A 57,671-nucleotide genomic window follows, 5' to 3' on the forward strand; every position below is an offset into this window, starting at 1 on the left:
GACCAAGCAGGTGCACCATTTAATCCACGAAACTGAGCTATCTGTTGTCTTTTACCAGAAGCTAGCTCTTGGATAAAGATATTTGGTCGACGGTTACGAAACATTACGTAAGCTATGTTGCGTCCATCACTACTCCAAGACGGTGATAAAATTGGTTCTTTTGATGTTACCACAACAATTGGACGATACCCGTCTGCGTCTGCAACCTGCAACTTGAAGGTTGGGGCTTTTTGGTCGCCCTCTGTAGTAACATATAGAATTCGCGTACTAAATGCACCCGGTATACCCGTCAGTAACTCGTAAACTTTGTCACTAATATAATGAGCGGCATCGCGAAAATTAGATTCAGATACATCTATGTAAGCGTGTTTCTGTACAGGTTTTTGGCTCAATACATTAAGCAGCTCAAAACCAATACGGAACTTACCGTCAGTTAAAGCTTGGACGCTGCCAATGACAACGTAATCGCTTTTTAATAAACGCCAATCACGGTAAAAAACATCCGCTTCTTTACTCGGCATACTCAACATATTGGCACGAGGAATGGCGTCAAATAAGCCACTTCTAACCAAATCATTCTCAACAATTTGAGCAATGTCTTCTGGCAATGCTCTGGTACCAGTGTAACCAAAAGGCACTACAGCAATAGGCAACAACTGATCTGCCCCACTGTTAATTTCAATGACCAATTGCGCCTTAGAAACACTACTAAAAAAAAGACCAAATACTAAAATCGCGACCCATTTATTAAACATTATTAATTTCTCAAATCTGTTGGGTTAAATAACAATTCTACTTGTCGAAAGTTACGCTCAAACACATAGGGCTCAACATCTGCAAGCTCTTCAATTTGACCCACTTTATAAACAGCATCTACTGCTCGTTGATCAAATAAGTCATCACCACTACGTTTAAGTACTTCCACATTAATGACTTCACCAGTTGGTACAAAATAGATACGCAAGGTAGTTTGCATACCATTTCTCGCATTCGCTGGCCTGCTCCACACAGCTTCTATGCGGCTATTAATCAAGCCACTAATAGATTGCACCATCTGAGCTTCTGCAATTTGTCTCTGCTTTTGCTCTTCAGCCGCTTTCTCAGCTGCCTCTTTGGCTAAGCGTTGCTCTTCTGCTTCACGAGCAGCTTGCTCTGCTCGTTGAATCTCAGCTTCACGTCGAGCCTGTTCAGCTTGTTGGCGCTCGGCCTCACGTTTACGGTCTGCTGCTGCCTTACGCTCAGCTTCTTGCTTCTTAGCCAGCGCAGCTTGTTCTTGCTTGAGTTGCTCGGCTTTTCGTTTATCGGCGGCCTGTTTTTCCGCTAAACGTTTCTGCTCTTGCTCACGTTTTTTCTGCGCTGAGGCTTTTTGATCAGCCAAGCGTTTGGCTTCTTGAGATTTTCGAACCGCCTCTTCTTTCTCTTTCTTAGCTTGAGCAAGTTTACGCTTTTGCTCAGCTAAAGCCTTAGCATCCGCCTGACGTTTACGCTGAGCTTCCGCTTTCTTTTTCTGGGCTTGCTGATCAGCTTGCTTTTGCCTCTCGGCTTCCGCTTCGCGCTGACCAATGACTGTTTGCGAAACATCAAGCACCCTAGCATTGACCACAGGAGGATGCTTTGGTGCTGGTTTTTTCTCTTCAGAAAAATCCACCGCCACTAAAGTAGCAATAGCAATAGCACCGTGCAAACCAACCGCTAAGGTGGCAGGTAAGCCATAACCATCATGCTTAAACCATTTCATTATTTATTATCCGGCTCAGTTACTAGGCCCACATTCGGTACCCCAGCACCTTGCAAGGCAACCATTAAACCAATCACCTCTCCGTAGGAAACGTTTTTATCGCCGCGAACCAACACAGATATTTTTGAATTTTGGGTGATCACTTTACGCACTCGATCTTGGAGTTGAACTAGGCTGATTGCCGTTTGTTCGCCACCGAAGTCTAAATAATACTGCCCCGATGAATCTACCGACGCAATCATCACATCGTCTTCTGTATCTTGGATGGGAGAAGCGTTGGCATTGGGTAATTCAACATCAACCCCTTGGGTTAACATTGGGGCTGTGATCATGAAGATCACCAGCAGTACCAACATGACATCTATGTAAGGAACCACATTGATTTCGCCCATAGGGCGACGTTTGTTACGCCTTCTGGAGCGAGCCACTATGCCACCCCTCCCTCACGCACATGCACTTTACGGTGCAAGACACTGCTAAATTCATCGGAGAAATTTTCGTAGCTTGATGCTAAAGATTCAGCACTGGCAGAAAAACGGTTATACGCAATGACGGCTGGAATTGCAGCGGCTAGGCCAATCGCGGTGGCAATCAAGGCTTCGGCGATACCCGGTGCAACGGTTGCTAAGGTTGCCTGCTGTACTTCTGCCAATCCGATAAAGGAATGCATAATCCCCCAAACTGTCCCAAACAGACCAATGTATGGGCTGGTAGAGCCTACAGTGGCAAGAAACGGTAAATGCTGATCCAGCTTTTCTTCTTCACGGTATAAGGCGACGCGCATGGCACGTTGAACCCCCTCCATTACTGCATCTGGGTCGACATTGTGGCTTTGACGTAATCGGGTGAATTCTTTAATGCCGGCGGTAAAGATGCTCTCGACCCCTTGCACCTTACGGCCTTCCGTGGTGAGCTTACGATAAAGTTGGCTAAGATCGATACCTGACCAAAATTGATCTTCAAATTCTGCACGGGTTTTCTTAGCCAGCTTCAACACTCTAATGCGTTGAAAAATAACCACCCAAGAGAAAACGGAAGCAGCTAACAATATCAACATAACAAGTTGAACTACGATACTAGCACTGGCGATCAGTCCCCAAATTGACATTCTTAACCTCTATTCTAATTCTGACGGTAATTGGTAATTAAAGTGTTCATACGCTCGTTTCGTCACTTGACGACCTCGAGGTGTTCTCATAACAAAGCCCTGCTGTATTAAAAAAGGCTCTATGACATCTTCGATGGTATCTTTATCTTCTCCTAGGGCAGCCGAAACACTGTCTAAGCCTACTGGGCGGCCATCGAATTTCTCTATCATAGTCAATAACATACGACGGTCAAGGTGATCAAAACCTTGACTATCTACACTTAACATATCTAATGCCCGCTGAGCAACTGCTTGCCCTACTAGGTCGACATTTTTCACCTGCGCAACATCTCGCACACGTCTTAATAATCGATTGGCAATCCTGGGTGTACCTCGGGATCGTCTGGCAACCTCAAAGCTTCCAGAGTGGTCTAGGTTCATGCCCATTTTTTTTGCTGAGCGTGCCACGATGGTGGTCAAAGACTCAACATCATAAAACTCTAAGCGTTGCACAATGCCAAAACGATCACGCAAAGGTGACGTTAATAGCCCCGCTCTTGTCGTAGCTCCGACCAATGTAAAGGGAGGGAGTTCAATTTTAATTGATCGAGCCGCTGGCCCTTCACCTATCATAATATCCAGTTGATAGTCTTCCATGGCTGGATATAACACTTCTTCAATCGCTGGACTCAGTCGGTGTATTTCATCAATAAATAAAATATCCCCTTCCCCCAGGTTGGTGAGCAAGGCCGCAAGATCCCCCGCTCGCTCCAACACAGGGCCAGAAGTGGTTTTCACTTCGGCGCCCATTTCATTACCAATAATATTGGCCAAAGTGGTTTTACCCAAGCCTGGCGGTCCAAATATTAAAGTGTGATCCAATGGCTCATCTCGCTGGCGTGCCGCTTGGATAAAAATTTCCATTTGCTCGCGCACAACAGGTTGACCAATATATTCCGCTAGCGCCTGAGGCCTTATAGCTCTATCGACCTGCCGATCATTTCCTTTAAGTTCTGCTGAGATAATTCGATCATGATCTATCATAAAGTTACCTTAACATGCCCTTCAGCGCGGCCCGAATTACCTCTTCGCTGCTGGCGCCATCTACTGGTACGCTCGCCACGGCTTTGGCCGCTTCTTGAGGCTTATAGCCCAATGAAATAAGCGCTGCTTCGGCCTCTTGTCGAGGATCTGCTTGAACCTGACGCAATACAGCCGGCGCCGTAAATAAGTCTTTCTTAGCCGCTTGGCCGAGCTTATCTCGCAATTCAATAATTAAGCGCTCTGCGGTTTTTTTACCGACACCTGGGATTTTAGTCAGAGCCGTCACATCCGAATCTTGGACATTTGCAACCAGCTCCTCGGAAGACATACTTGATAGTACGGCAAGTGCCATTTTTGGGCCAATACCGTTAACTTTAATCAGCACACGAAATAACGCCCGCTCCCCCTTATCACTAAAACCATAAAGGGTCTGGGAATCTTCTTTTACTTGAAAATGTGTGTATAAAACCACTTCACCACCCACAGGTGGCAGGTCATAAATAGTTGTCATAGAGGCACTTAGTTCATAACCAATGCCGGCTACATCCACTAATAATTCTGGAGGGGATTTTTCAATAAGAGTTCCAACAATTCTACCTATCACAAGGCCTTCCTTACATCTTGTTCAGACCAGCGTTTAGAACTGCGACCAGCACGTTTACCAACGCCATATTCTAAACCACCTGACGTACGTGTGTTTGCATGACAAAGGGCAATCGCCAAGGCATCGGCGGCATCCGCTTGGGGTGTGGAAGACAAACCAAGCAATAATGTCACCATGGACTGTACTTGGCTTTTATCGGCATTACCATTACCCACTACGGATTGCTTCACACGCCGAGCTGCATATTCATTTACCTGTAAACCTTGCATAGCGGCGGCTACGATAGCTGCCCCCCTTGCTTGCCCAAGTTTCAAGGCAGAATTGGCATTCTTAGCCAGAAAAACTTCTTCAATAGCAAACTCATCTGGTTGATGTTTTTCTAATAAAGTACTAACACCTATGAAAATTGCTTTGAGGCGAACCGACAGCTCACCCTCTGGTAAACGAATGCAGCCACTGTCTACATACTGATTCTTACCTTTGTCTACATCAATAATGGCAAAGCCGGTTACCCGAGAGCCTGGATCAATTGCCAATATTCTTGTCTTACTCACAAATAATAATCCATTAACCTAATTACTGTATATTTCAACAGCCCTGAGCAAACTATGCAACGTCAAAACGTAAAAAGGCCGCATTAAAGCGGCCTTTTACAGATATTTTTCAATCTGTTAACAATTTCAACGCCTGCAAAGCTAGGTCGTTTACAAATTGTAATTACTCAACAACGGGTTTACGAACACGAATGCTAAGTTCTTTAAGTTGCTTCTCACTCACTTCACCCGGTGCTTGTGTTAACAAACAAGTTGCACTCTGAGTTTTAGGGAAAGCGATAACGTCACGGATAGACTGAGAACCAGTCATTAGCATCACTAGACGATCCAAACCAAATGCCAAACCGCCGTGTGGTGGCGCACCGAATTTCAGTGCATCTAATAGGAAGCCAAATTTTTCTTCCTGCTCTTCTTCACTGATGTTAAGAAGCTCGAATACTGTTTCCTGCATTGAAGATTGGTGGATACGAATAGAGCCGCCACCTAATTCTGTACCATTCAATACCATGTCATAGGCTTGTGAAAGCGCTGTTAATGGATTGGCTTTCAGCTCTTCTGGAGAGCATGAAGGCGCAGTGAATGGGTGGTGGATAGCAGTGATGCCGCCGTCAGACGTTTCTTCAAACATTGGGAAATCTACAACCCAAAGTGGCGCCCACTCGCATGTGTAAAGATCAAGATCTTCACCCACTTTGCAACGTAAGGCCCCTAATGCTTCGTTTACTACTTTCGCACTATCGGAACCGAAGAAGATTAAGTCGCCATCTTCTGCACCTACGCGCTCCAATAGAGCGGCACGTACTTCAACAGGAAGGAACTTAACAATCGGAGACTGCAAACCTTCTTCTAGGTTAGATTTGTCATTAACCTTGATATAAGCCAAACCTTTGGCACCGTAAATACCAACAAACTTTGTGTATTCATCAATTTGCTTACGAGTTAATGAGCTACCACCTGGTACTTTAAGGGCTGCAACACGACCCTTAGGGTCCGCCGCTGGACCAGAGAAGACTTTAAAATCAACGCCTAGCATTAAGTCAGAAACGGTTTGTATCGTCAGTGGAATACGTAGATCAGGCTTGTCACTACCGTAGCTTTCCATTGCTTCTGAGTAAGGCATACGAGGGAAACTTCCAAGATCGACGTTCAATAGCTCTTTAAACAAGCCAACGATCATCTCTTCCGTCATGCCCATGATTTGCTCTTCGCTCATGAAGGATGTTTCGATGTCTACCTGAGTGAATTCTGGTTGACGATCGGCACGCAAATCTTCATCACGGAAACATTTGGCAATTTGGTAATAACGGTCAAAGCCAGATACCATCAATAATTGTTTGAACAGCTGTGGCGACTGAGGCAATGCGAAGAAACTGCCTTGTTGGGTACGACTAGGCACCAAGTAATCACGAGCGCCTTCAGGCGTTGCACGTGTCAAAATTGGTGTTTCAATATCAAGGAAACCATTGTCATCAAGGTAACTACGTAACACTGACGTTACCTTAGAGCGGAAGCGCATTTTTTGTTGCACTTCAGGACGACGTAAATCTATAAAACGATTCTTAAGACGAATGTCTTCACCAACGGCTTGGTGTTCGTCAAGCTGGAATGGAGGTGTTTGAGCGGCGTTTAGAATTTCTAAACTCGTGCCTAGCACTTCAATTTCACCAGTTGCCATATTTGGGTTTACAGTTCCCTCAGGGCGAGCACGAACCAAACCAGTTAATTTAATCACGTATTCATTACGCACACTGTCAGCTAGTGCGAAGCTATCAGCACGATCTGGGTCAAATACTACTTGAGTAATACCTTCACGATCGCGTACATCTAAAAAGATAACACCACCATGATCTCGACGACGATGAACCCAACCACAAAGGGTTATTTCTTGTGAAACGTTTGAAGCATTAAGCTCGCCGCAATAATGACTGCGCATAATTTGTATCCTATTACTGTCTTCGTAAGAGTGATGTGTTCTTGCTACCTAGGATTTAGCTGGTTTTCTTCTAGAAAACCATGTTAATTATCAACAAAATCCTAGGCTCTAAATTTTTTAGGCACAGCATTATATGCGAACACGCTGCTCGTCACTAGAGCAAGACGAAAAATTGTCTTGCTCTCACTGATTATCAAGCAATATATTCCACACAAAAGCTTACCTTTTGGCCGCTCACGGGCAACTCAACCTCACTGTCTAAGCTTTTATGCCATATTGCTCTGGCAACAGGACTAGATGGAGAAATAATCAGCACCTTTTTATCTCCAATATTAATTGATAAACCGCCCGCAATGGGGGCAATAAAAAGATGCTTTTCTAAACCTAAATCAGGGTTCAGCAAAGACACTAACGCCCCAAGTTTAATCTCATCGTCACTTCCAAAAGAGTCAGGCTGCCATTTTGTAAAGGCTAAATATTCTTGCTGACACTCTAGCAATCGTTGTGATTGACCGTGAGCCAAGTAAGAAGCCTCTAGGCCAAATGTATCGTATTTATTTTCCGCGACTGACTCACTGTTGGTTGCGGCTTCATAAGCCTGTTTAGCGGCAAGTTGAGCTGTATTATTGCGCTCAGCCAGAACCTTAAGAACCTCTTCGTACACTTGTGACTTATCAATCATCTTGGCTTGCTTCGTAGTGCTATTCACTATGGAATCCTGTTTTTACTCATCTTATGCAATAAAAGCTAGGGTAACACTTGTTGCATCCAATTTTGCAAACAAGATGGTTTCTCATTTGCGTACAGGCATTTAGTTGACAGTATCAACAACACCTGATAATTTATGATAATCATTAACATTTGAGAAGCGCATGAACACACCATTGTCCGACCCAATACTAAAACTTATTCACGGCTATCGGCGACAATTACAGCAAGCAACCATAGATGCTCAATTAAACCTTCCCGCTAGTTATATACGAATTTTTAAATGTGTTAATGGCATTGAGTTTTGTACTGTTCAGCTGATTAGCAATCGCCTAGATAGAGACAAAGCCCAGATCACTCGAGTAATCAGTGAGCTTGCTCAAAAAGGCTTAATTAAAAAGCATAAAAACCCTAATGATCAGCGCAGCCAGATACTTACCTTAAGTTCTGAAGGCAAAGAGGTGTTTAAACGCTTTAGGGAGCTCGAACTGAAAAGCCAGGAAAAACTTGCCTATGGCCTAACACCTGCAGAGATTGAGTCTTTCAAGAACATTGCTGAAAAAATGATTAACAACTTAAATGAATTATAACCTTGTTATCCCCACTACGGAGCCCAGATATGAGCGCACCAAAAATTAGAGAGCTTGTTGTCACCCATCAGGAATTTATTACCCCTAATATGATCAGAGTAACCTTAGGGGGCGCTGAGATTTCTAGCATTCCAGACAAACATGAAGGCGGCTATGTAAAACTTATTTTCCCCAAGGCTGATGGTCGTGACATGCGCACCTATACCATTAGACATCAGCGCGTGAATGAAATCGATTTAGACTTTGTTGCTCACCATGACGGCGGACCTGCTAGTAGCTGGGCGATGAATGCAAAGCTTGGTGATACCATTCTTGTTGGAGGTCCCGGTCCAGCTAAATTACCTAGCTCAACTGCTGACTGGCATATTTTTACTGGCGACATGACTGCCCTACCCGCTATTAGTGTTAATTTAGAAAGCCTTGCAGACGATGCTAAAGGCTACGCTGTGATTGAAGTTATGTCCGAACAAGACATTCAATCCATTAAATCTCCTGCAGGGGTGGAAGTTAAGTGGGTAATCAACCCCAACCCTGGTGTAGACAGTGAATTCCTATACAATCACGTAAAAGATTTACCTTGGCTAGAGGGCGAAGCTGCTGCATGGGCGGCCTGCGAGTTTAGCTCAATGAAGGTATTGCGCCAGTATTTCAAAGTTGAAAAAGCTATCAGCAAAGAAAACCTATACCTCTCAAGCTACTGGAAGTTAGGGATTAATGAAGAAGAGCATAAAGTCGTCAAACGCCAAGACGCTGAAGCCATCAGCTAATCGGTAAACTCTTCAACAAAAAAAAGGCCAGTTTAGAAAACTAAACTGGCCTTTTTTAAAGCTTGAATCAATTATAAGCGAACGCTTTCGATCACTCGCTCAACCACTTCATCAATAGCCACTTCACTGATAGCAGAATCGGCAATGTTAGTATCACCTACTAACAAAGTCACACCTGTACTGCGAACAAGGTGGGCTTGTTCTTGTGTTGCATCTGCTTTCGCCAGTGCCACAATACCTTGCTTAAGCAATAATCGCTCAAGGGCATTCGCTTTTTCAAAGACTTCCGAAGCCAATGCGATGACAGCAGGTTTTTGACCTAAGCGTGCCGCGCGGTCTTCAGCGCTTACTGAACCTTCTTCATCTAAATCAGCAACCGCTTCTTCAACCATACCCGCACCAACGGTTACATTGGTTAATCTGTCGATGATAATCAATGCGCCCGTTAGTCGAACTTGTTGATACTCATCAAATGCTACAGGAGCATCCAGCTGAATAACGCAATCACCTATGCCATTAAGCTCTAGCTCTGTGATGGGCGCTTTTTCCAAGGTGTTGACATCAATCCTATGGTTAAAGTGATGCACTTTACCCGGCACAGTTTGCGTACCTAATTTAAAGTCATACAGCTTACCTGGCACCAATGGTTGCTCAGCCATCCAAACCACGGAAGAACGCAAAGTTGACGCGATCAACGGCTGATGACTTGGGTGGGCAAGCATATCGCCACGACTGATATCAATTTCGTCTTCTAGGGTAATAGTAACGGCTTGCCCAACATGGGCAGAGGCTAGATTTCCATCGTAAGTTACGATCTCAGCCACTTTGGACTTTTTACCAGAAGGCAAGGCAACCACTTCATCACCTGGGCTAACAACACCCGATGCGATAGTGCCTGAGAAACCACGGAAATCTAGGTTAGGACGGTTTACATACTGCACAGGCAGACGGAAAGCACTTTGCTTCACATCACGATTAATTTGTACAGATTCAAGGATTGCCATAAGGGGCTGCCCTTTGTACCAAGGAGTACTCTCAGAAGCGTTTACCACGTTGTCGCCCTGCAAAGCAGACATAGGCACAAAGTGAATATCTTCCGCTTTACGATCGCCAAGTTGCTCAACAAAGTTCAAGTAGTCTTCACGAATTTCATTGAACTTATCTTCAGAGAAATCCAATAAATCCATTTTGTTGACCGCTACAACAATGTGCTTAATACCAAGCAATGCTGCAATGTAACTGTGACGACGAGTCTGAGTTTGCACACCGTAACGAGCATCTATCAGGATAATAGCAAGGTCACAAGTAGAAGCACCTGTGGCCATGTTGCGAGTATATTGCTCATGTCCAGGAGTATCGGCAATGATGAACTTACGCTTTTCCGTTGAGAAATAGCGGTAGGCGACATCAATGGTAATACCCTGTTCGCGCTCAGCTTGCAGGCCATCGACCAACAAGGCCAAATCCACCTCTTCACCTTGTGTACCGGATTTTTTACTATCGCGTTTTACTGCATCTAAATGATCTTCATAGATCAGCTTAGAGTCGTGCAGCAAACGACCAATTAAGGTACTTTTACCATCGTCCACATTACCGCAGGTAAGAAGACGCAGCAGATCTTTTTCTTCATGTTGTTTTAGATAGCCAAGGATATCTTGGCTGATCAATTCTGACTGGTGAGACATTCTTCTTTACTCCAAACTTAGAAATAACCTTGCTTTTTCTTCTCTTCCATTGACCCTGATGAATCATGATCAATCATGCGACCTTGACGCTCAGAACTCTTCGTCAATAGCATTTCTTGAATGATTTCTGGTAAGGAAGCTGCTTCAGATTCAACCGCACCCGTCAGTGGGTAACAGCCAAGTGTACGGAAACGTACAGACTTCATCTGCGGTGTCTCACCGTTCAATGGCATGCGTTCATCATCAACCATTATCAAGGTTCCATCGCGCTCAACTACTGGACGCTCTTTGGAGAAGTAAAGCGGTACAATTGGGATGCTTTCTAAGTATATATATTGCCAGATATCTAACTCGGTCCAGTTAGATAATGGGAAAACACGAATACTTTCGCCTTTGTTAACTTTACCGTTATAGATGTTCCACAATTCAGGACGCTGATTTTTAGGGTCCCAGCGATGCTGTTTATCACGGAAAGAATACACACGCTCCTTGGCACGCGATTTCTCTTCGTCACGACGAGCGCCACCAAAAGCTGCATCAAAACCGTATTTATCTAAAGCTTGCTTTAAGCCTTGAGTTTTCATCACATCAGTATGCTTGGAACTACCGTGAGTGAAAGGACCGATGCCTTGATCAATACCTTCTTGGTTTTTATGAACGATTAGCTCTAAACCAAGTTTGGCGACCAATTCATCACGAAAGGAAATCATCTCTTTAAATTTCCAATCTGTGTCCACATGCATCAGTGGAAAGGGTAATTTACCTGGGTAGAAAGCTTTCATTGCTAGATGAAGCATCACCGCAGAGTCTTTACCAATAGAATAAAGCATAACCGGATTGTCAAATTCGGCCGCTACTTCACGGATAATATGAATACTTTCCGCTTCGAGTTGTTTTAAGTGAGTCAGTCTTGCCTCGTTCATAATTCCCCATCTCTTTTTAAAGGCTTAGGCAGTTTTATTTACTATAACATGCCTATTGGTTATAAAAACCACCCCGATTAAACTTTTATTGCATAAGGATATTAACTTATGTCGCGCAATAAAAAGTGATTTATATGTGCTGCTAAGCATCACTCATAAAAAAAGGGCCGACATAATCGACCCCTTCGTTCGCTAAGCGTTTGGGATTAATTCTCAGCATCTAAACGTTGTTGCAGTAAAAATTCGTTTGCTTGCTGACGCAAACGGATGAGCTCTGCATTAACTTGTTTACGAAACGCATCGCTTGAGTCAATGGCTTCTTGGTGCTTAGTTAACTGGCTGGTAATTGCTGTCAGCTCAGTCGTATTTGACTCCACAGGTGTGGATTCAATTTTATCTAACTGGGTTTTAAGGCTCGCCAATTCTTGCGCGACTTGCTCAAGGCTAAGGGTTTGCGCTTCAACCTTACCCGTCAAGGCTGCCATACCCTGTTCATTTCTTTCAACTGTTTGAGACTGGCTTTCGACGCTGGATTTTAAATCCGTCAGTTCGACTTTAACGCCGTTAAACTCTTCTTCTACCTTCGCAACTGCCGGTAGGAGTTTGTTGTAACCTTCCTCAACATCATTAAAAGCATCAGCTTGAATGGCAATACGCTTAGATTGTGTTGATAGACTGTCACGCGTGGCCGCCAGTTTACTGTCTAGCGCTTTAATCGCCGCAAGGTTGTCTGCAATCGCACCACGGTTACGGTCATACGCTACAGCCCATAATTTACGAATTTCGCTATCATGGGTTTTAAGTGTTTCTTCTAGTGTTTCACCTTGCTTATTTGCCGAAACATCAGCCGCTAATAATTGATGATCTAGATTTTGAATTTCGCTTTTTGCGCCATATAATTCATTGCGCAATTGAGTGTTCTGTTGCCATAACCAAAATGCAGCGCCACCAGACGCCCCAAGTATTAAAAGCAATAAGAAGTAAACGCCGGCTAAACTTGTTTTTTGAGGTTTTGCTGTTGCCTGTACAGGTTTTGCAGGCGCTGGATTTAATCGACGCTTAGGGGCAGGAGTCGTTGCACCAGCCGGCCTTCTTTCACTAACTTCATCTTGATCCAAGACTAGGCTTGGGATCTCAACATCATCATCTCTATGCATGGAACTTTACATCATCCCTTTGGTTAAATTAAGGTGAACTTGGTCACACAGATTACTTAAAGAATATTATCTTAATAAGTTCAATGCTATCATATAAGCACCAATAACTGCTTGATAACAAGCATTTTTCGTTAAATATAAGCAAGGAGAAAAGAAATGTCTTTTGAATTACCAGCTCTTCCTTATGCTAAAGACGCACTAGAGCCACACATGTCTGTAGAGACATTGGAATTCCACCATGGCAAGCACCATAACACTTATGTTGTTAAACTAAATGGTCTAGTTCCTGGCACTGAATTCGAAAACAAATCATTGGAAGAAATCATAGCTAGCGCCCCTGCTGGCCCTGTTTTCAACAATGCTGCACAGATCTGGAACCATACTTTCTTCTGGAATAGCTTAAGCCCTAATGGTGGCGGTGAACCTACTGGCGCATTGGCAGATGCGATCAATTCAACTTGGGGTTCTTTCGCTGCGTTTCAAGAAGCTTTCAACGATAAAGCGGTTAACAACTTTGGTTCTAGCTGGACTTGGTTGGTTAAAAACGCTGACGGTTCTTTGGAAATTGTTAACACTAGCAATGCCGGCACCCCAGCGACTAATAGCCAAACTGCTTTAATCACTGTAGATCTTTGGGAACACGCCTACTACATTGATTACCGCAATGTACGCCCTGATTACCTTAAAGGTTTTTGGGCGCTAGCTAACTGGGAATTTGCTGCAGCAAATTTCGCAGCCTAAGCTAAAAAAGACCAGTCAAAAAGAACGCAGCCAATTGGCTGCGTTTTTTTGTGCACCTTGATGGCAAAACACTACTCAGCTTGTGCCGCTAATTTACTCTGAATGAACTCTGAGTGAGACAAAAATAAAAGCTCGCTTATACGACGAATTCGATGATCTTCATAGGCATCTAAATCCCCATCCGCCAAAGCCACCAGCCACAACCCTTTCAGTAAGTTAATCTTTTCATCTAATGACGCTTGGGCGTTGATGACCTTGGTAAACTGATACAGATCATTAGCATCTTCCACCCCTTGTTTGGCATGCTCAAACAACACATCAATATCTTCCCCCAAATTTGTCACGTCATTTAGTAACGCCTTTACCTGCTTTTCTTCTTCTTCCGTGATTTTATGATCCGCCAACATCACTTCCATTAAAAGGGCGGCCACAGCACGATGATAACTAATGCCTTCTTGCTGCTCGGCAGGCGGGGTAAAAAGTTTTTTCAGTACTTGTAACATATATTCTCCAGAGTCTGCCTACAGTTTTGATCGAATAGCGGCAACTAATGCGTTGGGAAACTGCCGATAATCTAAATAAGGACACCATATTGTGCGATCTTGATTAACATAGGCAATTTGTTTTTCACCTAGCTTTTGAGCGTTTTTAGATACCGGTATTTCAGCGCGAAAAAGGTTACCCACCACAAACAGAGTGTATTCTTCATTTTCAATCTGCTTAAGCTGGTCTAACGAGAACACTAAAGCACAGTGATCAAACAAGTGTGCATCACGATAACGCCGCCAATCAAGCTCATCCGTTGCAATGAGTTTCGCCATGATGGTCACTATTTTACGCCAGTGATTTCCATTGTCTTCAATCAAATGCGCAACATTGGGACAATCGACCCAACCATGATCGGGCGCATCTCTTAATAAAGGGGGGTTAGGCAATAAAAACACATAGTTTAAACTTGCCCTAGGCCCTAACCACATTTCGTTTAGCAAAATGGTATCTCATATTGTTTTACACATTGAAATGTTCGGTTTACCTGCGTTAAGAGGCAAGTTAATCCGAAGATTTTATTTACTTGTGTGCCGTAAGATCAAGGCAATCAAATTTAATTCCCTAATTTAGCTAAAGAATACATTCGCCCTTACAAACAACTGACAATCATGGATAGTTTAGTGACTATATGACTTTTACTGATAAAATGATTCTTACTGCATTTATGTAAACGGAGGTCATAGTGTCACCATTTTTGTCTCAATTAAACATCTACCCGATTAAATCTATTCAAGGTATTTCTCTACCCTCGGCTAAAGTGGCATTAAGTGGCTTAGTCAACGACAGGCATTATATGTTAATTGACACTGAAGGTGTTGCTGTTACTGCCCGAGATTACCCGCAACTCTCTCTTGTTCAAGCAGAGCAACTGGCTGAACAGCACTGGCAACTCAGCCACCCTAGTATGTCAGAAAACCTCCTGATCAATGGACAGACTTTTTCTAACCTGACGCTTGAATGTAAAATTTGGGACCACCAAGTCATAGGCCACCATTGCAGTACAGAAATAGATCAATGGTTTAACAGCATCCTTCACATTGAAGTTAAGCTGGTCTATTTTGGCTCTAGTTCTCATCGCTTCACCAATAGGAAACCTGACACTCCTGTTGAGTTTGCCGATGGCTATCCTTTTTTATTGACGACAAATGCCTCCTTAGCGGAAGTTAATAGGTTTGCTGCAGAAGAGATCAATATGGCTCAATTTAGGCCAAATATTGTGGTTGATAGTAATGAAGCCTTTGCAGAAGATACATGGAAACGGATTAAAATTGGCGAGGTGATTTTCGAGAATGTTAAGCCATGCGAGCGCTGTATCTTCACGACACTAAACCCGCAAACAGCAGAGCGTAGTCGAAAAGGCGAACCACTGAAAACCTTGGCTAAATTTCGGCTTTCAGCAAATAAAACCATAGATTTCGGCATTAATTTGGTCGCTGAAAACAGCGGTATAATAAATGTTGGCGACAGTATAGAGGTTCTTGAATACCAAGCAGCACCAAGCTATTTAGATAGGCGCAAAAAGTAAAATGCAGAAGCAAAAAAGGAAGCCAAATAGGCTTCCTTTTTTATGAGAAAAATTTTCATCTCAAAAATAATAGAATTAAGCTTCTTGCTTAGCGAGATACTCATCATAGGTGCCGTGAAAATCAACAATACCTTGAGCAGTCACTTCCACAATACGTGTTGCTAATGAAGATACAAACTCACGGTCATGACTGACAAAAATAAGGGTGCCAGGGTAATGCTCTAACGCCAAGTTCAATGACTCGATAGATTCCATATCCATGTGGTTAGTCGGTTCATCCATTACCAAAACGTTTGGCTGTTGCAACATCAACTTACCGAACAACATGCGACCTTGTTCACCACCCGACAGAACCTTCACCGATTTCTTGATGTCGTTCTGGGAAAATAGCAAGCGACCTAGAGTGCCGCGGATTACCTGCTCATCATCCCCTTCTTGCCCCCATTGGCCCATCCACTCAATAAGATCGACATCCTTTTCAAATTCATGGGCGTGGTCTTGTGCGTAATAGCCAATATTTGAATTTTCTGACCACTTCACTTCACCTTTAGTTAGTTCAGTATCACCCACTAAACATTTAAGCAGTGTGGTTTTACCAATACCATTGGGTCCGATTACGGCAATGCGTTCACCTACCTCAACCATCATATTCAGGCCACTGAACAATTCTTCATCATAGGATTTTGCCAAATTCTCAATTTGAACCGCCTGACGATGAAGCTTCTTTTCTTGCTCGAAGCGAATAAAAGGGTTTTGGCGGCTAGAAGGTTTCACTTCTTCTAACTGTATTTTATCAATCTGCTTGGCTCGTGAAGTGGCTTGTTTAGATTTGGACGCATTGGCTGAGAATCGACTCACAAAAGACTTCAATTCATTAATTTGCGCTTTCTTCTTAGCATTATCCGCTAACAGTCTTTCTCTAGATTGCGTGGCAGCTGTCATGTATTCATCATAGTTACCAGAGAACAAACGTAACTCACCGTAATCCAAGTCCGCCATATTGGTACAAACCGAGTTAAGGAAGTGACGGTCGTGGGAGATGATAATCATGGTACAGTTGCGCTCAACCAAAACACCTTCCAACCAACGGATAGTATTAATGTCCAAGTTGTTGGTCGGCTCATCAAGTAACAGGATATCAGGATCTGAGAACAATGCTTGGGCCAGCAATACACGTAATTTAAGACCTGGTGCCACTTCGCTCATTAAGCCATAATGCTGTTCTGTTGGAATACCAACGCCGAGTAACAACTCTCCGGCACGAGCATCTGCTGTGTAACCATCCATCTCAGCAAATTCTGCTTCTAGATCACCGGCACGCAGACCATCTTCTTCACTCATTTCTGGGTTGGCGTAGATAGCATCCTTTTCAGACTTAATTGCCCACAACTCAGTGTGACCCATAATAACTGTATCGATCACAGAAAATGTTTCATAAGCAAATTGATCCTGCTTCAACTTACCTAAGCGTTCGTTAGGGTCTTTCGATACATTACCAGCGCTGGGCTCTAAATCACCCCCAAGGATTTTCATGAAGGTGGACTTACCACAGCCATTGGCGCCGATTAAACCGTAACGCTTGCCTTCAGCAAACTTAACAGAAACATTTTCAAATAAAGGTTTGGCACCAAATTGCATGGTGATATTGGCAGTAATTAACAAAGCATTCTTCCGTTTAACATAATGAGTGGTTAGCTTGATCAACAAGCCATATAGATTGGCACTATTATCGCATAGTTTTCACACAGCACTAACCTAGAAAAGAGATAAACTGACGAAATACACAAGTTTTCAAAACCATACAGAGAAACCCTATAAGAAAACAAAACTTTGTAAAAATAATCTGATATTTTGTAAGTTGAGTCCTACAATAAAATTAATATAAATAAATATTATGCCATCAGACTTCCTAATAATGGCTTCTACCTCCTGCGGTTTAAGGAGTACCTATGAATGTAATTGAAAAAGTAGAGCTCGATTCAAGCCTAACCATTGAGCAGTTAAAAAAAGGTTCGGTGTTTGGCGCCCTAAGCGATGATGCTATCAACTATCTGTTAGAAAATGGCGTCCTATATCAAGCCAGTCAGCATGATGTTATTTTTCGGCACGGCGAGAAAGGCGATAATTTTTTTATCATCCTAAAAGGCAAGGTTAACTATTTTAAACAACACAACAACCAAACGGCTTTTACCCGTGAAATCGGTTTTGGCGAGGCCATGGGGTTTGTCTCCATGATAGCTTTACACGACAGAGTGGGAAAAGGTGTTGCCATTGAAGACGGGATATTGTTGGAAGTAAACAGTCAATTGTTTAGTGATTTTCATGACCACCACTCTTTTGACTTTGGGATTTTATTACTCAACCTTTCAAGAGAAATGGCGAGAACAATTCGTTCTCTAGGTAATACGATTGTGAAAAAGGAAAATACTAGAGCTCTATAATTTTGAGTAGCTGGGCAATCGAGCGATTACCCAGCCGTCAGTTATTTCTCTGCAGCCACCACAGAAACTTCAACCAAAAGTTCAGCTCGTGCCATACGAGCTTCAACACAAGCACGGGCAGGTGCCGCACCAGCTGGCACCCATGCATCCCAGATTTCGTTCATAGCAGAGAAATCTTTCATATCACGGATGTAAATTGTAGCGGAAAGGATATGAGATTTGTCTGAACCAGCTTGCTCAAGTAGCGTTTCAACCTTATCAAGCATCGTTTTCGTTTGCTCTTGAACACCTGCAGAGGCATCAGCTGCCACTTGGCCACACAGATAAATTGTACCGTTGTGCTTAACAATACGGCTCATACGTTGACCTACTTCCATACGCTCAATCGTCATCTTCTCATCACCCTTTTTGATCTATTAAAAAAACAATTCTAACAAGCCATTATTAGAATTTAGCACTGTATTGCAAGCAAACGTAGAAACTTAATTCTGTATTTTATTAAAACTCTAGACCTTTCTGCGCCTTAATGCCTATTTTAAAAGCATGTTTCACTTCTTTTACTTCACTAACCGTATCCGCCAATGCGATCAACGCATCACTAGCCCCTCTACCTGTCACCACCAAATGCTGATTTTCAGGGCGAGCCATTAATGCCGCTAGCACATCATCTTCATTAAGATACTCATAATGGAGCAAATACGTGAGTTCATCTAGAACAACCAAATCAACACTAGCATCTTGTAACATTCTAGCGGCCATTTGCCACGCCTGTTGAGAAGATTCAATATCAGCCTCACGGTTTTGGGTTTCCCAAGTAAAACCTGAAGGCATGATTTGCCACTCAACACCTGGCTGAGTACGGAAAAAATCTATCTCGCCAGTATTCCAATCACCTTTCAAGAACTGCACGACTCCCACCTTAAGATTGTGTCCTAACGCTCGTGCAACCATACCTAGAGCGGAACTGGATTTGCCTTTACCATTACCTGTTAATAGTACAAAGGTACCTTTATCTTCTTGGGCGTTAGCAATGCGTTTATCCACATGATTTTTAATGGCCTGCATGCGCTTTTGGTGCAGATTTGGATCTTTAATGGTTTTTGCCACGGTTATTACCTTACATTTAGGTGCATAAAAAAGGCGTCTATAAAGACGCCTTTTAGTATTTTCTAGATTCGATCGTCTTCTGGATCATAACCTAGGTTTGGTGCTAGCCAACGCTCAGCATCGTCTTTCGACATGCCCTTACGTTCAGCGTAACTATCGACTTGATCAGGGCCGATTTTGCCAACACCAAAATAGCCGGCATCAGGATGGGCAAAGTACCAGCCGCTAACTGCAGCGGTTGGCAACATTGCAAAGCTTTCCGTAATTTCCATATCAATATTATCTTTCACATCCAACAACGACCAAAGTTTGGCTTTTTCGGTATGATCTGGGCAAGCTGGATAACCCGGAGCTGGACGCATACCCTGATATTTTTCCTTAATTAATTCCGCATTGGATAGGGACTCATCTGCCGCATACCCCCAGATCTCTTTACGGACTTTTTCATGCAGATATTCAGCTGTCGCTTCGGCTAGGCGATCGGCTACCGCTTTAATCATAATGGAGTTGTAATCATCATGATCTGCTTCGTACTTTTCGACCAACGGATCAATACCAAAACCTGCGGCACAAGCAAATGCCCCCATGTAATCTGGAATATTAGCCGTTTTAGGCGCAACAAAATCCGCTAAACACTGGTTATATTTCCCCGGTGCCGTGAGTTCGTTTTGAATACGCAAGAAAGACAAGGTTTCAATGACTTCTTCACGAGTGTCATCCTTGTATAACTCTATGTCGTCATCATTCACCTGATTGGCAGGGAATAAACCCACTACTGCACGTGCTTGCAAGCTTGCTTGACTGATTACCTCTTCTAACATAACTAATGCATCTTGATAAACCCGAGTAGCTTCTACACCGACGACTTCATCAGTGAGTATGCGAGGGTAGGCACCGGCCAATTCCCATGTTTGGAAGAAAGGTGTCCAATCAATGTAGCTCTTTACTTCCTCAAGAGAAATATCCTTCTCTGTCAGTACGGTAACCCCTAATTGCTTAGGCACACTGATACCTTGGGTGAAGTCTACTGGCGTTTTGTTGGCTCTTGCTTTTTCTAAGGAAACACGACGACCGGCTTTCGCTCTGTCTTTATAGCGAATTCGTGTTTTTTCGTAATCAGATTTAATGTCGTCCACAAACGCCTGACGACGATCCGCATCTTTTGATAATAACGCGCTAGCAACCCCAACACTTCGTGAAGCATTGGTAACATGAACAACTTGATTGCGTTTGTAGTTTTGCTCAATTTTAACGGCGGTATGCGCTTTAGAAGTAGTCGCCCCACCAATAAGTACAGGTAGGTCAAAGCCTTGACGTTCCATTTCTTTCGCCACATGAACCATCTCATCCAACGAAGGCGTAATAAGTCCGGACAGTCCAATCATGTCTGCACCCTCTTCTTTTGCTGTGCGGAGGATTTTTTCAGCTGGTACCATGACACCTAGGTCAATGACTTCAAAGTTATTACACTGTAATACAACACCAACGATATTCTTACCGATGTCGTGTACATCCCCTTTTACGGTCGCCATCACAATCTTGCCATTACTGGATGAAGCCGTATCGAGATTGCGAGCTTTTTCTTCCTCAATAAACGGCATCAGATAAGCAACCGCTTTCTTCATGACGCGAGCTGACTTTACCACTTGAGGAAGGAACATCTTACCGGAACCAAAAAGATCACCAACAATGCCCATACCATCCATTAACGGCCCTTCAATGACTTGCAAAGGACGATCGTGAGACAAACGCGCTTCTTCAGTGTCTTCATCAATGAACTCAGTAATGCCTTTCACTAAAGCGTGGCTTAAACGCTCATTGACAGGTAAAGCACGCCATTCTTGGGTTTCTTTTTCGACAACCTCTCCCGTTCCAGCAAACTCACCGGCAATAGCCAACAAATTATCCGTCGCATCAGGTGTACGGTTTAGTACCGCATCCTCTACTGCATCACGTAACTTAACAGGGATGTCTTCATAAAGTGCCAATTGGCCAGCGTTCACTATGCCCATGGTCATACCTTGCTTTATGGCATGGTATAAGAACACCGCGTGAATCGCTTCCCGAACAGGATTGTTTCCCCTAAAGGAGAAAGAGACGTTGGATACGCCACCTGACACTTTCGCATAAGGCAGCTCACGAGCAATGTCACCCGTCGCCTCGATAAAATCCAATGCGTAACGGTTATGCTCTTCGATACCCGTAGCAATGGCGAAAATGTTTGGATCAAAAATTATGTCTTCTGGTGGGAAGCCAACTACATCAACAAGCAAATGATAAGATCGACGGCAAATCTCTATCTTACGTTCACGGGTGTCGGCCTGGCCCACTTCATCGAAGGCCATTACGATCACCGCAGCACCATACTTCATTAATGTACGAGCTTGTTCGATGAACTTATCTTCACCTTCTTTCATGCTGATCGAGTTAACAACCCCTTTACCTTGCAGCCATTTGAGACCTGCTTCTAAAATTTCCCATTTAGACGAATCCAACATAATAGGCACACGAGAAATATCCGGCTCTGAAGCGATCAGTTTCAAAAAGCGCTCCATGGCCGCTTGAGAGTCCAGCATGCCCTCATCCATGTTGATGTCTATTATTTGTGCGCCATTTTCTACTTGCTGACGAGCGACATCCAGTGCTGTATCAAAATCCCCTTCTTTAATAAGACGCTTGAACATAGCAGAACCAGTTACGTTAGTTCGCTCACCAACGTTAACAAACAGGCTATTACCATCAATATTAAAGGGCTCTAAACCTGATAAACGACAGGCTTTTTTAACTTCAGGGATCGTCCGAGGCGTGGCTTCGGCGAAAGCTTCAGCAAAGGTTTGAATATGGCTTGGGTCAGTACCACAACAGCCACCCACGATGTTTAAGAAGCCAGCGTCAACCCACTCTTGAATCTCTTCAAGCATTTCTTCTGGGCTTTCATCGTATTCACCAAAGGCATTTGGCAAGCCCGCATTTGGGTGTGCGGACACATGGGTATCAGCAATACGTGAAAGTTCTTCTACATATTGTCTTAAATCTTTAGGCCCTAAAGCACAGTTAAGGCCTACAGAAAGTGGCTTAGCGTGTGAAATAGAGTTCCAGAAAGCTTCAGTTGTTTGACCAGAGAGAGTTCGACCCGACGCATCGGTAATAGTCCCTGAAATCATGATCGGGTAACGGACACCGGTTTTTTCGAAATAATCCAGCACCGCATAGATAGCCGCTTTTGCATTTAGGGTGTCAAAAATGGTTTCGATCAAGATGAGGTCTACGCCCCCCTTAATCAAACCATCCACGGCAATGGTGTAAGCCGCCACCAGTTCATCGAAGTGAACATTACGATAGCCTGGATCATTTACATCTGGAGAAATACTACAAGTACGACTGGTAGGCCCAACGGCACCCGCAACAAATCTTGGCTTGCTAGGGTTTTGAGCCGTGAACTCATCCGCCGCTTCACGAGCGAGGCGTGCCGATTCAAAATTCAGCTCATAACTTAGCGCTTCCATATGATAATCCAGCATGGAAATATCATTGGCGTTGAAGGTATTGGTTTCTATGATATCCGCACCAGCCCCTAAGTAACTGCTGTAAATATCTTTAATGATTTTTGGTTGAGTTAAAGACAGTAGATCGTTATTACCCTTCAAATCACTTTGCCAATCCGCAAAGCGTTCACCACGATAATCGGCCTCTTCGAGCTTGTAGTCCTGAATCATGGTACCCATAGCACCATCTAGGATCAGAACATTTTCAGCTAAGCGTTTTTCTATAATCGAATACGAATCGGACTTTACCACTGTCACTACCTCAAAAAATAATATGCAGCGTAACTATACCTAAAAGCGCATAAAAAAGTGTTGAAAATTAGTAATGTGAAAGTGAATGATCTAATCAAAAAAGGCCAAAAATAGCGAGACGCTACCTTCGGCCTTACAAAGACTCGCTAAGCAGATTAATTTTTACGTTTATTGATCCGGCCAACTAGGAAGCCACCCAGCAATCCAGCCAATATGGCTGCGGCCCAATAGCCGTATTTATCTAATAGGTTATCGTTAGTCAGTGCCAAACTGCGACTTTCATTCAAGACCTGTCGCCTGACCTTTTGATTTTGATAACTCATTTGCTGGTTTACCAATAAATGTAGGCTGGCCTCAGGTTTTTCATTCAACCCCGATAAACGCCAACGCCACTGTAACTTACCGTCTTGCACCACTGAGTCGACACTGGCAGAGCTGATTAAGTTGATGGCACTGTCGGTAATGAGTTGAGCCGTATAGGTTTGGCCTGACACGCCGCCCTCCACTTGGGTGGCGACCACCACTTCAAAGGTATTGTGCAACACCATTTCATTGGGCAATTGCCATTGTAGGGGCGTTAATTTAGCGTTTAACTGGGCATCAAAAGCATCCATGGCCGCAACCAAAGAGATGCTTTCGTTTTGTTGAGTCTGCAACGCTTGTTCGACCATTTTCAAGTGTTCAGCAAGTTCTGTCAGTTCCGTTTGACTCGTGGCAAGGCGCTGATTCGCTTCGATAAGCTCCTCTTGCAATGCTAGCTGAGCTTGAGACAACTGATCACGTTGCTCCCCAAGTGCTTGCAGCCTCTCACTGGCCGCCTGTTCATTTTCATTTAGCTCTGTATTGACCAGTTGCAGTTCGTTTTCATACGCAATGATGGCGCGTTCTAAATCTTTCGTATGACGAGTTAATGCATCCAATTGTTTGCTAAGAGTCGATTCACGCAACTGACTTTGCTCTAGCTGAAGCGATAACTCATTTTCTGTTTGAGTGGAAGTCTGTACAGGCGATTCGCTCACTGATGGCTGCTCGGACGCTTGCACTTGTAACGTATCATTCTTAGCTGCAATCAAGCCGGAATTATTGCTTGCTTTGAGGATTTTTATTTCGTCCCACAAAAGCTGGTGCTGGGCTCGTGCATCCGATAACGCACCGCCTAACGTTAAATTTTCGGCTTGTAGTTCCGTTAACCTTTCTTGGTTATGCTGATTTTCAGCCTGCAAATTTGCATACTTTCTTTCTAACAGAGAGTTCTCAGTCAATAAGGTCTGGTATTTTTGCCCTAGTGCATAATGGGCGGAATCTAAGGTTTGAAAGTTCTTATTTAACGCAAGAAACTCTGTTTTTGAATCGGGTGCAATAAGGCTTTGATCGGCTTGTTGGTCTATTGGCGGAACAGCCGTTACTATGCTTTGAGTTTTTTCTTGCTCTAATGCGGCAATACGTTCAACGAGCGAGGCATTCTCAACTTTTAACTGAGCATACTCAGCCTCTAACTCAAGCCTACGACCCTTCTCCTGCTCTAGCTCTGCTAAGGTTTCAGCATTTATGTTGGCTTTTTCGAGCGCCGCAATCCGCTGATCTTTTTCATCTAAAGCTTTGTGCAGTTCAGTGAGTTGTGCCGTGTTGTCATTGAGTTGCTGCTCTAACTGGGCAATTTCTTGATTCTTGCTCTGAAGCGCAGAATTTAGGTCGGAAAGTGTTTCAGATTGGATCTGACTAGATTCCAAGCTCGCGGTTGAACCCACACCAGTTTGCTGTTGGGAGGAATTTGTAGAACAGGCTGTCGCCAATAGACCTAAAGCAAAAGGAATTAACGCTGCCGTACACTTGTTCATTATTCACTCCCAAATAAACGTAAGTTCTACAATAAGTTATCTCTTATGCCAGATTTCTGTAAAGATTGCAAAAAACCTCAGGTAAGGAGAAAAGCAATACCCTAATTTATCAGGGTATTGCTTAAGGTTTATTTATAGCAAACTTTTAGAGATCACCTCATAAACATCTTTAGACAGTTCTTCGGCCATAATGCGTTCGAGCTGAGCTTTCATTTTGCTTGATAATTCTGGCTGCATTTTTTTCCAACGGGTCAGCGGTGTACACAAGCGAGAAGCGATCTGTGGGTTACGCTTATTCAAGACAATGATTTGATCGGCAAGAAAGGTATAACCACTGCCATCAAGGTTGTGAAAACCTGAAACACTTTGCCCAAAACCACCCAATACCGAACGTACTTTATTCGGGTTTTTAAGATCGAAGGCTGGATGATTCATTAAGCCGGTCACGACGCCTAAAGCATCAGGACGTTCTTGGCTTGCACTTAACATCAACCATTTGTTTACCACTAATGGCTCATTTTGCCACTGCTGATAGAAAGTATCCATGAAGGTATCCGCCTGCGGATGAGAATTTTGAACCGCAATAGACAGGGCTGCGAATTGATCTGTCATGTTATTGGCGTTACTAAATTGCTCTGCTACAGCGACCAAAGCTTGCTCATCCGCGGTTTCTAACCAGTAAGACAGCGCGGTATTTTTCAAACTACGACGAGCAATCTCGGTAGCGGTTGCTTCATAGGCAACCTGAGCATTCAACGACTGGTAAGTCTTCTTTAATTCATCTTTAAGACTGTTCGCTAATAACGCTTTTAAATGGGCGCGGGCTTGTTTGATCTCAGCCGGATAAATGCTGGTTGCTAATTCAGACAAGTAAGCTTGACTTGGTAACGCTAAAATTAACGCGACCATAGCAGGGTCTAGGGTTTCATCACTAAGAAGTCGTTTGAAACCTTTTGCGAGTTGAGAGTCAATTGACAGCTCTACCCCATTCTTTGCCTGCTCAATAAGTTGCGTGAGTTCATTGACTGCCAACTGCTGCGCACTACTCCAACGGTTAAAGCCATCAGAATCAGCTGACATTAGCGTGAGTAAACTTTCACTGCTGTAGTCATAACGCAATTTAACGGGTGCTGAGAAACCTCGATATAAAGAAGGCACTGGGCACTCACTGACACCTGTAAATTCAAATACTTGGCTACCCTGAGTGAAGTCTAAAACATGCTCAACAGACGCTTTACCTTGATAGCTAGCTTCCAACTCATTTCCACTTTCATCCAATAAGCCGACTCTTACCGGCATATGCAAAGGCAGTTTGGTTGGTTGATTTGGCGTCTCAGGGGTTTCTTGCGCTAAAGTGAGGCGGTAGATACCTTGTTCAGCATCGTATTCGTCCTTAGCAGTGACCACAGGTGTGCCGGCCTGAGAATACCAGCGTGAGAAATGGCTCAAATCTACGCCAGAAGCGTCTTCCATCGCTGCAATAAAATCGTCACAGGTAACCGCTTGCCCATCATGTCGTTCGAAGTATAGATCCGAGCCCTGGCGGAACTTCTCTTCACCCAATAAGGTATGTATCATGCGCACAATTTCAGCGCCTTTTTCATACACGGTTAGCGTATAGAAGTTGGAAATCTCAATGAAAGAAGAAGGTCTAACCGGATGGGCCATTGGACCTGCATCTTCGGCAAATTGAGCCGTTTTCAGAAAGGAAACGTCTTCAACACGCTTAACCGTTTCTGAATGCATGTCCGCAGAAAAGGTCTGATCACGAAATACTGTAAAGCCTTCTTTTAAACTCAGTTGAAACCAATCACGACAAGTGACACGGTTTCCTGACCAGTTATGAAAATATTCGTGAGCCACAATGGCTTCTACGCGTAAATACGCATCGTCTGTGGTTGTCTCTGGGCTAGCTAGCAAACAAGAGGAGTTAAATATGTTTAAGCCCTTGTTTTCCATGGCGCCCATATTAAAGTCATCTACAGCCACTATCATAAAAATGTCTAAATCATATTCACGACCATAGACTTCTTCGTCCCAACGCATGGAGCGTTTTAAGGCCTCCATGGCATAATCAACCTTGTCGATATTATGAGATTCAGTGAATATCTGCAGCACCACCTTGCGACCACTCATGGTCACGAAATGGTCATCTTTGACTGCCAAATCACCCGCCACTAGGGCAAACAAATAGGCAGGTTTAGGAAAAGGGTCTTGCCAAACAACAAAGGCCTTGCCTTCATCCGTCATGCCTCGTTCAAGCTCATTACCATTAGACAACATGACAGGATAACGTTTGCTGTCTGCGATGATAGTGGTCGTGAAAACCGACATCACATCTGGGCGATCTAAATAATAGGTAATATGGCGAAAACCTTCAGCTTCACACTGGGTGCAAAACATCGAAGAGGAGCGGTACAAGCCTTCTAAGCGTGTGTTGTTCTGCGGTTCAATGAGAGTTTCACACGTCAGCAAAAATTCATCGGCGGTCGCGGTAATAATGAGTTTATCACCGATTAAGCGATACTCTTCAGGGGGTAGCTGATAATCATCCATGGCCACAGCTACGAGTTTTACATCCGGTCCGCCATCTAGAATTAGCGGCTCTGTGGATTTACCACGAGCCGGGTTACGGCGCATGTGTAAGCGTGAGGTGACAACTGTCGTGGTTTCATCAAGATCGAAAGTAAGTTCTGTTTTATCAATCAAAAATGGAGGAACTTGGTAGTCTTTTAAGTATATCGCTGAAGGTTGACTCTCTTTCATGGGCTCTCTCCTAAAATGTAAAACTTGCTTGATAGCCAGTATATTTACGAATATTAATAACGCCTGTATCAAGCATCCAATATTGGCCTTTAATGCCCATTAGCGTCCCTTCTATTACTGGTGTTTTCTCGGCATTAAGGCTAGAAATTTTGGTCGGGTATTCTAGAACGGGATAGCTAAATTCGTGGGTTTCATTTTCATCGGACAAATCTGTGATAGCTTGCAAACCAAACTCGTTTTGTAAGGCATCTAATCCTTCATACAAGAGTCCAATTAAGCGCTCTTGTTCCCGCTCCAGGTCCATGGTGATATCCAATCCTTTTAGCATATTGCGCCAATTGGTCTTATCTGCCACTTCGTTTTTAAACAGCATTTCAACCAAACCAGACATACGGCGGTTACTCACTCGAAATAAAGGTCTTGCTTGGGTTGCGCCCTGATCAATCCAACGGGTGGGTAATTGATCCCCTCTTGTAATACCGACCTTTAAGGCAGACGAATTGGCGAGATAAACATAATGACTTTGCATGCAAAACTGCTCGGCCCATTGTGGATCACGACAAGTTCCCAAATGGAAATGACATTTCTCTGGGCTCATAATGCAGGTATCACAAGCTGCCAGAGTTCTGAAACAAGAAAAACAGTAACCTTGACTAAAAGATTTTTTTGTCACCTTTTGGCACTTCACACAATGAATGACGCCAGCAAAATCCAAACGTACTTTTTGCCCTAATAACTCATTCATGAGAACGCTATCTTGGCCTAATTGCAGACGGTATTGAACCTTGCCATCGACAGCCTCGGTCTGCATCTTTTTCAGATCACCCGTTAGCATTAATTGTTTTCCTTAGTCGAGTTATCTACCCACTTGATGGTTTCATGCTCTGCGGTCGTTTGTTTGCTGTCACAACCAGAGTGTACCTCGGTATTAATATACCCAACCCTGTCCGTCTCTGATTTATTGCTGTAATCGTAGGTGATGACCGCTTGTAAACTCAGCTCTTTCTGCTCGGGCGTTAAACGTACACCATTTGGCCATTTTCCCAGTTCAACCGCTTGTTTTAGGCTGGCGTAAACTTCGGGCGACATATTGTCGATCATTTCTTTAAAGTTCATATCACTTCTCTCTTAACCAATCGCGAGGGCTAACGGCTTGCCTTAGTCCATAGGGTATTTGCTAAACAATACAGGCCACTCAAAATCAAACCTGTAACCAAACCTATCGTATGGGCTGTGTTAGCAATACTGCCTAAACCCACCATTTCAGGTATTTGCGTATAGCCAATACCCAACCAGACGACAAAAAATACCATTAATTGTTTACTTATCAATCTTGGCCAGCGTGGGTGTAGTAAAGGTGTCAGCCATGCAAAGCCAATCAGTCCGTACACGACACCAGACAGCCCACCAAACAATGGGTTGCCATTAATCTCATATTGCAAAACGTTGCTAAGTAATGCGGTGACCAGCACACCGACCGCCCATAAAAAAGAGCCCAGTAGATGCTCAATTTTACGTCCCACATCCCATACCCAAAGAACATTAAAAATAAAGTGCAGCAGACTAAAATGAAGAAAAGCGGGGCTCAGCAGTCGCCAATAGTCACCCTGTGCTAAGACTTCTTCTAGTGGTAAAAAGCGCACTTGGCTGCCAAACACTTCAAACGGACTAATAGAAAAATACGCAACGCTGGTTAAATCTGCCCCCAACTGGGTGACAAAAGCGACAATAGCCGCCAGCGCGATAGTTGTGATGGTGGCAGGATAAGTTAGGTAGAAACCCACTAGACTTTTTGATGAGGCTTTACGAATGGGTTTTGCGCTTGCGGATGACACAATTTGAGACAAATCCTCGCCACTTTCCCAAGCCGTAATAATTTCTACTGCATAAGCTTGATTTTGAGCATTAACAAGCCAAAGCTCATTGTGACCATTGGAAAATTCGATACGATGGGCAATTTTCTGTTGCCATAAAAAACGGCTAAGCACCGCTGGGTCGGCATCGGGTTTAAAACGATAAATTGGAAACATCTAACCCTTACTGGGAGTCCCCTCTAGTAATATGAAGTTAGGTTTATAGTTAGGATTTATAACTGCTTTGCCAACCTAACTTGTCTCGGCAAACATCATAAAAATCATGATTCATAGGATGGATTAAGCGGATGCCACCCTCTTTCTTGGTAATATGTATTTCATCACCTGGCGCAGCAGTAATGTTTAACTGACCATCACAACTCACACTCGGGTAAGTAAGATTCGATTCACAGACAACAATTCGAATTTTAGCGTTGCCATTAATCACAATGGGTCGATTACTTAAGGTATGGGGATGCATAGGAACCAATACTATGGCATCCAGTGTTGGTAGCATAATTGGGCCACCAGCAGACAGAGCATAAGCGGTGGATCCCGTTGGTGTAGCCACGATCAAACCATCGGATTTTTGATTCATCACAAATTGATCATCGATAAAGAGATCGAATTGGATCATACGAGCGGATTTTCCTGGGTGAAGTACCAAATCGTTTAATGCTATCCCTTCGCCACGGGCTTGGTTTTGTCGCTTCACCTTGGCTTGAATCATGAAGCGCTTTTCTTCATGAAATTCACCACGAAAGATGGGGTCTAATTCTTCTTTTAATTGATGAGGAGAAATATCCGTTAGGAAACCTAGTGTGCCTCGGTTGATGCCTAAGACAGGAATATCATAACTGCAAATTGCTCGAGCGGCCCCTAAAAAGCTACCGTCGCCCCCCACAACTATGGCCAAATCACAGTGATCGCCCAGTTCTTTAAGCGGGGATGAGTCAATCTTCACCCCTGGCATCATGGTAGCCAGTTCGGTTTCTAACACAGGGACTAGATTCTTGTCCTGAAGGTATTCCATTAATTTTTTGACTGTTTCTAGAACCTGAGGCTTATCCAATCTTGCAATAATGCCCACACGTGTAAAAAGACTCATGCGTTATTCTCTTATCATCAATCAAATGCAATCAATACAATTACGAACAAACTCGATGCGCCAAGGCTCAGGGTTTGTTATCTAAGTTGTCGCCACTTTAACACGAAGTCTCTAGCTCTCGCTATGTGAACAGACTTTCAAAAATGGATTATGCTCATCCTTGTAGCCTCGCCAGCCCTGAATACCACCTGTGTGTATAAATAATGTTCGCCTATTAGGCCACTGACCGGACTGTATTGCTTTGATAATAGCAAAGAGGGCTTTGTTGGTATAAACAGGGTCGAGTATCAGGTTAGGATTTAGCTGGGCTATTTGCTTCATAAAATCCCGTAATTCTTCACTGTGCTTTGCATAACCACCATGATGACAGTCACTATGAAATCTCAACCTGTCAGAACAGTTTGCGCTGTTAAGTTTACAAGCAAGCTGAACAATTTCCCCTTGTTGGTCAGCCGCCCCTTTTAACGCACTGAACACATGTAAAAAGGGAACCTCAGGTGCGGATAAAAAACCCGCGGCGGTTGTACCTGTGCCTGCTGCAAGCGCCCAAGCATCAAAGCCGTTATCTTGCCTTGCAATATCTCGAGCCCATTCTTGGCAACCTTTAGCACCAAGCATGCCGCCACCCCCTTCTGGCACCCAATACACATCGTCATATTCATTTTGAATTTTCGCTGCGACCAGAGAGTCCACCCCAAGACGATAATCAGCCCTACTCGATGGCCACAACTCAACTCCATTCTTGGCGGCATCTTTTAAAGTGGGTGTAAGGTTAGCTTGTAGCTCACCACGTACGATACAAACACCTTTTTCATCTAGTGCTTTTAAAGTGTTTGAAAATGCGTGCAGGTGATTGGAATAAGGTCCGGCAAAAGTTGCTATCACCTTAGCTTTTTGCTGGTTAGCTGCACACAGATGATGTTTGAGCTTATGCCACTTATTACCAGGGGCAGCTTGATTCTCTAAATCCCCCCGGTAGATATACAGTTCATAATTCAGAAGTGAGTTTGAAGGGGTAGCAGGGATAACAATAGGTTCAAGCACGAAGTGAAAAGTCTCTTAACATCAGGTTTTTACGCATAATATCATAGGCAACCCCCATTCGTTGAAAGCACTTTTCTCTTTAAGCTAGGCAAAATTCTATAAAGGCGACCCTTTACTCTTTATAGACGAAGAATATCCCTGATAAATCTGCCTTTTATGGGATAAATTTTGTTAAAATCTGCGCACTCATCATTTGTGGAGATGAAACATGATTCCAACGCTTTCTGAAGTGTCACCACTTCAGTCCAAGTACTTAGCTTTTATTGAGAGACTAAAAGCTTCCGGTTTTACCGGCGACACCAATCCAGATTATGCCAACCGTGTTGTCCTTTCTACCGATAACTCTATTTATCAGGTGTTACCACAAGGGGTTATTTACCCAAAAACCGTGGAAGACATCCAGCTGATTAGCCAACTCAGCAATGAATCCGAATTTCATGACATAGTACTTAGTCCTCGCGGTGGTGGTACGGGTACCAACGGTCAGTCGTTGAGTGATGGTCTGATTGTTGATTTATCCAAACACATGAACAAAATCCTTGAAATCAATGCCGAAGAAGGCTGGGCAAGAGTCCAAACCGGCGTTGTCAAAGATCAGTTGAACAAAGCCATCAAGCCCCATGGGCTGTTCTTTGCTCCAGAGTTGTCTACCAGTAATCGCGCGACCATTGGCGGCATGATTAATACCGATGCCAGCGGACAAGGCTCGGTTATGTATGGCAAAACCCGCGATCATGTCTTGTCTCTGAAAACCGTTTTGCTCGACGGAAGTTTGTTGGATTCGACTCCTATAGATGACGACACCTTAGAAACCATTAAATCTGGTGAGGGTTATGCCGCTCATGCTCACAAATTGGTCGATAGCATTCAAAAAAACAAGGCAGAGCAAATTGAGAAAACCTTCCCAGAGCTTAATCGTTGCCTAACAGGTTATGACCTTGCTCATATTCGTACTGAACAAGGTCTGTTCAATATGAATTCTGTGTTGTGTGGTTCCGAAGGCACGCTGGGCTTTATTGTCGAAGCGAAAGTCAATTTGCTTACCATTCCAACCTATGCTGCCTTGGTTAACATTCGTTATAACAGCTTTGAAGGTTCATTGCGTCACGCCAGAGAGCTATTGGAAGCCAAGCCTACCTCTATCGAAACTGTTGACTCAAAAGTTTTGGGTCTTGCCAAAGGTGACATTATTTGGAACTCGGTCTCTGAGTTTTTCCCAGAAAAAGCCGGAGAAGATATTCAAGGCATCAATCTGGTTGAATATACCGGCAAGAGCGAGCAAGAAGTTTTAGAGCGTATTAAAGTCTTAACAGACCAATTGGATAAACTCGCGGAACAAGGTGATAGCAGCGCATTAGGCTACACCATTGCCAAAGGCCACAGTAACGTCAATAAAATCTGGGCCATGCGTAAAAAGTCTGTGGGTCTGTTAGGTAATGCTAAAGGTGAAAAGCGCCCTATCCCATTCGTTGAGGATACCGCCGTACCACCGGAAAACTTAGCGGATTTCATTATGGAGTTTCGTGCCGTATTAGACAGCTATGAAGTCCAATATGGCATGTTTGGCCATGTAGATGCTGGGGTACTTCACGTCCGCCCTGCATTGGATCTAAAAGATGAAAGCCAAGAGCCAATGATTCGTGAAATCACCGATAAGGTGGTAGCACTAACACAAAAATACGATGGTTTATTATGGGGTGAACACGGTAAAGGCGTTCGCTCTGAATACGCTCCTGCTTTTTTCGGTGACCTATACCCAAGCGTTCAGCAAGTTAAGGGGGCTTTCGATCCACGTAATCAATTAAACCCAGGAAAAATCGCCACCCCTTTCGAGCTAGGGGCTGAACTTCTCAAAATTGACGAAGTCCCCCTACGTGGGCAATTTGATCGCCAAATACCCTTGCATAATCGTGACCAGTTCAAGGAAGGCATGTACTGTAATGGCAATGGCGCCTGTTATAACTTTGACCCGAACGATGCAATGTGTCCTTCTTGGAAAGGCACCAGGGATCGACGCCACTCCCCGAAAGGCCGAGCCTCTTTAATGCGCGAATGGTTACGCGGCATGAGCAACCAAGGGGTGGATACTCAAAAAGCTAGCGAAGATGTTAAGCACAGTAATTTCCTTTTCAGCTTCATCCCCAAACTTAAAAACACTTTGGCAAAGAGACGTGGTGAGTACGACTTCTCCCATGAGGTTCATGAATCCATGATGGGCTGTTTGGCTTGTAAGTCATGTGTTGGTCAATGTCCGATCAAAGTCGACGTCCCAGAATTTCGCGCTAAATTTTTAGAACTCTACTATGGTCGTTACTTACGCCCTGTGAAAGACTACCTCATCGGCTCTTTAGAATTTATGCTACCAAGCCTTGCGGTCTTGCCTCAGCCTTACAATTGGTTAGTGAGTCGCAGCTGGATCAATCACTTTAGCAGCAAATATCTAGGACTGGCGGATAACCCTAAATTCAGCCAGTTCAATTTAAAGAAAGAAATGTCTAAGCGCGGCATTCGTTTGGCGACCCCTCTTGCCATCGAAAGCCTTAGTCCTAAAGACAGACAACGCGCCGTCATTGTAGTACAAGATGCTTTCACGAGTTACTTTGAAACAGAGTTGGTACTGGATACCATGGAAATGCTGAGCCGATTAGGCTTTCAAGCCTACCTCGCTCCATACATGCCGAATGGCAAGCCATTGCATGTTCACGGCTTTATGCGTGCTTTTCACAAGACCGCACGTAAAAATCTGGATATGTTACAAAGCCTATCGTTTTATGGTTTGCCATTTGTCGGTATTGACCCTTCCATGACTTTGACCTACCGCTCTGAGTACGCCAAGGTTTTTGCCGATACACGCCAAATCCCTAATATTCAGTTGATGCAAGAATGGCTAGCACAGAAAACCGAGCACCTCACTAAGCAACCGCTTACTTGTGAAGGTTCGACCTATCACTTAATGACCCACTGTACAGAGAAGACCAATGCTGCAGGCTCAATTGGTGACTGGCAAAAGGTTTATCGTACATTAGGTCTTGAGCTTAAAATTGAAAATGTGGGTTGTTGTGGTATGGCGGGTACTTATGGTCATGAAAGTGCTAACTTAGAAACATCCAAGCACATTTATGAGCTGTCATGGCATGAAAAGGTTACCGATGCCGACTTGTCTGGCAAGCTCGTTGCCACCGGATACTCATGTCGTAGCCAAGCCAAACGCCTAGATGATGCCAAGTTGCCTCATCCAGCACAGGTACTTTTATCTCATCTTAAAAAAGCCCAGCAACCAATTACTTCCAACCAAGCCTAGTTGCTTAGCTATTGGCCCCTTCAAGGGGCCAATTTTTTATCAGGAAAAGCATGAATCAACATAACCTTATCCATGACAGTGCGGACGAGTATGGTCCCATCCGGGTAATAGATGACGGTCAATATCGCATTCTTTCCTTTGCAGAAGGTGATGAACAAAGCCGTATCCGACTTTCCAGCCCACACGTTCTACAGCACGAATATACCCAAGCCATGATGCTACCCTTACTCTTTATGCAACCAAAGCGAGTGTGTATTTTAGGGTTAGGGGGGGGTGCACTGGTGAACGCTCTTTATCATAGTGTGCCGAGCATCCAAATCACAGCCGTAGAACTTCGCCAAGAAGTGCTGGACACCGCGCAAATGTATTTTAAGCTTCCCCAGGGCAAACGTATTAACTTCGTGGTGGAAAATGCCGCAAGCTTCCTCGATAAAGGCTTAGACAAGAAAGTCGATCTATTGATGACGGATATTTATCATACAGAAGGTATGGACCGATCCGTTTTAGCCACCAGTTTCATTGAAAACTGCGCCCGTAATATTAAAGAAAACGGCTGGCTCGTACTTAATTGCTGGAGTGACTACAAGAACCATCAAGGGCTCACTGAATTACTTAAAGAAAACTTTGTAGACGTTAGGGCGTTGGACACTGGCACGGGGAATTGGGTGGTCATTGCCTGTAAGAAAACTCACACCGTGAATGCAAAAGCCATGAAAGCCATCGCGCAAAAGTTAGGCGCTAGTCTGGACATTCCGCTGACCAAATGGCTATCTCGGTTGACGGAACTTTCTTAACCACTCATTCCTCAGGGTTAAGCCTGTCTTGCTGTCATATCACTGTAAGAATGTCTACGTAACATGCATTTTATCTTAAAACCAATAGGTAGAATGCACTATGGAAAACAATCAAGCAGCACTTCCTAACAGAAGTGAATACCAAAACTATATGCAGTGGGCCATGGTTGCCCTACTGGTTTATTTACTGATTTGCGCCGTAGGCATGATTGGTGGTGGTTTTAAAATGGCTACTGGCGGTCACGCTAAAGAGTTGTTTGCTTTCGCCAGCAATCCTTTTGCAGGTCTGGTTGTCGGCATTGTCGCCACCGCACTCATTCAGTCCTCCTCGACGGTAACCTCTATAATTGTTGGCCTTGTGGCTGGTGGTTTACCCGTTGAGCTAGCGGTTCCTATAGTAATGGGGGCAAACGTTGGCACCTCGATCACCAACACCATCGTATCTTTAGGGCACGTTCGAGCTAAAGAAGAGTTTAAAAGAGCTTTTTCCGCGGCTACCGTTCATGACTTTTTCAACCTTTTGTCTGTACTCATCTTTCTGCCTCTAGAAATCGCCTTTGGCATTTTAGAAAAAGCAGGCGCATGGTTAACAAGTTTATTTTACGGGGCTGGTGATACTTCAATAAGCGGGCTCAACTTCGTAAAAGCCGCTACTGCGCCGGTTGTAAATACCTTTAAAGGCGCAACGCAGACGCTAGGCGACCAAGCAGGTGGCATCACCCTTATCGTTCTCGGCATTGTTTTGATCTTTATCGCTATTACCTATGTTGGTAAATTATTGAAGCAGTTAATGGTGGGTAAAGCCAAAGACATCATGCATACCGCGATTGGTCGTGGACCAATTTCCGGTATCACCTCTGGTACCCTAGTGACTATCTTAGTTCAGTCATCTTCTACCACCACATCGCTGATGGTGCCTCTTGCAGGCTCTGGCTCTTTCAAATTGAAAGATATTTACCCATTCACTCTAGGGGCTAACATTGGCACTTGTGTCACGGCGGTTCTTGCCGCTACCGCTGTGACGGGGAACGCTCAGGCCGCTCTACAAATAGCCTTCATTCATCTGATATACAATATCTTGGGAGTGTTGGTGATTTATGGCACCCCTATGCTTCGTAACCTACCTATTAAGGCCGCTGAAACTCTAGGTCAGACAGCGGCAGACAATAAGTTTGCCGCCCTTGGTTATATATTGGGTGTGTTCTTTGTCTTTCCAGCACTATGCCTTGGCGTCAGTAGCGCAATCTAATTTAGGGAGTATTTATGAGTGATTTAAAAGTATTAACCAATGAAAGGCTTCACAAGCTGATTGATGAGACCCATCAAACACTTACCGAACTTAAAAAAGAAGTCACGCGTCGAGAGCAACTAAAACAAGAGCATGAAATTTACGATCTGGATCATCATATGAAAAGCGCAGAGCTTAACATCGTCGGCATTAAGAATTTCATTGCTTATCTTTTAGACGAAGCTAAGAAAAAATAACCACAATAAAACCCCAACCCTTATCAGGGTTGGGGTTTTCATCTTTTTATACCGAAAACACTTGATCCACTAGGGCTTTCGCCGCCCGTTCTAATTCGGCCAAATGCTGCTCCGAAATAAAACTCTCTAGATAAATTTTATAAACATTTTCGGTGCCCGAAGGACGGGCAGCAAACCAACCGTTTTGGGTAACAACTTTTAAACCGCCAATGGCCGCATTATTACCTGGGGCATGGGTCAAAACCTGCAAGATTTCCTCGCCTGCTAATTCTGTTTGCTTAACATCTTCTGAGCTTAAGCGAGAGAGAACGGCTTTTTGCTCTGGCGTAGCCGCTACATCAATTCGCTGGTAGAAAGGTCTCCCATATTTAGATACCTGCTCTTCATAAAACTCTGACGGATCTTTACCGGTAACGGCTAAAATTTCAGCGGCCAACAGTGCCAAGATGAAGCCATCTTTATCTGTAGTCCATACTTGACCGTTTTTACGCAAAAAAGAGGCACCGGCACTTTCTTCACCTCCAAACGCCATTTCACCTTGATATAGACCTTCCACGTACCATTTAAAACCGACAGGTACTTCACTTAACTGTTTACCAAGTCCATTGACTACTCTATCAATCATGCCACTGGAAACTAGGGTTTTACCGAACTTGATGTCGGCAGGCCAATCTTCACGATGTTGAGATAAATATTCTATGGCCACCCCTAGGTAAGCATTTGGGTTCATTAGGCCAGATTTGGGACAAACAATACCGTGACGATCATAATCCGGGTCATTGCCGACTGCTATGTCAAAGTCATCTTTGATGTTCAACAAGGCATTCATGGCATAAGGTGATGAGCAATCCATACGGATTTTGCCATCCTTATCTAGGGGAACAAATCGAAAGGTTGGGTCGACTTCTGTATTAACAACGGTAATATCTAGACCATATTTATCCGCAATAGGCTGCCAGTAATGAATGCCAGAGCCACCCATAGGGTCGACACCGATACGAACCTTAGCCTTAGCGATGGCTTTCATATCAATGACATTTTCTAGATCGTTCACATAGTGATGAATAAAATCAAAAGGTTCGATCAACCCAGAGTCAGTTTGGCCTTGCTCAGACAAACGTTTTACGCCGTTTAGCCCTTCTGCTAACAGCTGATTGGCTCGCGACGCGACCCAATCGGTAATCTCTTTATCTGCAGGCCCGCCTTTGTAAGAATTGTATTTAATGCCGCCATCTGTGGGTGGGTTATGAGAAGGTGTAATCACAATGCCGTCACTTAACTCGTTACTGGAAACATTGTGGGTCAGAATTGCATGGGAAATGACTGGTGTAGGTGTGTAGCCGTTATCCGACTGAACCCTTACATTCACACCATTGGCAGTTAATACGCTTAATGTCGTTTGAAAAGCTGCTTCTGATAAAGCGTGGGTATCTTTGCCTAAATATAAAGGCCCGGTGATTTTTTGCTGTAGCCTGTATTCTGCAATGGCTTGGCTGATCGCCAGAATATGATCTTCGTTGAAACTGGTATGAAAAGCATTCCCCCTGTGTCCTGATGTGCCAAAAGCCACTTGTTGCACAGCTTGGCTAACGTCGGGTTTTTGCAAAAAATAGGCGCTCATTAGTTTAGGAATATTAACCAATGAATCGAGTGGAGCAAGCTTACCTGCTTGAGGGTGAATTGCCATATTATAAATGCCTCTAAGTCATTAAAACTAAGTGCCTACAGTCTCCCTTAATTGAACAATAGTTTCAATGACTTAACGGTTACAACACTATCTCTTTTGTAGAATGAGGCTACCTATAGAATACCCAGCACCAAAGGAGCAAATCACACCTATGTCATTGGGTTGCATATCCTCATGATACTTTGCAAAAGCAATTATAGAGCCCGCTGAGGCAGTATTAGCGTATTCATCTAAGACAATTGGGGCTTCATCAAAACTCGCATCACGCCCTAAAAGGCGCTTACTAATCAATAAGTTCATGTTTATATTGGCCTGATGCAACCACCAACGCCTTAATTGAGACACGTCAATCCCGTGGGACGTTAGATGCCCTTCAATGTGCTCGGCCGCCATTGGGCAAACCTCTTTAAACACTTTGCGGCCATTTTGATGAAAGAGTTTATCCACACCATAGGGTGCTTCATCTGTTGCAAAGCTAACATAGCCAAAGTTGGAGCGAATATTATTAGAATAGGATGTCACACATTTTACACCCAGCACATTGAATGCGTGTTGTGAGCGACAAGTTTCTTCGCTTTCAACAACGATAGCGGTGGCTACATCACCAAAAATAAAATGTGAATCTCGGTCTTTATAATTCACCTGAGGAGACGTGAGTTCAGGGTTGATCACTAACACCGCTTTCGCACTGTCAGAGCGAACAGCATCATAAGCTCTTTGCAGACCGAAGGTGGCGGCTGAACAAGCTACTAACATATCAAATGCAAAACCTTCAATACCCAATGCAGCTTGTACTTCAATAGCAATGGCCGGATAGGAACGCTGGGTGTAAGCACAAGATACCACCACCATGTCAATATCACAGGCTGTCTTATTAGCGGCTAATAAGGCTTTCTTTGCCGCTTCAACGGCCATTTCTGCTTGGTGAGAAAGTTCATCATCTTGTCTAGGCGTGATGGATGGCCGCATTCGATCGATGTCTAAAATGCCATCTTTTACATAGACGTATCGACTCTTAATACCTGATGCTTTTTCTATAAACTCAGCACTAGAAAACGGCTTTGGGGAAACATCACCCAGCTCTATCCCCTGAGCATGCTGCTCATTATAGTCTGCCGCCCAAGCATTATAGCTCGCCACCAACTCTTCATTACTAACACTGTACTTTGGGGTCCATAGACCAACCCCACTGATAACAACAGAATTCGCCATTTCATTATCCTTTTATTATTGTAATTATCGCGCCAACGCTAGGCTTAAAAAATTACCCGATACAAATATTCGCCATATACCACTATACCATTTATTTATACTGTTCAGATTGTGATATTCATTTTGTTTGAAAATAAATTGATTCTAGCGCTTGTTTTACTATTAGATAACTGTAGCTTATATTTGATTATCTTTCGGTTTTGAGTCCATTATGATTAACAATCACAACAAGGATACGGCTTTAATTCTATCTGGCGGTGGTGCGAGGGCCGCTTATCAAGTGGGCGTTCTTTCCACGATTGGTAAATTACTCCCCAAAGGCTGTGAACTCCCCTTTCCGATTTTATGTGGCACTTCAGCGGGCGCTTTAAATGCTAGTATGCTGGCCAGCCATGCGGGTAATTTCACCCGCGCCGTGTCCACTTTAGCCTTCGTATGGCGTCATCTTACACCAGATCAAATTTACACTATGAGTCGTTGGCCCATGACCAGCTCGCTCACAAAAACGCTGCTTGGTTTATTTCATCGTCATAATCATAACGACCCCATTGCGCTTATGGATAACACTCCTCTTAAGCAACTCTTGGAAAATTATTTAAGTTTTGCTGACATTCAGACAGCGGTTGACCAACAACAACTTAAGTCCCTCGCCATTACGGCCATGAGCTACTCCACTGGCGAGTCGACCACATTTTTTCAAGCCTTGTCGAATATAGAGCCCTGGCAAGGTAATCGGCGCAAAGGGGTTAGAGCACAACTTAATGTTGACCATCTACTCGCCTCAAGTGCGATCCCAACCATCTTTCCTGCCAACAAGATTGATCAACACTACTACGGAGATGGTGCCATTCGACAAAAATCCGCTATCTATCCTGCAATGAAATTAGGCGCGAAAAAAATTATGATCATTGGGGTAAGCGGAAATCGCAGAGTCAAGGAGTGGCCAAGCAAAACGGTCGAAGCGTCGTCATCCGCCCCCAGTATGACGCAAATTCTTGGACAGCTGCTAAACAGTGCTTTTATCGATAACCTAGAAGACGACATCAATCAATTAGAGCTTTTCAATGACATTTTACGTGACCTTCCAGATGACAAGAAAGCCCAGCATCAGCTCCCCACTGAAACCTTAATCATCTCCCCTTCACAAGAGATAAATGAAATTGCTGACCAACATATTACTACCTTACCCAAAAACGTCCGTACTCTACTTAAAGCCGCAGGAGGGTCTTCATCACAAAGAACGAGTTCAGCTGCTAGCTACCTGCTATTTACTCCAGAATACTGTCGAGCACTTATAGAGCTTGGGCAAAAAGATGCCATGTGGGAGAAAGATAAGATTTTAGATTTTTTAGAAATTGATAAGATTAAATAGACAGTGTAACGGTGTAAACTTAAGAAACAAAAAAGCCGCTTTTACCCAGTAAAAGCGGCTTTTTACACTCTAATTAGATTATAGAGTTAAGCGACGTAGATCACTTAGAAGAGAGTTCAAGAAGGTCATGAATCGACCCGCATCACCACCATTCACCGCTCTGTGATCGTATGACAAGCACAGAGGCAACATAGTACGTGGTTCAAATTCTTTACCATTCCAACGTGGTTCAATGTCCGCTTTAGAAACACCAAGAATACCCACTTCAGGACAGTTAACAATTGGTGTGAAGCCAGTTCCACCAATCGCACCAAGGCTTGAAATAGTGAAACAACCACCTTGCATATCCGCAGGCTTAAGTTGTTTATCAAGAGCTTTCTTGATCAGAACGTTCGCTTCTTTAGCAATCTGAACAACAGATTTCTTATCCGCATCACGTAACACAGGAACAACCAATCCAGCTGGTGAATCCACCGCAATACCAATGTGCACATATTTCTTCTGTACATAGCTTTCGCCATCAGCAGTCAAAGACACATTAAATGCAGGGTTAGCCACCATGGCTTGAGCAACAGCTTTAATTAGGAAAGGTAGTGGCGTTAGCTTAACACCTTGCTTCTCCATTTCAGCCTTAAGACCCTTACGGAATCCTTCAAGGTCAGTAATATCTGCTTTATCGAATTGAGTAACCTGAGGAACAACAAGAGCATTACGCACCATATTCTGTGCAGTAAGCTTTTGTATCTTGCTCATCTTAACAACTTCGATTTCACCAAACTTACTGAAATCTTGATCTGGTACAGTCGGTAAACCGGCACCGGCTACAGAGCCTGCAACAGGCGTTGAAGTCGCTTTTTGAACAGCGGCTTTAACGTAAGCATGCAAGTCTTCTTTAAGGATGCGACCGCGAGGACCGGTAGGACGAACCAAAGACAATTCAACGCCCAATTCACGAGCCAACATGCGTACCGCAGGGCCCGCATGAACTTTCTTAGACGGTGTAGAAAGCACAGCAGATGAATCTACTGCTGGAGCAGAAGCTGGCTTAGCGGCAGCAGGAGCTGGTTCTGCTGCTTTTGCAGGCGCAGAAACTGGAGCTGCTGCAGGAGCCGCTACACCTTCAACTTCTAATTCAAGAATTAGATCACCTTCAGAAACCGTGTCACCCTCTTTAATAGACAAGGACTTAACAACACCGGTTTTTGGAGCAGGAATTTCCATAGAAGCTTTATCGGTTTCCAAAACAATGATGGAATCACCTTCTTCTACTTTGTCACCAACAGCAACCGCTACCTCAATAACATCAACACCTTCCGCGCCGCCGATATCAGGAACATTGACCGTTTCAACACCACTGGCAACAGCAGCTGGTGTCGCCGCTTCAGCCGCTGGAGCTTCAGCCGCTTGAGGGGCGCTAGAACCTTCTGTAACCAAGGTTAGGACATCAGCACCTTCAGATACCGTGTCACCGACACTGATAATGATTTTTCCAACAGTACCTGTGAATGGAGAAGGAATGTCCATAGAAGCTTTATCTGTTTCCAGAACAAGGATGGAATCACCCTCTTCTACTTTGTCGCCTTCGGCAACACAAACTTCGATAACTTCAACATCGGTTGCGCCACCAATGTCTGGAATAGTAATTTTTTCTTCACTGGAAGCTGCTGCAGCGACAGGCGCAGGAGCAGACTCTACAGGTGCTGTAGCTTCAGTTTTCTCTGCTGTAGCACCTGCTGCGGCTTCAACTTCAATTACCAACACTTCATCACCTTCAGAGACGGTATCGCCTTCTTTTACGGAAATGCTGACAACTTTACCTGCCATAGACGATGGAACGTCCATGGAAGCTTTATCTGTTTCTAACACAATAATGGATTGGTCAACGGCAATTACATCGCCAACCTGAACGCTGATTTCAATAACTTCAACATCAGCTGCACCACCAATATCCGGTACTCGAATGATTTCAGTACTCACGGAAATCTCCTTTGTCGTATAGACGCATCAAACTTTAAAAACTTATCTAGCTAAGGCACAACCTTAGCTAGATGGACTAGCTTGTTATGTAATTAGCAAGTAACTGGGTTTGGTTTTTCTGGATCTAAGCCAAACTTAGCGATCGCTTCACTAACTACAGATGCATCGATCACACCGTCTTTTACCAGCGCATTCAAAGCAGAAACAACAACCCAATAACGGTTGATCTCGAAGAAGTGACGCAATTGTTCACGTGTATCACTGCGACCGAAACCGTCTGTACCAAGGACATTATAAGTGCCTTTGATGAATGGACGAATTTGATCAGCAAACAATTTAACGTGGTCAGTTGACGCAATAACAGGACCATTGCCTTCTAAGCACTGCTCAACATAAGACAAACGTGCTTCTTCTTCTGGGTGGAGCATGCTCCAACGACTAGCGTCTAAACCTTCACGACGTAGCTCATTGAAAGACGTTACACTCCATACATCGGAATTCACACCGTAATCTTCGAAAAGAATTTTCGCTGCGGCTTCAACTTCACGCAAGATCACACCAGAACCAAGCAATTGAACTTGTTTCTTGTTCGTTTTCTTCTGATTCGTTTGCAGCTTGTACATACCTTTGATGATGCCATCTTCAACGCCTTCAGGCATATCTTCATGGGCATAGTTTTCATTCATCACTGTTAGGTAGTAGAAAACGCTTTCTTTATCTTGGTACATACGACGTAAGCCGTCTTGAACGATTACCGCTACTTCGTATGAGTAAGTAGGATCATAAGATACACAGTTAGGGATCGTACCTGCCAAGATGTGAGAATGACCATCTTCGTGCTGTAGACCTTCACCATTTAGCGTAGTACGACCTGCTGTCGCACCGATCAAGAAACCACGTGCTTGTGAGTCACCTGCTGCCCATGCCAAGTCACCAACACGCTGGAAACCAAACATAGAGTAGTAAATGTACACAGGAATCATAGGTAGATTACTGTTACTGTAAGACGTCGCAAGTGCTAACCATGAAGAGAATGCACCGGCTTCATTGATACCTTCTTGAAGGATCTGACCGTCTTTAGACTCTTTGTAGTACATTATCTGAGTGTGGTCATGTGGCGTGTAACGTTGCCCTTCACAGCTGTAGATACCTAGCTGACGGAACATACCTTCCATACCAAACGTACGTGCTTCATCGGCCAAAATAGGCACAACACGCTCACCGATCTTCTTATCTTTTACCATCACGTTCAATGCGCGAACAAATGCCATAGTCGTCGAAATTTCACGACCTTTAGTTCCGGCGATCTGTGCTTTGAATGCTTCTAGTGAAGGCACTTCAAGCGCTTCACAATCACGACGACGTACTGGGAAATCACCACTCAATTCTTTACGACGAGAGCGCAAGTATTGCATTTCTGGGCTATCTTCAGCAGGACGGTAGTAAGGAAGGTCTTTAAGTTCTTCATCACTGATAGGGATGCCAAACTTGTCACGGAACTGAGCCAAAGACTCTTCATCCAGTTTCTTAGTTTGATGGGCGGTATTTTGTGCTTCAGCCGCCTTGAACATACCGTAACCTTTAACCGTTTGCGCAAGGATAACAGTCGGCTGGCCTTTGTGGGCCGTCGCTTCTGCATACGCTGCATAAACTTTGTAAGGGTCGTGACCACCGCGATTAAGATTCATAATCTCATCGTCAGTCATGTCTTTAACCATCTCTAGCAATTCTGGGTATTTACCGAAGAAATGCTCACGAGTGTAGGCACCACCATTCGCTTTGTAGTTCTGAAGCTCGCCGTCGCAGACTTCATTCATACGCTTAACAAGTAAGCCTTTGGTGTCTTTTTCAAATAATGGGTCCCAATGACGGCCCCATAAACACTTAATAACATTCCAGCCAGCACCACGGAAGACGCCTTCAAGCTCTTGTACAATTTTGCTGTTACCACGAACAGGACCATCTAGGCGCTGAAGGTTACAGTTAATAACAAAGATCAAGTTATCAAGGCTTTCACGACCCGCTAGGGCAATGGCGCCTAGAGATTCTGGCTCGTCACACTCACCATCTCCTAGGAATGCCCAAACTTTACGATCACCTTGATCGATCAAGCCACGGCTATGTTGGTATTTCATTACGTGTGCTTGGTAAATAGCTTGTAGTGGTCCAAGCCCCATAGAAACCGTTGGGAATTGCCAGTAATCGGGCATCAACCAAGGATGTGGGTAAGAGGAAATGCCTTTACCATCAACCTCACGGCGGAAGTTATCAAGCTGTTCATCAGTCAAACGACCTTCAATGTATGAACGAGCATAAATACCTGGAGAAATATGGCCTTGGAAGAACACCATATCAGCTTCTTGTTTACCGTCACCACCACGGAAGAAGTGGTTAAAGCCGATATCATAAAGCGTTGCTGCTGATGAGAAACTCGTGATATGGCCACCTAAAGTAGAATCTACTCGGTTTGCCTTCATTACCATCGCCAATGCATTCCAACGAATAATAGAACGTATACGACGTTCCATAAATACATCACCTGGCAATGGTTTCTCACTTTTAGGTGAAATCGTGTTGCAATAAGGTGTTGTGATTGAAGATGGTAAATTTGTACCCGCTTTTGACGCTTCGCTCGACAATTTATTTAAAATATATTGCGCGCGTTCAGGGCCTTCTTCACGAAGGACAGACTCAAGCGCATCAATCCACTCTTTGGTTTCAATTGGATCAATGTCTTCGAGAATATGCTGCTCAGTCATTGTATTAATAACTCCCGCTATTAGAACAGTACTTAACCAACCAAGGTCAATCTATTTTTTAAAGCCTTGGTGGCTACTTAAACGAACCGTCGGAACAGTATGAATAGCCATAACTATTCCAGCCAACTAACAAAACGGATCTCTACTGAATTCAAGATGCCTGTTTATTTTTTCAATGACATTTTTTTATTATTTTGACTTACGGCGTCACTGCATCGACCACCAAAAGATCTAGTCGGTTCGCTTCCTATTGGGCTTGGTTCATCAAACCCGTAAATACGCTTTTGCAAAACATACAGCTGTACTGCATGGAAACAAAAACACTTAAATCTCTATCAAAGTGAACACTAAAACCTGCATCGTTTTTTATTTTAGATGCGGTCCAATCATAAAATATCCACTGGATTTTTACTTAAAAATACGGTCAATATTTTACGATATATAGGGCATTCGGACGTAAGACTACCATCTAATCAAGAAATCGCCTAGCCACTCAGCCTAAGAATCCATTCACCCCCCCCATAAAAATGGCTATTTGTCATACAGATAGCGCTTTCATTACGACTTGTGATCCTTACCGTTCCGATGCAAAATTGCGAGCAAACACTAACATTCACACAATAGATAGCAGCCATAAAAATTGATTATGTGAGTTTTTGATCCATATTGATCTTTAAAACATCGCACTTTTGTACAAATAACGACCAGTATTTCCATCCATAAATTAGCAAGATCCCACAATTGCAATGGTCAGCAAGCTTTTCATAGAAAACTTAGTGTAAATTGATCACTAAGAAACATTCGTAACTGACTATAGATAAATATACGGCTACAATGTTTGATTTCGCTTAACAAGAATTAGGATAAATCATGGCCTCGCTGGACAATAAAACAACGGAAGACATGAAGATACAAGTCGCTTTCGCTCTTCAAGAGGATATTGGTGATCTTGATATTACCGCCCAATTGATTCCAGAATCTCAACACATTGTAGCCAACGTTATTAGCCGTGAGTTTGCAATCTTATGTGGTCAGCCTTGGGTAGAAGAAGTGTTTCGTCAACTAGACGAATCCGTAATACTAACTTGGCATTTCCAAGAAGGTCATGCTCTTAGTGAAAATCAGGTATTTTTAACCCTAGAGGGCAATGCACGCAGTATTTTAACCGCTGAAAGAACCGCCCTTAATTTTTTACAAACACTTTCGGCAACCGCTACGGTCACTCATAAATATGCAAGCTTAGTGGCCGACAGTAAATTAACCATTCTTGACACTCGTAAGACACTACCGGGTTTACGCCACGCACAAAAATATGCCGTTCGAATCGGTGGCGGGCAAAATCATCGCCTTGGCCTCTATGATGCATTCTTAATTAAAGAAAACCACATCATGGCAGCGGGTTCTATTGTTAATGCTGTTTCCATGGCCAAAGAAATTGCCCCAGGCAAACCTATTGAAGTTGAAACTGAAAATTTATCTGAAGTGGCTATGGCCGTATCCGCTGGTGTCGACATCATCATGTTAGATAATTTCTCTTATGAAGATATGACCCTTGCCGTGAAACAATATGGCCATGGGGTTAAATTCGAGGCATCCGGCAACATGGATCAAGATAAGCTTATCAGGGTCGCTCAAACCGGAGTGGACTTTGTATCCATTGGCGCTCTTACGAAGCACGTACAAGCCATTGACCTCTCTTTAAGGGTAGCTTAGGAGTCATTATGCAAAACAACATATTAGTCGTTAATTGCGGCAGTTCTTCTTTGAAGTTTGCAGTGCTTGCTAATGCAGGTCAGCTAACTCTGGTTGAAGGCATTGCCGAAAGACTGGGTAGCGATGAAAGCGTTATAAGTATTAAGTATGAGGGTGAAAAAACTCAATCACAATTAATAGAAGGCACTCATAAAGAAGCGGTCACTGTGATTAAACAATGGCTAGATCAGCATCCTGATATCTTACAGGGTCTCGTTGGTATTGGACATCGAGTTGTCCATGGCGGTGAAACCTTCGCCTCCTCCATCATAATTGATGAGTACGTTATCAATGGCATTGAAGAGTGTGCTAAATTTGCTCCTCTGCACAGCCCAGCTCACATTAAGGGTATCGAAGTTACTTTTGAACTGTTTCCGGGCATTCCACAGGTGGCGGTTTTCGATACGTCTTTCCACCAGTCACTAGAGGCGGAACAATACCTCTACCCTATTCCCATGTCGTACTACCGTAATCATGGGTTTCGTAAGTACGGTTTCCATGGCACTAGCTACCGATACATTAGCCATCAATTAGCGAAAACTTCCCCAGGCAGTGAACAACAAGGTGTGTTGGTCGCACACTTGGGTAATGGTGCCAGTACCTGTGCCATTAACTGTGGTCAATCCAGTGACACCAGCATGGGCATCACCCCATTAGAAGGGCTGATGATGGGCACTCGAAGCGGCAGTCTCGATCCAAGTCTTATCTCTTTTATTAGCCAAGCCGAAAACATCAGTCAAGACGCTGCTCTAGATGTGCTCAATAAACAAAGCGGCTTATTAGGTGTTTCAGAATTGTCCAATGATTGCCGAACCCTTGAAGAAGCCATGCTCTCAGGGGACGAACGAGCTAAGTTGTCTTTAGATATTTTTGCATCTCGGACAGCGAAATATCTGGCCAGTACAGCCACTACATTAGATAGTATTGATCATTTGGTCTTCACGGGTGGTATTGGTGAGAACTCAATCTACTTACGTGAGCAAATTTGTCAGCGCTTAAAAGCGTTTGGTATCAAACTTGATAATAGCAAAAACCAACAAGCACCTAGAGGCGAGATTAGTAATCTAACTTTTGAAGGTTGTCGAACCCAAATTTGGGTTATTCCAACCAATGAAGAGTTGATGATTGCCCTAGACACTATTTCACTTATTCAGAAATAACCGGGACGACTGATTTGTCGTCTTATAAGGATTTATAACTATGTCAATCAATGTACTAATGACCGTTCCGACAGGACCTGGTGTTGGTTTGACCTCAGTCTCGGTTGGCTTGGTCAGAGCTTTAGAACAACAAGGTCTAAAAGCCAGTTTTTTCAAACCAATTGCTCAACCACAACCGGGGGACACGGGGCCTGACAAATCTACCGCTATGGTCGCACAAGGTTCAACGCTATCCCCTTCCGAGCCTATTCCACTTCATGAAGCCGAGCGCTATCTTTATAATGACAATATTGATGAACTCATGGAAGAAGTGGTTGGTCGTTTTCAGGCCTGCGTTGAAGCTGACTCAACAGTCATTGTGGAAGGCCTTGCCCAGATTCCGGGCCACCCATACGCAACACGCCTTAATAAAGCCATTGCTCGTACGCTAGATGCCGGCTTGGTATTGGTAACCGCACCGAAAGATATGCGCGTTAATGAGTTGGAGCATCATGTGGAAATTGCCGCAGGCTCTTATGGTGGCATTAAAGATCAAGATGTTATTGGCTGTATTCTAAACAAAACTACACCAGGTTCTTTAGGAGTTAAATCCTACGGTGACTTATTTGCCCAACGCAGTATTTTTAAACGCAACTTTAGCCTATTAGGTCAAATACCACGTGCCGAGGAACTTACCTACCCAAGAGTAAAAGACGTAGCAGATTTTCTTCAAGCCAAAGTGGTTAATGCGGGTGAGATGGAAAGCCGTCGAGTGCATTCTTATACTTTATGCGCCCGCGGTGTTGAAAATATGCTAGAAGCACTAAAACCTGGAGTGTTAGTTTTCACTCCAGGAGATAGAACCGATATCATCATGGCCACCGCTATTGCTGCTTTGAACGATACCAAGATTGCCGCGCTCGTTTTAACCGGCAATTACCAACCAAGCGAAGCACTTATGGCTTTGTGTGGTAAAGCCATGGCAAAAGGCCTACCAATTCTTTCTGTCGCATCCAATAGCTGGGAAACTGCAATTAATATGCAATCGTTTAACCAAGAAATACCGCTTGATGACAAAGAGCGTATTTTGAATGTTAAAGAGCATATTGCGCGTTGTATTGACCATGATTGGATCAATTCATTTGCCCTTAACCAAGATGAACGCAAACTTTCACCACCTGCTTTCCGTTATCGTTTAATTGAGCAAGCTCGCTCACTTAACAAACGTATCATCCTGCCTGAAGGAGAAGAACTGCGCACCATACAAGCCGCTTCAATCTGTGCAGAGCGTGGCATTGCCCGCTGCACCCTATTAGGCAATGAAGCAGAAATTATTCGTATCGCACAAAACAACGGCATTGAATTGAGTCATGGTGTAGAAATACTTGATCCTGCCAGTATTCGTGATCGCTATGTGGCACCTATGGTTGAACTTCGTAAACATCGTGGTTTGACGGATATTGTTGCCAGAGAACAACTTGAAGACAATGTTGTATTGGGTACCATGATGCTCCAAACCAACGATGTTGACGGTCTGGTATCGGGTGCCATTCACACCACAGCCAACACCATTCGTCCTGCATTACAATTAGTGAAAACCTCTCCTACGGCATCTCTTGTTTCTTCAGTGTTCTTTATGTGCTTGCCGGATCAAGTACTCGTTTATGGTGACTGCGCCATCAATCCAGACCCAACAGCAGAGCAACTGGCTGAAATCGCAATTCAAAGTGCTGACTCGGCAACAGCATTTGGTATTGCACCCAAAGTTGCCATGATCAGCTATAGTACTGGCGGCTCGGGTACAGGCAATGATGTGGATAAGGTCCGTGAAGCAACACGCATAGCTCAAGAATTGCGCCCTGATCTGTTAATCGACGGTCCGCTTCAATACGATGCCGCCATCATGGAAAAGGTAGCAAAACAAAAAGCACCAGACAGTAAAGTGGCAGGTAAAGCTACCGTGTTTATCTTCCCTGATTTGAATACTGGTAACACGACCTATAAAGCCGTTCAGCGAAGCGCTGATGTGGTCAGTATTGGACCTATGCTGCAAGGTATTCGCAAACCCGTTAACGATCTCTCTCGTGGCGCCTTAGTAGACGATATTGTTTACACCATTGCCATTACTGCCATTCAGGCAGGACAGGTTGCCCATTAATTTGGCCCTTAAAAATAAATCCAACTCAGCCGTTTACTGAGTTGGATTTATTTAATATGGTGACTAAACTTAAATTGTTTCATTTACTCATTTGGTGATTTAAATGTCAGGTAGCCTTCCTCATGCTATAGCCGCTTCAAGCACCTTAAGTGTTAACCAACGGCCTATACAGGAGCAGTTCGATCAACGAACTGATGACGATACCAGTCTTGCTGCCCAACACTCCAGAAATGCCAAAGCATCCAGTGATTTGGTCGTTACTGTATCCGAAGAAAGCCAGGCCCTCGCCGAACAAAATCGTCAATTGTCAGTTGATGAGCTAAAACAACAAGCAGAACAACTTAATCAACAACGACAGCTAGAACGTCAAAGAGAAGAATACCTTGCTCGTGAGCAACTGCTTATTGAAGAGCAACAACAGCTAGAGCGCTACCAACAGCAAACCAGAATAGGAGATCGGCTTGATACATTAGCCTAATCCATATCTACGCTTAAGCAGGATGCTAGAGCGTATATCTTCAAGGAGAGAAGAATGAGAATCCGACGCTTACAGGGTGGCTTCACCCTATTAGAACTAATGGTCGTTATCGCGATCATCTCAATCATTGCCAGCCTATCCGCTCCTTCTTTTGTTCGTCAAATCGCCAAGGCCAAATTAGTTGAAGCACAAAACATCGCTACACAGCATCAAGCCATAGTAGAAGAGTTCATACTAATTAATGGCGTTTTTCCCTCCTCAACACAATTCGATCTTTTAAAGCGGAGCCTCACACATGACTCCATCGTCAAATCAATTAGTGTTAATGACAACAACGGGGTTACTGGTCATATCGTCATTAGCTTAAATGCCGACACAGGGGTTGATGATGGACAGTATTTTGATTACCAACGAGACAGCGCTCAAAACTGGCAATGTACATCAGACCTTGAGCAAGCCCTACTTCCTGGTCATTGTCAGGAGAATACAGAATGACTCTAGAGCAAATTCTCAGTAACGCTATTTCGTCTCAAGCGACAGATATTCATATAGCCCACATGAACGATCTTACTTATATATCTCAGCGGATTTATGGCCAGCTAGAAGCTGTCGAGCAGCAAAAGCGAGATTGCCAATTGGTCAACAGAATTAAAATGCGGGCTAACTTGGATTTATCGGAAACTCGGCGCAGCCAAGAAGGTCAATTCTTATACGAAGACCACAACTGCCACTGCTTTGTTCGTGTCAGCATCATTCCAACAATAAAAGGGGAAAAAGTGGCATTACGGTTATTGCCAGACAAACAAAGACGAAACTTGGCTGAACTTGGTTTTACAAAACCTTTATTGAACAGTTTAGAAACCACTCTTGGTCTCGCCCATGGTTTAATTTTAGTGTGCGGGGCAACAGGGGCTGGAAAAAGTACAACGTTATACGCGTGCTTGGATAAATTAAACACAGGAAAAAGAAGTATTTTTACTATTGAAGACCCAGTTGAATATGAAATTCCAGGATTGATTCAATGTGAGCCCAACGATGCCATTGAAATGAGTAGCCTTAACTTATTAAAGTCTTTTCTTCGACAGGATCCAGATGTCATCATGGTCGGTGAAATCCGCGACGCACTAACCGCGAATTTAGCGGTTGGCGCCGCCCTAACTGGACACTTAGTACTTGCCACACTACACACAAATTCACCTCTAGATGCCATTCATCGCTGTAGAGGTTGGAACGTGGATTTTTTCTCCTTGGTCAGTTCCCTTCACCTTATTATCCACCAAACCATGTATTACAAGAGCACATTCGCCAGCGCAATTTTTAGTGCCATCGAACCTAACTGGAATGACACGCTACCCAAAAGCTATGAAGAGTTAATCGATCAACCTTCCCTTTGGAATGGCTATTAGAAAGATAAAAGTGAGCTTACCCATGCCGTGGTTTAAAGTTTATACCGCTAAGAATGAATACGAATTTCGTTTCGAAGAGGATCAAGAAACACTACTTTATGAGTACCTAGGATTTGGTTTTTGGCATGTTAAGATCCGCCTGTGGAAGCCAAAACTTTTTCATTATAAAGGCCTGTTATATTTTTATAGAGAATTACACAGCGCGATGCTCTCAGGGCTTCAGCTTACTGATGCCTTTAAACACTTATCTGGATCTAATACCAACCAAAGCTTCTGTGATATCAACCAAGCAATTTTAGATGAAATACACCGAGGCAAAGGCCTAAACACAATCCTCACACGATTATCTCATGATCAAACTCAAGCCTTTTGTCAATTAATCAATGAACGCGGCTCCAGAGAAGATTGCATCGCGAGTCTCGAATTATCCATTTCTCAATTGGATGCGCTGCTTTCTTGGTCTAGTAGGCTAATTAAAACCTTGATGTATCCTAGTTGTATCATTCAGATTGCTTTCATCATGATGTTGGCAAACCAAATACTACTACCCACTGATCGACCAGATAGCAATATGGACTCAACCATTCTCCTCGCTCAATACGCTTTGATTACAGGCTTCCAAACCCTGTTATTCAGATCACTTATAACGGGTCATGCTTGCACTTACCTTGAAAAGTACAATGAGCACTTTCGGTTAACTAAACTTTTTATCATTATCAACACCCTTCGAAAATCCGGTTACGCCTTTCAGCAAGCCCTGCAACAGATGCCTAATTATTTTGTTCATCAGGGGCTACAAACTGAAATACTCAAAACCTACTACGCCTTAAAACTTGGTAAAAGTTACGCAGAGAGCTTCCCTAAAAATTGGTTTCCAGCGCACGCTAAACTAGCCCTTCATAGTGCAACTAAAGATGGCAATATTGAGCGTGCATTAACTCTAGCGGCGTCTCAGCATGAAAAGCGCTGGCAGCAAAACATCAACCTTTTTGAGAAAACCATCCCTGTCATCTGCCTGTTGATAGCAGGCGGCTTTGTAACTAAGACACTACTGGCGCTATACAGCCCTATGTTTAGTCTTTCACCATGACGGATCAAGCACTAACCTTAGCTATTATCTTCCTAAGCCCTTTTCTAGGCGGTTATAGTGCTTATTTTTGTCTGAACTGGCCCAAACAACAGAATTTTCTATGGCGCAAGGAAGCCCACGAAATTCTCAACCTAGAATTCAAGCCGTCTAGCTATTCTGGGGCTTTTTGGAATACCGACTGCTGTAAACACAGACTCCATATTCAACATCGTCTTCCTATCATTGCATATTTTTTTAACCGCGGTAGATGCCCATTTTGCAAAAAGTCACTTAATAAACTTTACCTTTGTTTGGAGGTGACACACTTAATGTTTGCCGTTCTACTTTGTCTAGTCACACCCGATGTGACCAGCCTTCTTTTAAATTTTTTCATCATTAGCGCTTTGTTAACACTGTCTCAAATCGACTTTACGCTTGGGCTCATACCCGACGAATGTTGTCTAGCTATCCTTATTAGTGCCCTAATTTTGAGGTTATACAACGACTCATTGTCTAACCACGTTCTTGCTATGATCATTGCCTTTGTGTCACTGCTTACATTGAGGTACATTTTTTCAATGATAAAAAAGCAAGAAGTCATGGGGCTTGGTGATGTAAAGCTTTACTCAGTATTGGGAGCGTGGCTGGGTCTTAATGCTTTAACTGGAGTGATACTGGGTGCAAGCCTTTTGGGCATCTTGTACACTTTAGTTATGCTTATCGCTAATCCAAGAATAAGCAGATCATCCCAGATAGCTTTTGGGCCCTTTTTGGCAATATCAGGAATAATAGCGTTCTTTTATTATGCAACATAATCCCCCTATTATTGGTCTTGCTGGTGGTATAGGTTCCGGCAAAAGCACCATTGCAAATCTGTTTAACGACCTTGGCATTCAATCCGTAGACGCTGACGATGTGGCGAGAGAAACGGTTGCAATCGGCTCAGATTGCCTTGCAGAAATACACTTACGATATGGTGATGACATCTTGCTAGACGATGGGTCACTCAATAGAGGTAAACTCAGGGGTATCGTGTTCAATAACAGTAACGAAAGAACATGGCTTGAACAACTCACTCATCCCGCCATTAGAAAGCAGCTACTAGAGCAGCTCCGTCAAGCCACTTCACACTATGTATTAATGGTTCATCCGCTTCTTTTTGAAACCGGTCAAAATAGTCAATGTAGATTCACCATCGCTATTGATGTGCCATTGTCATTACAGCGGTTACGTGTCGTCAATCGCGACAATACCAGTGAAGTCGATGCGGATAAAATAATAGCCTCTCAGTTAAGTAATGATGAACGACTCTCTAAAGCTGACTTTGTATTGGAAAATACTGGCAATATTATTGATTTGAATGGTAAAGTTCATAGATTACACAAAGAAATTTTAGAGTTATTATGACGGATAACAAAATATCACAAGCAAAAATTGCTTGTCCGACTTGCAATAAAAAAGTGGTCTGGTCCACAGAGAATCCGGATCGACCATTTTGCAGCTCGAAGTGTAAACTCATTGATTTAGGCGAATGGGCAAATGAATCTTACGCAATCCCCCAACAGACCTCAGAAGAGGACGAGATATTTTCAGAAGATCTGAGGGTTGATGCGAATAAATCATTTTTATAATTCTTAAACAGGAAGTTTACAAAACATGCATTCTCAAAACTTTTCAAAGAAAAAAGCACTGCTGATAGAAGATATGGCTGAAGCGCGTATTATGCAGAAAAAAATGCTTAATGACTTTGGATTTGGCTCCATTGAGATTGCCATGAAGGCAGAAATTGCCATCGAATTACTACAAAACACCACCTTCGATGTCATATTGTCAGATTACAATCTTGGTCGTGGTAAAGATGGTCAGGAACTTTTGGAAGAGTTGCGCCATTCTAATCTTATTCCTCACACCACAACTTATTTAATGGTAACCGCTGAAACGTCTATTGAAATGGTAATGGGCGCTATTGAATTCCAACCAGACGGCTACATTACTAAACCCTTCTCTCAAGCAGTATTACAACGTCGACTCAATAAGATGTTAACCATGAAGGAAAAATTACTTCCGGTTAATCTAGCTTTAGACGCGGACGACCTTAAGAAAGCCATCGCAGAAGCAAAAATTATTGCTGAGCAACATCCACAGCTAGCGGGTAGATGCCAGCGTATTGTTGGTGAAAGCTACCTAAAACTTAAAGACTACCGTAATGCTATTGCTGTCTTTAATAAAACCCTTAATGAGCGGAAAATGCCTTGGGCATTGTTCGGTAAAGCGCAAGCAAAGTTTCACATTGGCGAGTTAGATAAAGCGGAACAGATGTTCCGTCAACTCATGATGGACAACCGTTTCTTTGTAAGTGCTTATGACTGGTTAGCCAAAATCAAGATGGCGCAGAACTTACCACAAGAAGCTCAGCAAGTTTTAATTGATGCTGTTGAACGTTCACCAAAAAACCTGATGCGTCAAATAGAATTGGGCAAGATTAGTCTCTCTCTAGGAGATTACGAAATTGCTGAGACAGCCTACCGTCGAGCGGTTTTCCTAGCGAAAAATTCTTGCTATAACAGCCCAGAAATATATTTCGGACATCTTAATTCTATTGTTAAAATAGCTCAGGAAGAGCACTTGCTCAGTCGACATGAGGGTAATTTTAACAATACACTTAAAAAACTTCACAACTTGTTTTTTGACCAACCTTCTGTGCGAGCTACCTGCTACTCTTATGAAATCGACTTGCTCCTTGCCAAAGATGATAAGAAAAATGCTAAACAAGTATTCAATGCTTGGAGTACAGAATCCAGTTCAAAACAAGCTACCCCTTTAAGTGATGAACAAAGAGCTGCTTACCAAACTGCTTTCGGAGCCTGACTATGAAAAACTTGGATATCAGTACCATATTAGCCAGTGCCATTCACGAGAGCAAAAATCAAGTTGGCACTTTGTTGTACAAGTTACAATCGCTAAAAGATACTCTTCCTCAAAGTGACCACAACCAGGTCAAGATAGTTACCATTGAGGAGTCTTTAAAAAAGCTCAATGATGAATGGGTTGAATATCTGTATCTCTATAAACTTGCCTCTGATGGTTATGAATTACATATAGATACTTTTTTAATGGACGAATTCCTAGACGATCAGACCTTTGCTTTACAGCCTTCCGCTAATGCTAAGTCACTCGAACTAGATTACCAATGTGATTCAAGGCTCATTGGTACATTTGATGAAAGATTAATGACTGCTGTGGTAAGTACGGCTGTTTATAATGCCATTCGCTTTGCAAAATCTAAAATCCTGATTAACGCTAGTCTGGATAATGACTTCTTAGTGCTCGCTATTGATGATGATGGCAAAGGCTTTGATAGTGACTTATTAGAAGGTAACAGTGAATTTGATGAATCCAATACAGGTTTAGGGCTTTATTTCTCTGCCCTTTCGGCAGATGCCCATCAGCTTAAAGAGAAGAAAGGTTATGTTAAACGTGAAGCATCATCACTTCTTGGTGGCGCACGCTTAGCGGTTTACTT

Annotated in this window: 51 protein-coding genes (2 of these 51 running past the window's edge); 22 read left to right on the forward strand and 29 right to left on the reverse strand. The window is 43.5% G+C overall.

Annotated elements, in window-relative coordinates:
• From tolB to ABJF92_RS15400, 9 genes are all read right to left on the reverse strand, one after another.
• On the reverse strand, positions 1-755 hold the 5' portion of the coding sequence (tolB, locus tag ABJF92_RS15360; protein WP_446816650.1) for a Tol-Pal system beta propeller repeat protein TolB. 541 nt of this gene lie to the left of the window's left edge; only the first 755 of its 1,296 coding nucleotides appear in the window; its start codon is at positions 753-755; its stop codon lies off the left edge, out of view.
• 2 nt (positions 756-757) lie between these two features.
• On the reverse strand, positions 758-1,738 hold the full coding sequence (gene tolA, locus ABJF92_RS15365) for a cell envelope integrity protein TolA (RefSeq protein ID WP_446816651.1): 981 nt from the start codon (positions 1,736-1,738) through the stop codon (positions 758-760).
• Positions 1,738-2,166 (reverse strand): protein TolR, encoded by a 429-nt coding sequence (gene tolR / locus ABJF92_RS15370; RefSeq protein WP_446816652.1) that lies wholly within the window; start codon positions 2,164-2,166, stop codon positions 1,738-1,740. Before tolR ends, tolA begins: the two co-directional genes overlap by 1 nt.
• Positions 2,166-2,846: a protein TolQ gene (gene tolQ, locus ABJF92_RS15375; protein ID WP_446816653.1), complete on the reverse strand. Its 681-nt coding sequence runs from the start codon at positions 2,844-2,846 to the stop codon at positions 2,166-2,168. The genes tolR and tolQ overlap by 1 nt, the downstream gene beginning before the upstream one ends.
• A 9-nt stretch (positions 2,847-2,855) precedes the next feature.
• Positions 2,856-3,869: a Holliday junction branch migration DNA helicase RuvB gene (gene ruvB / locus ABJF92_RS15380; protein WP_446816654.1), complete on the reverse strand. Its 1,014-nt coding sequence runs from the start codon at positions 3,867-3,869 to the stop codon at positions 2,856-2,858.
• A gap of 4 nt (positions 3,870-3,873) precedes the next feature.
• Positions 3,874-4,473 (reverse strand): Holliday junction branch migration protein RuvA, encoded by a 600-nt coding sequence (ruvA, locus tag ABJF92_RS15385; RefSeq protein WP_446816655.1) that lies wholly within the window; start codon positions 4,471-4,473, stop codon positions 3,874-3,876.
• The gene (gene ruvC / locus ABJF92_RS15390; protein WP_446816656.1) at positions 4,470-5,027 is read right to left on the reverse strand and encodes a crossover junction endodeoxyribonuclease RuvC; all 558 of its coding nucleotides are present in this window, start codon (positions 5,025-5,027) and stop codon (positions 4,470-4,472) included. The genes ruvA and ruvC overlap by 4 nt, the downstream gene beginning before the upstream one ends.
• Positions 5,028-5,190: 163 nt before the next feature.
• Complete coding sequence (aspS, locus tag ABJF92_RS15395) at positions 5,191-6,960, reverse strand: aspartate--tRNA ligase (protein WP_446816657.1); 1,770 nt, start codon at positions 6,958-6,960, stop codon at positions 5,191-5,193.
• 193 nt (positions 6,961-7,153) lie between these two features.
• Positions 7,154-7,669 carry a transcription elongation factor GreAB gene (locus ABJF92_RS15400; RefSeq protein WP_446816658.1) on the reverse strand — a complete coding sequence of 172 codons (516 nt, stop codon included), beginning with the start codon at positions 7,667-7,669 and terminating at the stop codon, positions 7,154-7,156.
• Between the two features lie 163 nt (positions 7,670-7,832).
• On the opposite strand from ABJF92_RS15400, the gene ABJF92_RS15405 reads away from it, so the two are divergent.
• Both ABJF92_RS15405 and ABJF92_RS15410 read left to right on the forward strand, forming a co-directional pair.
• Positions 7,833-8,258 carry a MarR family winged helix-turn-helix transcriptional regulator gene (locus ABJF92_RS15405; protein WP_446816659.1) on the forward strand — a complete coding sequence of 142 codons (426 nt, stop codon included), beginning with the start codon at positions 7,833-7,835 and terminating at the stop codon, positions 8,256-8,258.
• 29 nt (positions 8,259-8,287) lie between these two features.
• Complete coding sequence (locus tag ABJF92_RS15410; protein ID WP_446816660.1) at positions 8,288-9,025, forward strand: siderophore-interacting protein; 738 nt, start codon at positions 8,288-8,290, stop codon at positions 9,023-9,025.
• A 71-nt stretch (positions 9,026-9,096) separates the two neighbouring features.
• Here ABJF92_RS15410 and cysN read toward each other — a convergent pair whose 3' ends face one another.
• The 3 genes from cysN to ABJF92_RS15425 form a co-directional block, all read right to left on the reverse strand.
• Positions 9,097-10,710: a sulfate adenylyltransferase subunit CysN gene (cysN, locus tag ABJF92_RS15415; protein WP_446816661.1), complete on the reverse strand. Its 1,614-nt coding sequence runs from the start codon at positions 10,708-10,710 to the stop codon at positions 9,097-9,099.
• Positions 10,711-10,727: 17 nt separating this feature from the next.
• Positions 10,728-11,633 carry a sulfate adenylyltransferase subunit CysD gene (gene cysD, locus ABJF92_RS15420; protein WP_445977188.1) on the reverse strand — a complete coding sequence of 302 codons (906 nt, stop codon included), beginning with the start codon at positions 11,631-11,633 and terminating at the stop codon, positions 10,728-10,730.
• A 206-nt stretch (positions 11,634-11,839) separates the two neighbouring features.
• Positions 11,840-12,790 carry a hypothetical protein gene (locus ABJF92_RS15425; RefSeq protein ID WP_446816662.1) on the reverse strand — a complete coding sequence of 317 codons (951 nt, stop codon included), beginning with the start codon at positions 12,788-12,790 and terminating at the stop codon, positions 11,840-11,842.
• Positions 12,791-12,946: 156 nt separating this feature from the next.
• On the opposite strand from ABJF92_RS15425, the gene ABJF92_RS15430 reads away from it, so the two are divergent.
• A complete protein-coding gene (locus ABJF92_RS15430; RefSeq protein ID WP_446816663.1) occupies positions 12,947-13,531 on the forward strand; it encodes a superoxide dismutase in 585 nt (194 codons plus the stop codon).
• Positions 13,532-13,602: 71 nt separating this feature from the next.
• Here the strand turns inward: ABJF92_RS15430 and ABJF92_RS15435 are convergent, their stop codons facing one another.
• Positions 13,603-14,034 carry a tellurite resistance TerB family protein gene (locus tag ABJF92_RS15435; protein WP_446816664.1) on the reverse strand — a complete coding sequence of 144 codons (432 nt, stop codon included), beginning with the start codon at positions 14,032-14,034 and terminating at the stop codon, positions 13,603-13,605.
• An 18-nt stretch (positions 14,035-14,052) separates the two neighbouring features.
• Positions 14,053-14,520: a DUF6942 family protein gene (locus ABJF92_RS15440; protein ID WP_446816665.1), complete on the reverse strand. Its 468-nt coding sequence runs from the start codon at positions 14,518-14,520 to the stop codon at positions 14,053-14,055.
• Between the two features lie 242 nt (positions 14,521-14,762).
• On the opposite strand from ABJF92_RS15440, the gene ABJF92_RS15445 reads away from it, so the two are divergent.
• Positions 14,763-15,605 carry an MOSC domain-containing protein gene (locus ABJF92_RS15445; protein WP_446816666.1) on the forward strand — a complete coding sequence of 281 codons (843 nt, stop codon included), beginning with the start codon at positions 14,763-14,765 and terminating at the stop codon, positions 15,603-15,605.
• A 75-nt stretch (positions 15,606-15,680) separates the two neighbouring features.
• On the opposite strand, the gene ABJF92_RS15450 is transcribed toward ABJF92_RS15445, so the two are convergent.
• Positions 15,681-17,267, reverse strand: a complete 1,587-nt coding sequence (locus ABJF92_RS15450) for an ABC-F family ATPase (RefSeq protein ID WP_446816667.1) — start codon at positions 17,265-17,267, stop codon at positions 15,681-15,683.
• Between the two features lie 287 nt (positions 17,268-17,554).
• Between ABJF92_RS15450 and ABJF92_RS15455 the strand changes: the two genes are divergently transcribed.
• Positions 17,555-18,046 (forward strand): Crp/Fnr family transcriptional regulator, encoded by a 492-nt coding sequence (locus tag ABJF92_RS15455; RefSeq protein WP_446816668.1) that lies wholly within the window; start codon positions 17,555-17,557, stop codon positions 18,044-18,046.
• Positions 18,047-18,087: 41 nt separating this feature from the next.
• Here ABJF92_RS15455 and ABJF92_RS15460 read toward each other — a convergent pair whose 3' ends face one another.
• The 10 genes from ABJF92_RS15460 to ABJF92_RS15505 form a co-directional block, all read right to left on the reverse strand.
• Complete coding sequence (locus ABJF92_RS15460) at positions 18,088-18,438, reverse strand: RidA family protein (RefSeq protein WP_446816669.1); 351 nt, start codon at positions 18,436-18,438, stop codon at positions 18,088-18,090.
• A 106-nt stretch (positions 18,439-18,544) separates the two neighbouring features.
• On the reverse strand, positions 18,545-19,153 hold the full coding sequence (gene cobO, locus ABJF92_RS15465; RefSeq protein ID WP_446816670.1) for a cob(I)yrinic acid a,c-diamide adenosyltransferase: 609 nt from the start codon (positions 19,151-19,153) through the stop codon (positions 18,545-18,547).
• A gap of 62 nt (positions 19,154-19,215) precedes the next feature.
• The gene (gene metH / locus ABJF92_RS15470) at positions 19,216-22,950 is read right to left on the reverse strand and encodes a methionine synthase (protein ID WP_446816671.1); all 3,735 of its coding nucleotides are present in this window, start codon (positions 22,948-22,950) and stop codon (positions 19,216-19,218) included.
• 155 nt (positions 22,951-23,105) lie between these two features.
• A complete protein-coding gene (locus ABJF92_RS15475; protein ID WP_446816672.1) occupies positions 23,106-24,788 on the reverse strand; it encodes a hypothetical protein in 1,683 nt (560 codons plus the stop codon).
• A gap of 132 nt (positions 24,789-24,920) precedes the next feature.
• A complete protein-coding gene (gene pepN, locus ABJF92_RS15480) occupies positions 24,921-27,554 on the reverse strand; it encodes an aminopeptidase N (protein ID WP_446816673.1) in 2,634 nt (877 codons plus the stop codon).
• 10 nt (positions 27,555-27,564) lie between these two features.
• Positions 27,565-28,389, reverse strand: a complete 825-nt coding sequence (locus ABJF92_RS15485) for a DUF2797 domain-containing protein (RefSeq protein WP_446816674.1) — start codon at positions 28,387-28,389, stop codon at positions 27,565-27,567.
• On the reverse strand, positions 28,389-28,670 hold the full coding sequence (locus tag ABJF92_RS15490; RefSeq protein WP_446816675.1) for a YeaC family protein: 282 nt from the start codon (positions 28,668-28,670) through the stop codon (positions 28,389-28,391). The genes ABJF92_RS15485 and ABJF92_RS15490 overlap by 1 nt, the downstream gene beginning before the upstream one ends.
• Before the next feature lie 29 nt (positions 28,671-28,699).
• Positions 28,700-29,584, reverse strand: coding sequence for a rhomboid family intramembrane serine protease (locus tag ABJF92_RS15495; RefSeq protein ID WP_446816676.1), 885 nt, complete (start codon positions 29,582-29,584; stop codon positions 28,700-28,702).
• A gap of 49 nt (positions 29,585-29,633) precedes the next feature.
• Positions 29,634-30,515 carry an NAD(+) kinase gene (locus tag ABJF92_RS15500; RefSeq protein ID WP_446816677.1) on the reverse strand — a complete coding sequence of 294 codons (882 nt, stop codon included), beginning with the start codon at positions 30,513-30,515 and terminating at the stop codon, positions 29,634-29,636.
• Between the two features lie 111 nt (positions 30,516-30,626).
• A complete protein-coding gene (locus ABJF92_RS15505; RefSeq protein ID WP_446816678.1) occupies positions 30,627-31,559 on the reverse strand; it encodes a 1-aminocyclopropane-1-carboxylate deaminase/D-cysteine desulfhydrase in 933 nt (310 codons plus the stop codon).
• Positions 31,560-31,767: 208 nt separating this feature from the next.
• On the opposite strand from ABJF92_RS15505, the gene ydiJ reads away from it, so the two are divergent.
• The 4 genes from ydiJ (at position 31,768) to ABJF92_RS15525 (ending at position 37,139) form a co-directional block, all read left to right on the forward strand.
• Positions 31,768-34,860: a D-2-hydroxyglutarate dehydrogenase YdiJ gene (gene ydiJ, locus ABJF92_RS15510; RefSeq protein ID WP_446816679.1), complete on the forward strand. Its 3,093-nt coding sequence runs from the start codon at positions 31,768-31,770 to the stop codon at positions 34,858-34,860.
• A gap of 50 nt (positions 34,861-34,910) precedes the next feature.
• A complete protein-coding gene (locus tag ABJF92_RS15515; RefSeq protein WP_446816680.1) occupies positions 34,911-35,654 on the forward strand; it encodes a spermidine synthase in 744 nt (247 codons plus the stop codon).
• A gap of 100 nt (positions 35,655-35,754) precedes the next feature.
• Positions 35,755-36,903 carry a Na/Pi symporter gene (locus ABJF92_RS15520; protein ID WP_446816681.1) on the forward strand — a complete coding sequence of 383 codons (1,149 nt, stop codon included), beginning with the start codon at positions 35,755-35,757 and terminating at the stop codon, positions 36,901-36,903.
• Positions 36,904-36,917: 14 nt separating this feature from the next.
• On the forward strand, positions 36,918-37,139 hold the full coding sequence (locus ABJF92_RS15525; RefSeq protein ID WP_446816682.1) for a hypothetical protein: 222 nt from the start codon (positions 36,918-36,920) through the stop codon (positions 37,137-37,139).
• Positions 37,140-37,185: 46 nt separating this feature from the next.
• Here ABJF92_RS15525 and pgm read toward each other — a convergent pair whose 3' ends face one another.
• Both pgm and ABJF92_RS15535 read right to left on the reverse strand, forming a co-directional pair.
• Positions 37,186-38,826, reverse strand: coding sequence for a phosphoglucomutase (alpha-D-glucose-1,6-bisphosphate-dependent) (pgm, locus tag ABJF92_RS15530; RefSeq protein WP_446816683.1), 1,641 nt, complete (start codon positions 38,824-38,826; stop codon positions 37,186-37,188).
• Positions 38,827-38,913: 87 nt separating this feature from the next.
• Positions 38,914-40,038, reverse strand: coding sequence for a beta-ketoacyl-ACP synthase III (locus ABJF92_RS15535; protein WP_446816684.1), 1,125 nt, complete (start codon positions 40,036-40,038; stop codon positions 38,914-38,916).
• Between the two features lie 211 nt (positions 40,039-40,249).
• On the opposite strand from ABJF92_RS15535, the gene ABJF92_RS15540 reads away from it, so the two are divergent.
• Positions 40,250-41,410: a patatin-like phospholipase family protein gene (locus ABJF92_RS15540; protein WP_446816685.1), complete on the forward strand. Its 1,161-nt coding sequence runs from the start codon at positions 40,250-40,252 to the stop codon at positions 41,408-41,410.
• 78 nt (positions 41,411-41,488) lie between these two features.
• Here ABJF92_RS15540 and aceF read toward each other — a convergent pair whose 3' ends face one another.
• Together aceF and aceE are read right to left on the reverse strand one after the other, a co-directional pair.
• Entirely contained in the window at positions 41,489-43,387 is a 1,899-nt protein-coding gene (aceF, locus tag ABJF92_RS15545; RefSeq protein WP_446816686.1) for a dihydrolipoyllysine-residue acetyltransferase, read from the reverse strand.
• A 92-nt stretch (positions 43,388-43,479) separates the two neighbouring features.
• On the reverse strand, positions 43,480-46,146 hold the full coding sequence (gene aceE, locus ABJF92_RS15550) for a pyruvate dehydrogenase (acetyl-transferring), homodimeric type (RefSeq protein WP_446816687.1): 2,667 nt from the start codon (positions 46,144-46,146) through the stop codon (positions 43,480-43,482).
• Positions 46,147-47,016: 870 nt separating this feature from the next.
• Here aceE and nadC point away from each other — a divergent pair.
• From nadC to ABJF92_RS15610, 12 genes are all read left to right on the forward strand, one after another.
• Positions 47,017-47,859, forward strand: a complete 843-nt coding sequence (nadC, locus tag ABJF92_RS15555) for a carboxylating nicotinate-nucleotide diphosphorylase (protein ID WP_446816688.1) — start codon at positions 47,017-47,019, stop codon at positions 47,857-47,859.
• Positions 47,860-47,867: 8 nt separating this feature from the next.
• A complete protein-coding gene (locus ABJF92_RS15560; protein ID WP_446816689.1) occupies positions 47,868-49,058 on the forward strand; it encodes an acetate/propionate family kinase in 1,191 nt (396 codons plus the stop codon).
• A 40-nt stretch (positions 49,059-49,098) separates the two neighbouring features.
• The gene (gene pta, locus ABJF92_RS15565) at positions 49,099-51,195 is read left to right on the forward strand and encodes a phosphate acetyltransferase (RefSeq protein WP_446816690.1); all 2,097 of its coding nucleotides are present in this window, start codon (positions 49,099-49,101) and stop codon (positions 51,193-51,195) included.
• A gap of 103 nt (positions 51,196-51,298) precedes the next feature.
• Positions 51,299-51,673 (forward strand): hypothetical protein, encoded by a 375-nt coding sequence (locus tag ABJF92_RS15570; protein ID WP_446816691.1) that lies wholly within the window; start codon positions 51,299-51,301, stop codon positions 51,671-51,673.
• 54 nt (positions 51,674-51,727) lie between these two features.
• The gene (locus tag ABJF92_RS15575) at positions 51,728-52,168 is read left to right on the forward strand and encodes a pilin (RefSeq protein ID WP_446816692.1); all 441 of its coding nucleotides are present in this window, start codon (positions 51,728-51,730) and stop codon (positions 52,166-52,168) included.
• On the forward strand, positions 52,165-53,079 hold the full coding sequence (locus tag ABJF92_RS15580; protein ID WP_446816693.1) for a GspE/PulE family protein: 915 nt from the start codon (positions 52,165-52,167) through the stop codon (positions 53,077-53,079). The genes ABJF92_RS15575 and ABJF92_RS15580 overlap by 4 nt, the downstream gene beginning before the upstream one ends.
• Positions 53,080-53,101: 22 nt before the next feature.
• Positions 53,102-54,169: a type II secretion system F family protein gene (locus ABJF92_RS15585; protein WP_446816694.1), complete on the forward strand. Its 1,068-nt coding sequence runs from the start codon at positions 53,102-53,104 to the stop codon at positions 54,167-54,169.
• The gene (locus ABJF92_RS15590; protein ID WP_446816695.1) at positions 54,166-54,963 is read left to right on the forward strand and encodes a prepilin peptidase; all 798 of its coding nucleotides are present in this window, start codon (positions 54,166-54,168) and stop codon (positions 54,961-54,963) included. Before ABJF92_RS15585 ends, ABJF92_RS15590 begins: the two co-directional genes overlap by 4 nt.
• A complete protein-coding gene (gene coaE / locus ABJF92_RS15595) occupies positions 54,953-55,555 on the forward strand; it encodes a dephospho-CoA kinase (protein WP_446816696.1) in 603 nt (200 codons plus the stop codon). The genes ABJF92_RS15590 and coaE overlap by 11 nt, the downstream gene beginning before the upstream one ends.
• Entirely contained in the window at positions 55,552-55,779 is a 228-nt protein-coding gene (gene yacG / locus ABJF92_RS15600; protein WP_446816697.1) for a DNA gyrase inhibitor YacG, read from the forward strand. Before coaE ends, yacG begins: the two co-directional genes overlap by 4 nt.
• A 25-nt stretch (positions 55,780-55,804) precedes the next feature.
• Positions 55,805-57,016, forward strand: coding sequence for a response regulator (locus tag ABJF92_RS15605; protein WP_446816698.1), 1,212 nt, complete (start codon positions 55,805-55,807; stop codon positions 57,014-57,016).
• 2 nt (positions 57,017-57,018) lie between these two features.
• Positions 57,019-57,671 carry the 5' portion of a sensor histidine kinase gene (locus ABJF92_RS15610; protein ID WP_446816699.1) on the forward strand. Its footprint extends 10 nt past the window's final position, so only the first 653 of its 663 coding nucleotides appear in the window; it begins with the start codon at positions 57,019-57,021; the stop codon falls past the right edge of the window.

Source organism: Marinomonas sp. (genome assembly GCF_039940335.1).
Taxonomy (GTDB): Bacteria; Pseudomonadota; Gammaproteobacteria; order Pseudomonadales; family Marinomonadaceae; genus Marinomonas.

Bases quoted from the DNA above. Each gene is read 5' to 3' on its own strand.
- tolA (WP_446816651.1), bottom strand. From the start codon at position 1,738: ATGAAATGGTTTAAGCATGATGGTTATGGCTTACCTGCCACCTTAGCG.
- tolQ (WP_446816653.1), bottom strand. From the start codon at position 2,846: ATGTCAATTTGGGGACTGATCGCCAGTGCTAGTATCGTAGTTCAACTT.
- ruvB (WP_446816654.1), bottom strand. From the start codon at position 3,869: ATGATAGATCATGATCGAATTATCTCAGCAGAACTTAAAGGAAATGAT.
- aspS (WP_446816657.1), bottom strand. From the start codon at position 6,960: ATGCGCAGTCATTATTGCGGCGAGCTTAATGCTTCAAACGTTTCACAA.
- ABJF92_RS15405 (WP_446816659.1), top strand. From the start codon at position 7,833: ATGAACACACCATTGTCCGACCCAATACTAAAACTTATTCACGGCTAT.
- ABJF92_RS15410 (WP_446816660.1), top strand. From the start codon at position 8,288: ATGAGCGCACCAAAAATTAGAGAGCTTGTTGTCACCCATCAGGAATTT.
- cysN (WP_446816661.1), bottom strand. From the start codon at position 10,710: ATGTCTCACCAGTCAGAATTGATCAGCCAAGATATCCTTGGCTATCTA.
- cysD (WP_445977188.1), bottom strand. From the start codon at position 11,633: ATGAACGAGGCAAGACTGACTCACTTAAAACAACTCGAAGCGGAAAGT.
- ABJF92_RS15425 (WP_446816662.1), bottom strand. From the start codon at position 12,790: ATGCATAGAGATGATGATGTTGAGATCCCAAGCCTAGTCTTGGATCAA.
- ABJF92_RS15430 (WP_446816663.1), top strand. From the start codon at position 12,947: ATGTCTTTTGAATTACCAGCTCTTCCTTATGCTAAAGACGCACTAGAG.
- ABJF92_RS15435 (WP_446816664.1), bottom strand. From the start codon at position 14,034: ATGTTACAAGTACTGAAAAAACTTTTTACCCCGCCTGCCGAGCAGCAA.
- ABJF92_RS15455 (WP_446816668.1), top strand. From the start codon at position 17,555: ATGAATGTAATTGAAAAAGTAGAGCTCGATTCAAGCCTAACCATTGAG.
- ABJF92_RS15460 (WP_446816669.1), bottom strand. From the start codon at position 18,438: ATGACGATTGAGCGTATGGAAGTAGGTCAACGTATGAGCCGTATTGTT.
- ABJF92_RS15475 (WP_446816672.1), bottom strand. From the start codon at position 24,788: ATGAACAAGTGTACGGCAGCGTTAATTCCTTTTGCTTTAGGTCTATTG.
- pepN (WP_446816673.1), bottom strand. From the start codon at position 27,554: ATGAAAGAGAGTCAACCTTCAGCGATATACTTAAAAGACTACCAAGTT.
- ABJF92_RS15485 (WP_446816674.1), bottom strand. From the start codon at position 28,389: ATGCTAACGGGTGATCTGAAAAAGATGCAGACCGAGGCTGTCGATGGC.
- ABJF92_RS15490 (WP_446816675.1), bottom strand. From the start codon at position 28,670: ATGAACTTTAAAGAAATGATCGACAATATGTCGCCCGAAGTTTACGCC.
- ABJF92_RS15495 (WP_446816676.1), bottom strand. From the start codon at position 29,584: ATGTTTCCAATTTATCGTTTTAAACCCGATGCCGACCCAGCGGTGCTT.
- ABJF92_RS15500 (WP_446816677.1), bottom strand. From the start codon at position 30,515: ATGAGTCTTTTTACACGTGTGGGCATTATTGCAAGATTGGATAAGCCT.
- ydiJ (WP_446816679.1), top strand. From the start codon at position 31,768: ATGATTCCAACGCTTTCTGAAGTGTCACCACTTCAGTCCAAGTACTTA.
- ABJF92_RS15515 (WP_446816680.1), top strand. From the start codon at position 34,911: ATGAATCAACATAACCTTATCCATGACAGTGCGGACGAGTATGGTCCC.
- ABJF92_RS15520 (WP_446816681.1), top strand. From the start codon at position 35,755: ATGGAAAACAATCAAGCAGCACTTCCTAACAGAAGTGAATACCAAAAC.
- ABJF92_RS15525 (WP_446816682.1), top strand. From the start codon at position 36,918: ATGAGTGATTTAAAAGTATTAACCAATGAAAGGCTTCACAAGCTGATT.
- pgm (WP_446816683.1), bottom strand. From the start codon at position 38,826: ATGGCAATTCACCCTCAAGCAGGTAAGCTTGCTCCACTCGATTCATTG.
- ABJF92_RS15535 (WP_446816684.1), bottom strand. From the start codon at position 40,038: ATGGCGAATTCTGTTGTTATCAGTGGGGTTGGTCTATGGACCCCAAAG.
- ABJF92_RS15540 (WP_446816685.1), top strand. From the start codon at position 40,250: ATGATTAACAATCACAACAAGGATACGGCTTTAATTCTATCTGGCGGT.
- aceE (WP_446816687.1), bottom strand. From the start codon at position 46,146: ATGACTGAGCAGCATATTCTCGAAGACATTGATCCAATTGAAACCAAA.
- nadC (WP_446816688.1), top strand. From the start codon at position 47,017: ATGGCCTCGCTGGACAATAAAACAACGGAAGACATGAAGATACAAGTC.
- ABJF92_RS15560 (WP_446816689.1), top strand. From the start codon at position 47,868: ATGCAAAACAACATATTAGTCGTTAATTGCGGCAGTTCTTCTTTGAAG.
- pta (WP_446816690.1), top strand. From the start codon at position 49,099: ATGTCAATCAATGTACTAATGACCGTTCCGACAGGACCTGGTGTTGGT.
- ABJF92_RS15570 (WP_446816691.1), top strand. From the start codon at position 51,299: ATGTCAGGTAGCCTTCCTCATGCTATAGCCGCTTCAAGCACCTTAAGT.
- ABJF92_RS15575 (WP_446816692.1), top strand. From the start codon at position 51,728: ATGAGAATCCGACGCTTACAGGGTGGCTTCACCCTATTAGAACTAATG.
- ABJF92_RS15580 (WP_446816693.1), top strand. From the start codon at position 52,165: ATGACTCTAGAGCAAATTCTCAGTAACGCTATTTCGTCTCAAGCGACA.
- ABJF92_RS15585 (WP_446816694.1), top strand. From the start codon at position 53,102: ATGCCGTGGTTTAAAGTTTATACCGCTAAGAATGAATACGAATTTCGT.
- ABJF92_RS15590 (WP_446816695.1), top strand. From the start codon at position 54,166: ATGACGGATCAAGCACTAACCTTAGCTATTATCTTCCTAAGCCCTTTT.
- coaE (WP_446816696.1), top strand. From the start codon at position 54,953: ATGCAACATAATCCCCCTATTATTGGTCTTGCTGGTGGTATAGGTTCC.
- yacG (WP_446816697.1), top strand. From the start codon at position 55,552: ATGACGGATAACAAAATATCACAAGCAAAAATTGCTTGTCCGACTTGC.
- ABJF92_RS15605 (WP_446816698.1), top strand. From the start codon at position 55,805: ATGCATTCTCAAAACTTTTCAAAGAAAAAAGCACTGCTGATAGAAGAT.